At 64.9% G+C, this 57671-nt stretch carries 54 protein-coding genes, 1 tRNA gene and 1 other RNA gene (1 of these 56 running past the window's edge); 32 read left to right on the forward strand and 24 right to left on the reverse strand.

Annotation, left to right across the window (positions count from 1 at the left end):
* The 4 genes from CH266_RS04535 to CH266_RS04545 form a co-directional block, all read left to right on the forward strand.
* On the forward strand, positions 1-526 hold a 526-nt coding region (locus CH266_RS04535), incomplete at its 5' end, for an integrase core domain-containing protein (RefSeq protein WP_141214493.1).
* Positions 527-563: 37 nt separating this feature from the next.
* The gene (locus CH266_RS04540) at positions 564-1235 is read left to right on the forward strand and encodes an alpha/beta fold hydrolase (protein WP_255175843.1); all 672 of its coding nucleotides are present in this window, start codon (positions 564-566) and stop codon (positions 1233-1235) included.
* Positions 1208-1429 (forward strand): hypothetical protein, encoded by a 222-nt coding sequence (locus CH266_RS25780; protein ID WP_255175844.1) that lies wholly within the window; start codon positions 1208-1210, stop codon positions 1427-1429. The genes CH266_RS04540 and CH266_RS25780 overlap by 28 nt, the downstream gene beginning before the upstream one ends.
* 33 nt (positions 1430-1462) lie before the next feature.
* On the forward strand, positions 1463-2080 hold the full coding sequence (locus tag CH266_RS04545; RefSeq protein ID WP_094714840.1) for a dihydrofolate reductase family protein: 618 nt from the start codon (positions 1463-1465) through the stop codon (positions 2078-2080).
* Positions 2081-2093: 13 nt separating this feature from the next.
* On the opposite strand, the gene CH266_RS04550 is transcribed toward CH266_RS04545, so the two are convergent.
* Both CH266_RS04550 and CH266_RS04555 read right to left on the reverse strand, forming a co-directional pair.
* Entirely contained in the window at positions 2094-2816 is a 723-nt protein-coding gene (locus CH266_RS04550; protein ID WP_032369271.1) for a mycothiol-dependent nitroreductase Rv2466c family protein, read from the reverse strand.
* A gap of 37 nt (positions 2817-2853) precedes the next feature.
* Positions 2854-3762: a LysR family transcriptional regulator gene (locus tag CH266_RS04555; protein WP_094644222.1), complete on the reverse strand. Its 909-nt coding sequence runs from the start codon at positions 3760-3762 to the stop codon at positions 2854-2856.
* Positions 3763-3901: 139 nt separating this feature from the next.
* Between CH266_RS04555 and CH266_RS04560 the strand changes: the two genes are divergently transcribed.
* Positions 3902-5317, forward strand: a complete 1416-nt coding sequence (locus tag CH266_RS04560; protein WP_032387980.1) for an MFS transporter — start codon at positions 3902-3904, stop codon at positions 5315-5317.
* On the forward strand, positions 5314-6060 hold the full coding sequence (locus CH266_RS04565; protein ID WP_032369274.1) for a 3-hydroxybutyrate dehydrogenase: 747 nt from the start codon (positions 5314-5316) through the stop codon (positions 6058-6060). Before CH266_RS04560 ends, CH266_RS04565 begins: the two co-directional genes overlap by 4 nt.
* A 257-nt stretch (positions 6061-6317) precedes the next feature.
* Here the strand turns inward: CH266_RS04565 and CH266_RS04570 are convergent.
* Positions 6318-6405: transfer RNA gene (locus CH266_RS04570), tRNA-Ser, on the reverse strand.
* Between the two features lie 95 nt (positions 6406-6500).
* On the opposite strand from CH266_RS04570, the gene ffs reads away from it, so the two are divergent.
* Together ffs and CH266_RS04580 are read left to right on the forward strand one after the other, a co-directional pair.
* Positions 6501-6595, forward strand: an RNA gene (gene ffs / locus CH266_RS04575) — signal recognition particle sRNA small type.
* Between the two features lie 54 nt (positions 6596-6649).
* Positions 6650-7936, forward strand: coding sequence for an aminotransferase class I/II-fold pyridoxal phosphate-dependent enzyme (locus CH266_RS04580; protein ID WP_094714841.1), 1287 nt, complete (start codon positions 6650-6652; stop codon positions 7934-7936).
* Between the two features lie 63 nt (positions 7937-7999).
* Here CH266_RS04580 and CH266_RS04585 read toward each other — a convergent pair whose 3' ends face one another.
* Complete coding sequence (locus CH266_RS04585) at positions 8000-9514, reverse strand: DHA2 family efflux MFS transporter permease subunit (protein ID WP_094714842.1); 1515 nt, start codon at positions 9512-9514, stop codon at positions 8000-8002.
* Between the two features lie 105 nt (positions 9515-9619).
* Here CH266_RS04585 and CH266_RS04590 point away from each other — a divergent pair, with 105 nt between their 5' ends.
* The 9 genes from CH266_RS04590 (at position 9620) to CH266_RS04630 (ending at position 20796) form a co-directional block, all read left to right on the forward strand.
* The gene (locus tag CH266_RS04590; RefSeq protein WP_094714843.1) at positions 9620-10291 is read left to right on the forward strand and encodes a TetR/AcrR family transcriptional regulator; all 672 of its coding nucleotides are present in this window, start codon (positions 9620-9622) and stop codon (positions 10289-10291) included.
* Positions 10292-10465: 174 nt separating this feature from the next.
* The gene (locus CH266_RS04595; protein WP_255175847.1) at positions 10466-11710 is read left to right on the forward strand and encodes a lipase family protein; all 1245 of its coding nucleotides are present in this window, start codon (positions 10466-10468) and stop codon (positions 11708-11710) included.
* A 221-nt stretch (positions 11711-11931) separates the two neighbouring features.
* Positions 11932-12585 (forward strand): phosphate signaling complex protein PhoU, encoded by a 654-nt coding sequence (gene phoU, locus CH266_RS04600; protein WP_027494559.1) that lies wholly within the window; start codon positions 11932-11934, stop codon positions 12583-12585.
* A gap of 37 nt (positions 12586-12622) precedes the next feature.
* Positions 12623-13426, forward strand: coding sequence for a transglutaminase-like domain-containing protein (locus CH266_RS04605; protein ID WP_094714845.1), 804 nt, complete (start codon positions 12623-12625; stop codon positions 13424-13426).
* 34 nt (positions 13427-13460) lie between these two features.
* A complete protein-coding gene (locus CH266_RS04610; protein ID WP_141214494.1) occupies positions 13461-14687 on the forward strand; it encodes a hypothetical protein in 1227 nt (408 codons plus the stop codon).
* A gap of 5 nt (positions 14688-14692) precedes the next feature.
* Positions 14693-15127: a hypothetical protein gene (locus CH266_RS04615; RefSeq protein ID WP_094714847.1), complete on the forward strand. Its 435-nt coding sequence runs from the start codon at positions 14693-14695 to the stop codon at positions 15125-15127.
* Positions 15128-15290: 163 nt separating this feature from the next.
* On the forward strand, positions 15291-15866 hold the full coding sequence (locus tag CH266_RS04620) for an HhH-GPD-type base excision DNA repair protein (RefSeq protein WP_027494555.1): 576 nt from the start codon (positions 15291-15293) through the stop codon (positions 15864-15866).
* A 53-nt stretch (positions 15867-15919) separates the two neighbouring features.
* Positions 15920-18313, forward strand: a complete 2394-nt coding sequence (locus tag CH266_RS04625; RefSeq protein ID WP_094733033.1) for a helicase-associated domain-containing protein — start codon at positions 15920-15922, stop codon at positions 18311-18313.
* Between the two features lie 128 nt (positions 18314-18441).
* A complete protein-coding gene (locus CH266_RS04630) occupies positions 18442-20796 on the forward strand; it encodes a DNA polymerase III subunit gamma and tau (protein ID WP_094714863.1) in 2355 nt (784 codons plus the stop codon).
* A 3-nt stretch (positions 20797-20799) separates the two neighbouring features.
* On the opposite strand, the gene CH266_RS04635 is transcribed toward CH266_RS04630, so the two are convergent.
* Positions 20800-21042, reverse strand: a complete 243-nt coding sequence (locus CH266_RS04635; protein ID WP_027494552.1) for a hypothetical protein — start codon at positions 21040-21042, stop codon at positions 20800-20802.
* A gap of 233 nt (positions 21043-21275) precedes the next feature.
* On the opposite strand from CH266_RS04635, the gene CH266_RS04640 reads away from it, so the two are divergent.
* Both CH266_RS04640 and CH266_RS04645 read left to right on the forward strand, forming a co-directional pair.
* Positions 21276-22487: an acetyl-CoA C-acetyltransferase gene (locus tag CH266_RS04640; protein WP_027494551.1), complete on the forward strand. Its 1212-nt coding sequence runs from the start codon at positions 21276-21278 to the stop codon at positions 22485-22487.
* Positions 22488-22496: 9 nt separating this feature from the next.
* Positions 22497-24632, forward strand: coding sequence for a 3-hydroxyacyl-CoA dehydrogenase NAD-binding domain-containing protein (locus CH266_RS04645; protein ID WP_094651669.1), 2136 nt, complete (start codon positions 22497-22499; stop codon positions 24630-24632).
* A 61-nt stretch (positions 24633-24693) separates the two neighbouring features.
* On the opposite strand, the gene CH266_RS04650 is transcribed toward CH266_RS04645, so the two are convergent.
* From CH266_RS04650 to mihF, 4 genes are all read right to left on the reverse strand, one after another.
* On the reverse strand, positions 24694-25350 hold the full coding sequence (locus CH266_RS04650) for a GntR family transcriptional regulator (RefSeq protein WP_052055153.1): 657 nt from the start codon (positions 25348-25350) through the stop codon (positions 24694-24696).
* 13 nt (positions 25351-25363) lie between these two features.
* A complete protein-coding gene (locus CH266_RS04655) occupies positions 25364-26536 on the reverse strand; it encodes a cation:proton antiporter (protein WP_094714849.1) in 1173 nt (390 codons plus the stop codon).
* Positions 26537-26555: 19 nt separating this feature from the next.
* Positions 26556-27038 carry a cation:proton antiporter regulatory subunit gene (locus CH266_RS04660; RefSeq protein ID WP_027494547.1) on the reverse strand — a complete coding sequence of 161 codons (483 nt, stop codon included), beginning with the start codon at positions 27036-27038 and terminating at the stop codon, positions 26556-26558.
* Between the two features lie 82 nt (positions 27039-27120).
* Entirely contained in the window at positions 27121-27435 is a 315-nt protein-coding gene (gene mihF / locus CH266_RS04665; protein ID WP_008712632.1) for an integration host factor, actinobacterial type, read from the reverse strand.
* A gap of 343 nt (positions 27436-27778) precedes the next feature.
* Here mihF and CH266_RS04670 point away from each other — a divergent pair, with 343 nt between their 5' ends.
* Positions 27779-28831 (forward strand): alpha/beta hydrolase, encoded by a 1053-nt coding sequence (locus CH266_RS04670; RefSeq protein WP_052055151.1) that lies wholly within the window; start codon positions 27779-27781, stop codon positions 28829-28831.
* Positions 28832-28847: 16 nt separating this feature from the next.
* On the opposite strand, the gene CH266_RS04675 is transcribed toward CH266_RS04670, so the two are convergent.
* On the reverse strand, positions 28848-29750 hold the full coding sequence (locus CH266_RS04675; protein WP_094714850.1) for an oxygenase MpaB family protein: 903 nt from the start codon (positions 29748-29750) through the stop codon (positions 28848-28850).
* A gap of 2 nt (positions 29751-29752) precedes the next feature.
* Complete coding sequence (locus tag CH266_RS04680; RefSeq protein ID WP_441347037.1) at positions 29753-31270, reverse strand: aldehyde dehydrogenase family protein; 1518 nt, start codon at positions 31268-31270, stop codon at positions 29753-29755.
* A 102-nt stretch (positions 31271-31372) separates the two neighbouring features.
* On the opposite strand from CH266_RS04680, the gene CH266_RS04685 reads away from it, so the two are divergent.
* Complete coding sequence (locus CH266_RS04685) at positions 31373-32047, forward strand: GntR family transcriptional regulator (protein ID WP_048316783.1); 675 nt, start codon at positions 31373-31375, stop codon at positions 32045-32047.
* 6 nt (positions 32048-32053) lie between these two features.
* Here CH266_RS04685 and CH266_RS04690 read toward each other — a convergent pair whose 3' ends face one another.
* Genes CH266_RS04690 through CH266_RS04700 form a run of 3 tightly spaced genes read right to left on the reverse strand, consistent with a single transcriptional unit; the run spans position 32054 to position 35329 of the window.
* Positions 32054-34420, reverse strand: a complete 2367-nt coding sequence (locus CH266_RS04690) for an FdhF/YdeP family oxidoreductase (protein ID WP_027494542.1) — start codon at positions 34418-34420, stop codon at positions 32054-32056.
* Positions 34421-34470: 50 nt separating this feature from the next.
* Positions 34471-34731, reverse strand: coding sequence for an acyl-CoA-binding protein (locus CH266_RS04695; protein WP_032364582.1), 261 nt, complete (start codon positions 34729-34731; stop codon positions 34471-34473).
* Positions 34732-34759: 28 nt separating this feature from the next.
* Positions 34760-35329 (reverse strand): TetR/AcrR family transcriptional regulator, encoded by a 570-nt coding sequence (locus tag CH266_RS04700; RefSeq protein WP_032369281.1) that lies wholly within the window; start codon positions 35327-35329, stop codon positions 34760-34762.
* A gap of 23 nt (positions 35330-35352) precedes the next feature.
* Here CH266_RS04700 and CH266_RS04705 point away from each other — a divergent pair, with 23 nt between their 5' ends.
* Positions 35353-36285, forward strand: coding sequence for an oxygenase MpaB family protein (locus tag CH266_RS04705; protein WP_094714852.1), 933 nt, complete (start codon positions 35353-35355; stop codon positions 36283-36285).
* A gap of 28 nt (positions 36286-36313) precedes the next feature.
* On the forward strand, positions 36314-37096 hold the full coding sequence (locus tag CH266_RS04710) for an alpha/beta fold hydrolase (RefSeq protein WP_057472554.1): 783 nt from the start codon (positions 36314-36316) through the stop codon (positions 37094-37096).
* A gap of 52 nt (positions 37097-37148) precedes the next feature.
* Here the strand turns inward: CH266_RS04710 and CH266_RS04715 are convergent, their stop codons facing one another.
* Both CH266_RS04715 and CH266_RS04720 read right to left on the reverse strand, forming a co-directional pair.
* Positions 37149-38465: a class I SAM-dependent methyltransferase gene (locus CH266_RS04715; protein WP_094714853.1), complete on the reverse strand. Its 1317-nt coding sequence runs from the start codon at positions 38463-38465 to the stop codon at positions 37149-37151.
* A complete protein-coding gene (locus CH266_RS04720; RefSeq protein ID WP_176457014.1) occupies positions 38462-39907 on the reverse strand; it encodes an FAD-binding oxidoreductase in 1446 nt (481 codons plus the stop codon). Before CH266_RS04720 ends, CH266_RS04715 begins: the two co-directional genes overlap by 4 nt.
* A gap of 258 nt (positions 39908-40165) precedes the next feature.
* Here CH266_RS04720 and CH266_RS04725 point away from each other — a divergent pair, with 258 nt between their 5' ends.
* On the forward strand, positions 40166-40600 hold the full coding sequence (locus CH266_RS04725; RefSeq protein ID WP_094714865.1) for an SRPBCC family protein: 435 nt from the start codon (positions 40166-40168) through the stop codon (positions 40598-40600).
* On the opposite strand, the gene CH266_RS04730 is transcribed toward CH266_RS04725, so the two are convergent.
* A complete protein-coding gene (locus CH266_RS04730) occupies positions 40597-41247 on the reverse strand; it encodes a hypothetical protein (protein ID WP_141214495.1) in 651 nt (216 codons plus the stop codon). The two genes, CH266_RS04725 and CH266_RS04730, sit on opposite strands and share 4 nt — an antisense overlap.
* A gap of 132 nt (positions 41248-41379) precedes the next feature.
* On the opposite strand from CH266_RS04730, the gene CH266_RS04735 reads away from it, so the two are divergent.
* The 3 genes from CH266_RS04735 (at position 41380) to CH266_RS04745 (ending at position 43470) form a co-directional block, all read left to right on the forward strand.
* A complete protein-coding gene (locus tag CH266_RS04735; protein WP_032395293.1) occupies positions 41380-41718 on the forward strand; it encodes a YbaB/EbfC family nucleoid-associated protein in 339 nt (112 codons plus the stop codon).
* 9 nt (positions 41719-41727) lie between these two features.
* Positions 41728-42336: a recombination mediator RecR gene (gene recR, locus CH266_RS04740; RefSeq protein WP_027494532.1), complete on the forward strand. Its 609-nt coding sequence runs from the start codon at positions 41728-41730 to the stop codon at positions 42334-42336.
* A 126-nt stretch (positions 42337-42462) separates the two neighbouring features.
* The gene (locus tag CH266_RS04745) at positions 42463-43470 is read left to right on the forward strand and encodes a type IV toxin-antitoxin system AbiEi family antitoxin domain-containing protein (RefSeq protein ID WP_094644228.1); all 1008 of its coding nucleotides are present in this window, start codon (positions 42463-42465) and stop codon (positions 43468-43470) included.
* A 32-nt stretch (positions 43471-43502) separates the two neighbouring features.
* Here CH266_RS04745 and CH266_RS04750 read toward each other — a convergent pair whose 3' ends face one another.
* The 3 genes from CH266_RS04750 to CH266_RS04760 form a co-directional block, all read right to left on the reverse strand.
* Positions 43503-44213: a type 1 glutamine amidotransferase gene (locus tag CH266_RS04750; RefSeq protein ID WP_094714855.1), complete on the reverse strand. Its 711-nt coding sequence runs from the start codon at positions 44211-44213 to the stop codon at positions 43503-43505.
* On the reverse strand, positions 44206-45468 hold the full coding sequence (locus CH266_RS04755; protein ID WP_094714856.1) for a Mur ligase family protein: 1263 nt from the start codon (positions 45466-45468) through the stop codon (positions 44206-44208). Before CH266_RS04755 ends, CH266_RS04750 begins: the two co-directional genes overlap by 8 nt.
* A gap of 118 nt (positions 45469-45586) precedes the next feature.
* Positions 45587-46483 (reverse strand): EamA family transporter, encoded by an 897-nt coding sequence (locus CH266_RS04760; protein ID WP_032384095.1) that lies wholly within the window; start codon positions 46481-46483, stop codon positions 45587-45589.
* Positions 46484-46555: 72 nt separating this feature from the next.
* On the opposite strand from CH266_RS04760, the gene CH266_RS04765 reads away from it, so the two are divergent.
* On the forward strand, positions 46556-47467 hold the full coding sequence (locus CH266_RS04765; protein ID WP_032384094.1) for a LysR family transcriptional regulator: 912 nt from the start codon (positions 46556-46558) through the stop codon (positions 47465-47467).
* Here CH266_RS04765 and CH266_RS04770 read toward each other — a convergent pair.
* The 3 genes from CH266_RS04770 to CH266_RS04780 form a co-directional block, all read right to left on the reverse strand.
* Positions 47436-47813: an SHOCT domain-containing protein gene (locus CH266_RS04770; protein WP_027494525.1), complete on the reverse strand. Its 378-nt coding sequence runs from the start codon at positions 47811-47813 to the stop codon at positions 47436-47438. The genes CH266_RS04765 and CH266_RS04770 overlap by 32 nt on opposite strands.
* 208 nt (positions 47814-48021) lie before the next feature.
* Positions 48022-49833 carry a 2-isopropylmalate synthase gene (leuA, locus tag CH266_RS04775; protein WP_032364570.1) on the reverse strand — a complete coding sequence of 604 codons (1812 nt, stop codon included), beginning with the start codon at positions 49831-49833 and terminating at the stop codon, positions 48022-48024.
* 152 nt (positions 49834-49985) lie between these two features.
* Positions 49986-51674, reverse strand: coding sequence for an FUSC family protein (locus CH266_RS04780; RefSeq protein WP_141214496.1), 1689 nt, complete (start codon positions 51672-51674; stop codon positions 49986-49988).
* A 136-nt stretch (positions 51675-51810) separates the two neighbouring features.
* Between CH266_RS04780 and CH266_RS04785 the strand changes: the two genes are divergently transcribed.
* Entirely contained in the window at positions 51811-53076 is a 1266-nt protein-coding gene (locus CH266_RS04785) for an aspartate kinase (protein ID WP_027494523.1), read from the forward strand.
* 2 nt (positions 53077-53078) lie between these two features.
* Positions 53079-54101 (forward strand): aspartate-semialdehyde dehydrogenase, encoded by a 1023-nt coding sequence (locus tag CH266_RS04790; RefSeq protein WP_027494522.1) that lies wholly within the window; start codon positions 53079-53081, stop codon positions 54099-54101.
* Between the two features lie 48 nt (positions 54102-54149).
* On the opposite strand, the gene CH266_RS04795 is transcribed toward CH266_RS04790, so the two are convergent.
* Positions 54150-55220 (reverse strand): ABC transporter ATP-binding protein, encoded by a 1071-nt coding sequence (locus CH266_RS04795; protein ID WP_027494521.1) that lies wholly within the window; start codon positions 55218-55220, stop codon positions 54150-54152.
* 171 nt (positions 55221-55391) lie between these two features.
* Between CH266_RS04795 and CH266_RS04800 the strand changes: the two genes are divergently transcribed.
* Together CH266_RS04800 and CH266_RS04805 are read left to right on the forward strand one after the other, a co-directional pair.
* Positions 55392-57155, forward strand: a complete 1764-nt coding sequence (locus tag CH266_RS04800; protein WP_094714858.1) for a multicopper oxidase family protein — start codon at positions 55392-55394, stop codon at positions 57153-57155.
* A 148-nt stretch (positions 57156-57303) separates the two neighbouring features.
* Positions 57304-57671, forward strand: partial view of a DUF6855 family protein gene (locus CH266_RS04805; protein WP_032385994.1) — the 5' portion only. 34 nt of this gene lie beyond the right edge of the window; only the first 368 of its 402 coding nucleotides appear in the window; its start codon is at positions 57304-57306; the stop codon falls past the right edge of the window.

Below are 57671 nucleotides of genomic sequence, written 5' to 3' on the forward strand. Positions count from 1 at the left end.
CCGAATCCCCGACGGCGGCGGACATCGCAAGCTCGGCCGCGCGATCGGAAAGCGGCACAACAAGAAACAGGGCCGCGGTTACTCCTACGTCCATCACGCCGTCGACGATCACAGCCGGCTCGCGTATTCGGAGATCCTCGGTGACGAACGCAAAGAAACCGCCTCGGGGTTCTTCGAGCGCGCCAAAGCCTACTTCGCAGCCCATGACATCACGATCGCGCGTGTGCTGACCGACAACGGATCCTGTTACCGCTCAACACTGTTCGCGCAGACCCTAGGCCCTGGAATCAAGCACAAACGAACCAGGCCGTATCGGCCGCAGACCAACGGCAAAGTCGAACGATTCAACCGAACCCTCAACCAGGAATGGGCCTACGCGAACACCTACCTCTCCGACGAAGCCAGAGCGGCGACCTACCAAGACTGGATCCATCACTACAATCACCACCGACCCCACACCGGCATCGGCGGCAAGTCACCCATCGAGCGACTGACCGTCCACAACGTCCCCGGGAAGAACAACTAGCCGGTGAGTTTTCGCTCGTACCGGGGTCCACCCCAGCATGACGACACAGACAGTTTCCGTTCCCGGTGCGACCCTGACGTACGACGTGATCGGCGAACTCGAGCCCGGGGTCACTCCCTTGGTACTGATCGGCTCACCGATGGATGCGAGCGGGTTCGGGACGTTGGCATCGCACTTCCGCGACCGAGTGGTCGTCACGTACGACCCGAGAAATGTCGGACGCAGTCGACGAGACGACACGACCGCCGCGGTCACCTCCGGCCAACATGCCGACGACCTGCACGCAGTGCTCACCGCCGTCGGCCATGGGCCTGTGGATGTGTTCGCCTCGAGCGGGGGTGCGGTCAATGCGCTGGTACTCGTCAGCAGGTACACGTCCGATGTCCGGACGTTGGTGGCCCACGAACCACCCGCCGGAGGCACCCTGCCGGACCGCGAGAACATCGCGACCGTGTGCGCAAACATGGTGGCCGCATACGACGCTCACGGCCGCGGTCCGGCCATGGCCCAGTTCATGGCGTTGCTCATGCACGCAGGCCCCATCGACAACACGTTCTTCGATCGCCCGGCACCGGACCCGGCGCAGTTCGGCTTCTCGGCCGAGGACGACGGAACCCGCGACGACGCCCTGATGTCAACATGCGAGGCGGCGGAGTCGATTTCGCGCCCGACGTCGACGCGGTGCGTGCTGCTCCCACCACGGTCGTGATCGGAGTCGGCGAAGAATCCGGCGGTCCCGAGGACGGTCACATCGCCGCTCGCGCAGCATATTCCACTGCATCGACCCTCGGATCGGAGCCGATCGTTTTTCCCGGTGGCCACTCGGGCTTCCTCGGCGGTGAATTCGGTCAGATGGGAAAGCCGACCGAATTTGCCGAAAAACTTCGGAAAGTATTGAGCTGAAGAAGCTTTCGTCCTACAGAACCAGGAGCAATCATGGGCCTCATCACGTTGGAGCTGTTCGCCACCCTCGACCTCGTCGCGCAATCACCCGGAAGCCCAGAGGAAGACCCCGAGAACTTTCCCTTCGGCGGCTGGCAGGCTCCTCTGCTCGACCAGGTTTCGGGGGCGCAGGTCGCCGCCGCTTACGAGGGCACGGATGCGCTCCTGCTCGGGCGGCGCACCTACGACATCTTCGCCGCGTACTGGCCGCACCAACACGATTCGCTCGCAACGTTGTTCAACACGATCCCGAAATACGTGGCCTCCCGCGGCACACCCGATCTGCTGTGGAACGGTTCGACCCAGCTCGGACCGGACCTGGCCGGAGCCGTGCGTGAGATCCGAGATCGACACGACAATATCAAGGTGGTCGGAAGTCTCGATCTGGTGCAGACCCTGTTGCGCGAGAAGCTCTTCGATCGACTCGATCTGTGGGTGCATCCCATCCTTCTCGGAATGGGAAAGAAGGTGTTCGCCGACGGCACCGTGCCCAGCAATCTGACGCTGCTCGAGCCACCGGCCGTCGACGGCAAGGGCACCGTCTACCTGCGGTACGGCCTCGACACCGGGACCCCGGACGTCGGCAACATGGACGACGTACTGACCGACTAGATCGGAGGGCAATTCACTTCTTCTGCCGTCGGCTCCCGCCGTGCCAATCCTGTTGCACGCCAACCTCGTCCTCCGTCACCCCCAGTGCCTTCAACTGGGGGAGCTCACGCATACTGCGCTTCATCTCGGCAAATCCAGGGAATCGTGCGAGTCCGATCACGTTGTCCCACAGCGGTACTGCTTCTTCGTCGCTGGGTAGTCGGCTGATCACCGGGCCGAAGAATGCGACACCGTCCGGCGGCTCGAAAGCGATGATGGGTGTGCCGACGTCCTTTCCGGTCAGCGACAGTGCATGATCGGTTTCGGCCCGGATCTCGTCGTCGATCGTCGAATCATCCAGTGCTGCAGTGTGATGGGTGGGCAGCCCGACTTCCTCGAGGATCGGCCCGAGGAATGCCGCGGTGCCGCGATGTCCGTGGCTCGCTGCGTCGTCGGGCACGATCTCGGTATCGAATATGTGGGTGCCGAGCGCCTCGTACAGCGGCCCGACAGCGTCCGACCCATGCTCACGACGAACAGAGGCAGCGGCCCGCAACAGTCGCAGACCCGCGGTGTGGCCGGCCTCGTACTCGGGTGGGAAATGGGCGTCGTAGTCGATATGGGAGTTGAGCAGGCGCAGCGAGATGAACCGCCAGTCGACGGTGTAGTCGCGCTGGGCCTGAACCTTGCGAACCCATTTGCTGGTCATCCACGCGAACGGGCATACCGGATCGAAATAGAAATCGATATCGGACATCAGGGGACTCTCCTTGTGGGGCGTAGGTTCCGTGCGTTCATTTCTCACCCAGCAGAGCCGAGCGTTGTTCGGTGACCACCGCACGAATTGCGTCGATCACCGCCGACACTTCGGGTCGTCTGAGAGTTTCGGTGCGGGTGACGAGCCAGTAGGTCAGGGTCACCGCGATGGCGTCGGGCAGGATTCGTTGCAGGTCGGGGTGTCGGTCGGCCATGAAACACGGCAACAATCCGATGCCCGCCGAGGCTCGGGTGGCCTCGACGTGGACGAAGACGTTGGTCGACGTCACCGATTCGCGCATCGTCGGAGTGAAGTTGGGGGCCAGATCCAGATCGTCGACGTGCAGCATCGAGTCGATGAAATAGATGAACGGATGCGCGGCGAGGTCGGCCGGCACCTGCGGTGTGCCGTGCTCGTCCACGTAGGTCTGCGACGCGTACAGACCCAGCACGTAGTCGCCGAGTCTGATGGCCTCCGCCCGATGCACCTGCGGTTGTCCGACGACGATCTCGATGTCCAATCCGGACCGTTGCCTCGACGCACGTCTGGTGGTCGCGACGATCTCCACCGACACCAGCGGATGAGTGCGTTGCACGCGAGCAGCAGCAGGAGCTGCGATGTAGGCACTGAAACCGTCCGTGGCCGAAATGCGTACGACGCCCTTCAGCGCACCCGCGTCGCTCGAGACCAGCGTCTGCAGCGCATTCTCGACGGCCTCGGCAGCGGCCAGTGCGCCGTGCCCCAGTTGAGTCAGTTCCCAACCTCCGCCGGCGCGGGTGAGCACCCGTCCGCCGAGGGTGTCCTCGAGTGCGGCGATGCGTCGGGAGATGGTCGTGTGGTTGATACCGAGGTCGTCGGCAGCGGAGCTGTAGCGTCCCGTTCGACTGACGGCGAGCAGGACCAGCAGGTCGTCGGCACTGGGAACCTTCCCGTCACCGCGTGTCATGTGTGCAGTTTTGCAGATCGAACCTGCGTCCATGCCTCTTGCGCAGAAAAAGATCTGCACCAATACTCAGACCAACCCCGCTACATGTGTGGTCTGTCACAAACACGAGCACGCAGTGCCGAGCAACACAGGAGAAGCTATGAGCGTCGACCAACCGCTGGCAGAAAGGTCCGAGCCGGACCCCGATGCCACCCCCACCGGCTTGAAGAAGGTCGTCGGAGCATCGATGGCCGGCACCATCGTCGAGTGGTACGAGTTCTTTCTCTACGGAACCGCCGCCACACTGGTGTTCAGCAAGATCTTCTTCGCGGCCGGAACCAGTGAGCTCGACGCCATCCTCGCGGCCTTCGTCACCTACGCCGTCGGCTTCGTCGCACGACCCCTGGGCGGCATCGTCTTCGGACACTACGGCGACAAATACGGCCGAAAGAAGCTGCTGCAGTTCAGCCTCGTCCTCGTCGGCGGAGCCACGTTCCTCATGGGCTGCCTACCGACATTCGAGGCCATCGGCTACTGGGCCCCGGCACTGCTGGTCACCCTGCGATTCATTCAGGGCTTCGCCGTCGGCGGCGAATGGGGCGGCGCGGTTCTCCTTGTCGCAGAACACAGCCCGAACAAGAGCCGCGGATTCTGGGCCAGCTGGCCGCAGGCAGGCGTGCCCGCCGGTAACCTCCTCGCCACCGTCGCACTGCTCGTCCTGACGACAACCCTGTCCGACGAAGCGTTCCTCAGCTGGGGCTGGCGCGTCGCGTTCTGGCTCTCTGCCGTCATCGTTTTCGTCGGCTACTACATCCGTACCAAGGTCTCCGACGCCCCGATCTTCATCGAGGCACACAAGCAGGCCGAGGTCATCAAGGCCGCGTCGTACGGCGTCTTCGAGGTCGTCAAGCGTTACCCGCGCGGCGTATTCACCGCAATGGGCCTGCGCTTCGGTGAGAACGTCATGTACTACCTCGTCGTCACCTTCTCCATCACGTACCTCAAGGTGGAGGTGGGCACCGACACCAGCACGATCCTGTGGTGGATGCTCATCGCCCACGCGATCCACTTCTGCACAATTCCGTTGGTGGGCAGGCTCGCCGACCGCATCGGCCGCCGTCCGGTGTACTTCGCCGGTGCCCTCACCGCGGCAACGTGGGGCTTCTTCGCCTTCCCGATGATGAACAGCGGCCACAACGTCGTGATCCTGCTGGCCATCATCATCGGTCTGATGTTCCACGCCTTCATGTACGCCACGCAGCCGGCCATCATGGCCGAGATGTTCCCGACGCGGATGCGGTATTCCGGTGTGTCCCTCGGCTATCAGGTCACCTCGATCGTCGCCGGCTCGCTGGCCCCGATCATCGCGGTGAAGCTGCTCGACATCTACGGCTCGTCCGTGCCCATCGCGGTGTACCTGGCCGTGGCCTGCGCGATCACCGTGGTTGCCGTCATCGTAGCCAGGGAGACAAAGGGATTGGCGCTCGAAAGCATCGACATCGCCGACGCCAAGAACCTGGCCACCGAAGCCGAGCTGGCCAAGGCCGGTCTGCTCGATCCGAGTGTAAAGCGGTGACCGACCTGACCGGACGCTCCGCCCTCGTCACCGGGGGAGCGTCCGGCATCGGGGCCGCGTGCGCGCGTGAGCTCGCCGGCCGCGGTGCCCGCGTCACCATCGCCGACGTGAACGACGTCGCAGCAAAGGAATTGGCGGCCGAGCTCGACGGCGAGGTGTGGTCGGTCGATCTGCTCGACACCGCCGCACTGGACGACCTTCGGCTCGACGTCGACATCCTGGTGAACAACGCGGGTATCCAAACCGTCGCACCGATCGTCGACTTCGACCCGGGCGCGTTCCGTCGAATTCAGACGCTGATGGTCGAGGCACCGTTCCTGCTGATTCGTGCGGCGCTGCCTGGGATGTACGCACGCAGGTTCGGCCGAGTCATCAATCTGTCGTCGGTGCACGGACTGCGCGCGTCGGAGTTCAAGGTCGCCTACGTCACCGCCAAACACGCACTCGAAGGACTGTCGAAAGTGACAGCCCTCGAGGGTGCCGCGCACGGCGTGACGAGCAACTGCGTCAACCCGGGATACGTCCGCACACCGCTGGTCGAAAAACAGATCGCCGATCAAGCCAAGGCGCACGACATCCCCGAGGACGAAGTACTCGAAAAGGTGCTGCTGACCGAGGCCGCCATCAAAAGACTCGTCGAACCCGCCGAAGTCGCCTCACTGGTGGGATGGCTGACCTCCGAGAACGCAGGAATGGTCACCGGGGCGTCGTACACCATGGATGGTGGTTGGTCGGCTCGTTAGGTTCGGTGCCGCCCGTCTGGTGCGCCCCCACTTTGGGATCAATGTGGGTTTCTGTCGCTCAGATTGCAACAAAGTCGCATTCATCCGGATCGGGTCGCCGCACCCCACCGGATGAATGCGGCTTTGTTGCACTCAGACGGACTCGAACGCCCATTGATCCGGAGACGGGTGGGCTGATCGGGAGACGGGTGGGCGCGAGCCGGAGCACCCCTCCCTGAACAGCAAGAAGCCCCCGTGACAGGTCACGGGGGCTTCTTTGGCGGAGGATAGGGGATTTGAACCCCTGAGGGCGTTAACCCAACCCGCGTTCCAGGCGAGCGCCATAGGCCACTAGGCGAATCCTCCGTGGGGGAGCTTACCCGGTTACCCCCACCAACTCCCAAATCGGGAGGCGCGAAGGGTGGTGATGCGTTGCCCGACGGGAGGCGGCTACACTTCCTAACGGATCCCGCGCGGCGCGCATCCTGTGAACTCCCCCAGGGCCGGAAGGCAGCAAGGGTCAATGGGCTCTGCCGGGTGCGCGGGGTCCCCTTTATTTCAGTGACATAGACACTGTCCGGGGAACCCAGTCACCGAGAGGCCGCTCCGCATGCCAGCGCAAACCCAGTTGGGTCTGATGAACCATGAGGAGCTCGCCTCCGAGCACGAGCGGCAGAGCGCGAAGTACACGCAGCTCAAAGCCGAGGATCTGAAGCTGGATCTCACCCGCGGCAAGCCGTCTCCCGAGCAGCTCGATCTCGCTGCCGATCTGTTGACGCTCCCCGGCGCGGACTACAAGGACGGCAACGGCACCGATTGCCGCAACTACGGTGGCCTCGCGGGTCTGCCGGAACTGCGTGCCATTTTCGGCGAGTTGCTCGGCATCCCGGTGAAGAACCTGGTGGCCGGTAACAACGCCAGCCTCGAAATCATGCAGGACCTGGTGGTCTGGGCTCTGCTGCATGGTCTATCGGATTCGCCGCGCCCGTGGTCGGCGGAGCCGAACGTTCGCTTCCTGTGCCCGGCCCCCGGCTACGACCGGCATTTCGCCATCACCGAGAGCTTCGGCATCGAGATGATTCCGGTTCCGATGGGTCCCGACGGACCCGATGTGCACGAGATCGCCAACTTGGTGGCGTCGGATCCGCAGATCAAGGGCATGTGGGTGGTGCCGAACTACGCGAACCCCACCGGAGCCGTCTACTCGGAGGAAGTCGTTCGCGCGCTGGCCACCATGCCGGCTGCTGCGCCTGATTTCCGTCTGTTCTGGGACAACGCCTACGCGGTGCATCCGCTGACCGAGGAGTTCGCGCCGTCCTATGACGTCATCGGGATTGCGGCGGAGGCCGGTTTCCCCAATCGCGCGTTCGTGTTCGCCTCGACGTCGAAGGTCACGTTCGCCGGTGCGGGCGTCAGCTTCTTCGGCAGTTCCGAGGAGAACCTTGCCTGGTATCAGAAGCACCTCGGTAAGAAGAGCATCGGACCGGACAAGCTCAACCAGCTACGGCACCTGCGTTTCTTCGGTGACGCCGAGGGGGTGCGGGCGCACATGGCCAAGCATCGCGAGATCCTGAAGCCCAAGTTCGCGCTGGTGCAGCAGATCCTCGAGGACCGGCTCGGTGCGTCGAAGATCGCGTCGTGGACCGAGCCCAAGGGTGGCTACTTCATCAGCCTCGACGTGCTCGAGGGCACGGCGGCTCGGTCGATCGCGCTGGCCAAGGACGCCGGAATTGCTCTGACGGCAGCCGGCTCGGCCTTCCCGTACGGAAAAGATCCGGAAGACAAGAACATTCGCCTCGCCCCGAGCTTCCCGTCGCTCGGTGAGCTGGAGAAGTCTATGGACGGCGTCGCGACCTGCGTTCTGCTGGCCGCGACGGAGAAGCTGCTCGAAGGCTGAACGCATGTGAGTGGAAACTCGTAGCAGGCTACGCGTTTCCACTCACATGCGGCGAAGCCGCTCTCAGTGCCCGACGACGACCGCACCTTCGGGGGCGGTGGGCAACGGCCCCTTCTTCAGCAGCGTGGCCGAGAGCACCGCGCCCAGTAGGAAGATGCCCGACGCCCACCAGAAGGTGGTCGTGTAGCTGGCGATTTCGGCGTTTGCCTGCAGCAGTGCTGCATCGGTTGCCGTTGCCATGTTGGAGCTGACATAGCTGGTGGCTGCGTTGGCTGCCACCGTGCTCAGCAACGCGGTACCGATCGAGCCACCCACCTGCTGCATCGTGTTCACCGTGGCCGACGCGACGCCGGAGTCGTCCGGGTTCACGCCCGAGATCGCGCCCTGCATGGCCGGGGCCATGGTGGCACCGAGGCCGAGACCCATGATGATCAGGCCGGGCAGGATGTGCGTGACGTAGCTGCTGTTCAGATCGATTTGGGTGAGCAGGCCCATTCCGATCGACGCCACGATCAGGCCGGTCGTCATGAGGATGCGCGGTCCGAACCGGGGGAGGATCAGCGCCGTCGAGAGCGTCGCGGTGAGGATCAGCGACGCGATCATCGGCATGAACGCGAACCCGGTGGTGATCGGGGTGTACTTCAGCGTGCTCTGCAGGTAGTACGTGAGGAACAGGAACACTGCGAACATGCCGGCACCGGTGACGAACACCGCGAGGAAGGATCCCGCCCGGGTGCGATTCATGACGATGCGTAGTGGCAGCAACGGGTGCTCGACGCGATTCTGAATGGTCACGAACACCGCGAGGAGCACGACACCTGCGGCGAGGAAGCCCAGGGTGACGGGATTGCTCCAGCCGTCGGACTCCGCGTGGGCGAAGCCGTAGACGATCGAGAACAGCGCAGCGGAGACGGCGATCGTGCCGGGGATGTCGAGCTTGGGTCGGACGTCGACCTTGTGCTTGGCCAGGAACAGGAAGGCTCCGACGAAGGCGAGCGCGGCGAAGATCAGGTTGACGTACAGGCTCCAGCGCCAGTTGGCCCACTCGGTGAGCATGCCGCCGAGCAGTAGACCCAGTGCGCCGCCGCCGCCTGCGATGGCACCGAAGATGCCGAAGGCCTTGGCGCGTTCCTTGGTGTCGGTGAAGGTGGTCGCCAGCAGTGACAGAGCCGCGGGTGCCAGCAGTGCGCCGAAGACGCCCTGACCGGCGCGGGCGGCGACAAGCATGCCGAAGTTGACGGCCGCGCCGCCCACTGCGGACATCAACGCGAAGCCGACGAGACCGATGAGGAAGGTGTTGCGTCGTCCGAACAGGTCGCTCAGGCGTCCACCGAGCAGTAGCAGGCTGCCGAATGCGAGTGCATAGGAGGTGACCACCCAGGAGCGGTCGGCGTTGTCGAAGCCCAGATCGAGCTGGGCGGCAGGCAGTGCGATGTTCACGATGGTCGCGTCGAGCACGACCATGAGTTGCGCCAGTCCGAGCGTCGCAAGAATCAGCCAACGATTGCGATACGCGCGATCGTCGACCGGCGAAATGGTCGACGCGTCGCCCACGTTCTCCGATGAAAGGGTGGTCATGGTGTCCTCGGTTCGACTATGCGGAGGTGTATCCTCCGGTTGTAGAGCGAAGGTAGCAGCTAAGTGGAGGAATGTCCTCCGCTTATCGGGTGAAACGGACATCGAATGAGTGTGAGAGCGGACACAGGGGCGTCGAAACCTCTGCGCGCGGATGCCGAACGCAATCGACGCCGCATCGTCGACGCAGCCCGCGAGCTGTTCGCATCACGCGGTATCGACATCACCCTCGACGACGTCGCCGCGCACGCCAAGGTGGGCGTCGGTACCGTCTACCGGCGCTTTTCCTGCAAGGAAGAACTGATCGACGGCGTCTTCGAGCAGCGCCTCGAGGGCATGCTCGCCAGTGCCGAGCGCGCCCTCGACACCGACGATGCCTGGGCTGGACTGGTCGGTTTCCTCTCCGACGTGTGCGAGGAGATGGCCTCCGATCGAGGCCTCGGGGACGTGGTGCTCGGATCCGACGAAGGGTGCCGCGGCATCGCCGAGGTGCGTCGGCGCATCGACCCGTTCTTCGCGAGAATCGTCGATCGCGCCATCGAATCAGGTCAGCTGCGTCCCGATGTTGCTGTCACCGACTTCTATCCGGTGCTGGGCATGATCGGCTCGACCGTCGATTTCTCGAGCACGGTCGATCCCGCCAACTGGCGTCGGTATTTCGCCGTGGTGCTGGACGGCCTGCGCGGCGACGCGGTGCCGCGTTCTGCACTTCCCGGCCGTCCTTTCACGGACGCGGAAGTCGACACCGCCAAGGCGGCGATGCATCGCCGTCGTCGCTGACTGGTGAATCGTCCAACTCTGCTCTGTACGTTGTGTGCGTCGTCACGTAAGGTGCCTCACGGTAAGTGCTACGCGGGGTAGCGCACACCTGTTGTCAGGTGTTCAGAAGTTGGGGGTTCGATTTTGCGTTCGACGCGTGTCTTCGGTTCGGCCGTTGCAGTAGCGGCAATGTTCATGGGGGTGACTGCACCGGCTGCGACGGCCGCTCCGTCCACCGGTTCGACGGTCGAATCCGACTTCTACGTACCGCCGAGCCCACTGCCCGCGGGTACGCCGGGTGACGTGATTCGTTCCGAGCCTTCGCATCTCGCATTGTCGGTACCCGGAATCGGCGGACCGCTTCCCGGTGCCGCCACTCGAATCATGTACCGCAGCAGCGACTCCAACAACGACGCCAATGCCGTCACCGGCACTTACATCGACCCGGCCGCTCCGTGGACCGGGCCGGGTCCGCGTCCGCTCGTGGTGCTGGCCCCGGGCACGCAGGGACAGGGCGATCAATGCGCGCCGTCCAAGATGCTCAACAACGTCATCACCTACACCCCGCCGCTCGGATTCATGGTCGAGTACGAGGTGCTCGCCGCGTATTCCTTGTTGTCCCAGGGATACGGCGTCGTCATCACCGACTACGAAGGTCTCGGCACCCCCGGCGCCCACACCTATGTGAACCGGGCATCGGAAGCTCACGCAGTGCTCGACGCGGCCCGCGCGGCCCAGAAACTGCAGGGCACCAAGATTTCCGCGGACGGACCGGTGGCCGCGTACGGCTACTCGCAGGGTGGTGGCGCGGCCGCTGCCGCAGCAGAACTGGCGGATGAGTACGCACCGGAGATGAACCTCGTCGGTACCTATGCGGGCGCACCTCCGGCAGATCTGAAGGCCACGCTCGAGCAGGTCGACGGCACCATCCTCACCGGCGTCATCGGATACACCCTCAACGGACTGCTCAACTCCGACCCCGGTCTGCAGCCGATCCTCGACGAGAACATCAACGACGCCGGCAGGGCCATGCTGAATTTGGTGGCGAATCAGTGTGTGGGAGAAACGATTCTGAACGTCGGACTGCACCGTACCAACGAGTACACCAAAACCGGGGAGCCGCTGTCGGTGGTGTTGGACAGGTTGCCCGTCGCCCAGGAAATCCTGGCCAAGAACAAGATCGGTGAGCGTACGCCGAATGCCCCGGTACTGATCCAGTCCGGTACCTCCGACGACATCGTGCCCCACGGTCAGGCCGTCGAACTGGCCGGCGACTGGTGCGGCAAGGGTGCAACAGTGCAGCTCAGTTCCGCGCAGGTCCCGGCTATCGTGCCGGGTTCCGGTGCCGGGCATCTGATCCCGGACATCCTCGGTCTCGGCGAAGCTCAGAGCTGGATCAAGGATCGCTTCTACGGAGTGCCCGCCCCGTCGAATTGCTGATCGGCAACCGATGATCGAACGGCCCGCGCTCACCGAGCGCGGGCCGTTCGGTGTTCCCTCCCATGTCGGCCATCGATTCGTGTTCAGCAGGCATGACCGACGTCACACCGTCGAGTTCTCCAACGAGCCCACAGCGGTGTGAGGGTGTAGAAGGATGCGCAGCAGGGTACTGCCCTGCAATGCCCTGAGGTTGGGCTGTCGAGCGGTTGGGGTGAGTGAACATGCGGGACAGTTACACGGAGGCGCTCGACACGTTGGCGTCGGAGCTGTCCGAAATGTCGAGAATCGCGGAACGAGCGATGGCTGACGCCACGCGCGCGCTGCTCACCGCCGACATCGTGCTCGCCGAGCAGACGATCGAGTACCGCGAAGAGATCGACACTCTCGCCGTCGAATGGGAACACGAGGCCTTCGCCTTCCTCGCTCGACAGTCACCGGTTGCCCACGATCTGCGCCGTGTCGTGTCCGGGATCAACATCGTGGCCGACCTCCAGCGCATGGGTGGGCTTGCGGTGCACATCGCCGAGCTGGCCCGCCGCCGTCACCCCGCACACGTGCTCCCGCCCGAGGTCGAGGGCGTGTTCACCGAGATGGGTCGGGTAGCCATCGCACAAGCGGAGGCGACCCAACGAGTGCTCGAGACGCGGGACGCCGAACTCGCCGCGAGTCTGCGAACGCAGGACGAGGAGATGGACGCTCTGCACCGCAGCCTGTTCATGTTGACCTCCGCGCCCGACTGGCCGCACGGTGTACCGGCCGCCGTCGACATCACGTTGCTCGGCCGCTTCTACGAGCGGTATTCCGACCACACTGTCGAGGTCGCGAAGCGGGTCATCTTCCTGGTGACCGGAGCGCGCCCCACCGACGAGTCTTAGTCTGCGAGAACCGCTCGGAGATGGCAGGATCGGCACGATGAAACGTGACGTCTCCGCGTACCTCGATGTCGATGTGACCGAGGCCAGCACCCTCGAGTTCCAGATCGCGATCGCTCCGCACCCAGGAACCGAAGTGTGGGAAGCACTCTCGTTCACACTCGACGGCCAGCCCGTCGAAGCGCAGGAAATCAGCGGCGCGCACGGCACCCGCATCCACAAGCTGCACGCCGACGTCGGCGAGCTCGAAGCGTCGTACTCGGCGACGATCTACGGCAACACCGACCCGGCACCGGTGTCCGATTACGACCTGTCGCTGTATCTGCGGCCGAGCCGCTACGCCGAGGCAGACAAGTTCTTCGGTTTCGCCGCAACGGAATTCGGCTCGTACCCGCCGTCGGAGAAGCTTCTCGCCGAGGTGTCGTCCTGGGTCGGAGCTCGGCTGAGCTACGTTCCCGGAAGCAGCGACCCCATCGACGGCGCCGTCGACACCCTCCTCGCCGGTGCCGGAGTGTGCCGCGACTACACCCACCTCGTCGTCGCACTGCTCCGCGCAGTGAACGTGCCCGCTCGACTCGTGGCCGTGTACGCGCCGGGCTGCGATCCGATGGACTTCCACGCAGTTGCCGAAGCCTTCGTCGAAGGACAATGGCGAGTGGTCGACGCCACCTGCCTCGCGCCGCGATCGACCCTGGTGCGCATCGCAACCGGACGCGACGCAGCCGACACCGCCTTCCTCGACAATCACGGCGGATCGATCATCCTCAATAGCGCCGTCGTCGGAGCCGTCGTGGATGGGCCGCTGCCCTTCGACGACATCACCCAGTTGGTGTCGATCACCTGACCCTGTCGCGGCGAGGCGCGTTAGGCTGCGGCCCGTGCGAATGTCGTTGCGGCGTGGTGGTGTGTGGCCCGATGTGATCGTCGTCGGCGCTGTGGTTGTCGTCGGTGTCGTGTTCGCAGGGCTTACTCACCAGCCGATGGGGCAGTCGGAAATGGGTTATGGCAGTGAGCCTGTCGAATACCCCGTGGACATCCCAGGGTGCGCATCGGTAGAGCCGCCCGAGGAAGATCAGTTCTACGAAGTGATCGTGAGCCGTGACTACGACGACCCCTCCTACCCGTGGTTGACGTCGAAAAAGGCGAACTCGATGTCGATCGCAGTGCGCAAAGCACTTCCCTCTCAGGTCGACGTCGTTGCTGGTTCGACGTTCTGGTCCGGCGGTGATCCGCTGATTTTTCAGCCGGTTGCCAGCGCGGACGGAGCGTATGACCCCGGCACCTCCGCGGACGGCATAGTGTCTCGCGACGGTGTCGAAGGTTCGCTGATGGTCAATGTGACCCGCGTCGACGACGGTCCCAAGCCATGCCAGGCCGGGTGGCTGGACGCTCGCGAGATTCTCTCCGACGGAACCGTCGTCGACACCAGGGACACCTGGGATGAATTCGACGGGGATCGCACCCATTCGAATATCGTGCGCGTGTACGCACCCGATAATTCCGTCGTCGTTGCGTCATCATCGGACCGGAACGCTAATTACGTGTCCACCGGTTCCGTGCCACTGTCGATCGAGGAGTTGCGCACGATAGCGCTGCGGCCGGAGTTGCTCTGGTCTGCACCGGTTCCGGAGGGAACTCTCCCACTTCCAATTTCGTGCGACACCAATTCCGAGGGTGCAGGGCAGTTCTCGCCGGAGGCCGTCGATCGCCTCAATGCCTCCCTGGACGAGTTCTGGCGAGCGGCCGAGATGCCAGTGGAACTCGACAGACCGCTGGGCTCGATGCGAACTGCCCCTTCTGGATCGGCCGGCGCGTGCGGAGCCGTGCTGGCCGACGACGGCACCCTGATGATCAGGGTGATCGACGCGGACTACGGGCCCGCCGAGAATCCATGGGGTGCGGTGACATTGCCGGACGGTTCGGAATTTCGCGACGACAACCCCGGCGCGAGTGCAATGACTCTCGACGGTGATCCGATCGAGGACGTCACGTTGGTCAAACCGTCGGGCACCCGAGTGGACGTGCAGATCGCGGCATCGGAAACCGACGTGGACCGGCCGCTTCTGCAGGCTATCGCGTTGGTGGTAGCCGGTTCGGTCGACTGAGAATCGTGATCTTCATTGCCGGATTCATGATCGTGGTGGTGGTATCGATTGCGGCTGTTCGTTCACGTGACGGCTTGTGCATGGCCGCCGTCACGCTGGTGTGGCTCCCCCTCGGCATTGCTTTCCTGACCATTTGGGCGTTCAGCTATCGGTGGGCAAACCAATCAGGTTGTCGCGAAGCCTTTCCCGAGTATTTCGGGTACCGGCCGCCGGATTACGAGGTGGAGCCGTTTCCCGTCGAGGACCGGCAGACGTGGTGGCCTCTCGGTCGAGAATGCGTCGGCCGCGACTCCGATACCGGCACCGTGATCGTCGAGCACACTGGCTGGGTAACAACGATGATCGTGTACCCAGCCTTGACCTGTGCGGTGGTCGCACTGGCTGTCGTCGTAGTAAGACTGTCTGCTCTCGGGCGACGCGCCGGCCGTGCGCGGTCGTGAGCTCCTGACGTGTCCGCCGGCCTGCACGGCGAACTGTATTGGTTTGATCGGGCGGGTTCTCGAGAGAATCCGCGGGCTTGTCACTGCCGCCTCGCGCGCCACTGAACCGGCTTGTGGGAGCAATCGTCATCCGCTGTAGATGGCGCGTGGCAGGATCGAGGCCATGTCTCGCACTCTGAACCTCGTCGGCGATCCGGAGGCCGATGCATTGCTCGCCGAGGATCCGTTCGCGCTCTTGATCGGCATGCTTCTCGATCAGCAGGTGCCGATGGAATCCGCCTTCGCCGGGCCGAAGAAGCTCGTCGACCGCCTCGGTGATCTGAAAGTCGATACCGTCGCCGACGCCGATCCGGACGACTTCGCCGCATTGTGCGCGCAGACCCCGGCCGTGCATCGTTTTCCCGGCTCGATGGCCAAGCGCATCCAGGGACTCGCCGCATTTCTCGTCGAGAACTACGACGGCAAGCCGCAGGAAATCTGGACCCGCGACGACCCCGACGGTGCCGAGGTTCTGAAGCGTCTCAAAGCACTTCCCGGCTATGGCGACCAGAAGGCGCGCATCTTCCTCGCGCTGCTCGGCAAGCAGATGGGCGTGACGCCCGACGGGTGGCGAAAGGCTGCCGGAGCGTACGGCGACGAGGGTGCACGTCGATCCATCGCCGATGTCGTCGACGAGAAGTCCCTGCTCGAGGTACGCGAATTCAAGAAGGCAGCGAAAGCGGCAGCCAAGAATAAATAAGTCTGTCGGTGCCCGTCGGTACGTTGTGGCAGAACTTGCACCGGGGGGACGAGATGACCGAGAAGATCGGAACGTACGAGGGGTGGCTGGCCTCGCTCGACGAGGACGCACTGACGGATCTGCTGCGGCGTCGACCGGACGTGGCGACCGACCCGCCACCCCGCTCGTTCGGGTTGCTCGCGCAACTCCTCGGTTCGCCCTGGCGGGTGGCGGCGTTACCTCGAAAACTCGACAGAGGTGCGCTCGACCTGCTCGAGTTGTTCGCGCTCATGGAGGAGCTCAGCCGCGCCGAGATCGGCCACTGGACGGGCGAGGGAATCTCGAACGAGACGGCGCATATCGATACGGCCCTGAACACGCTGATGGCCTACGGCCTGATCTGGCCGCACACGGCAGAGGGCTCGGACGCGGTCGAGTACCGCCCCGTCGATCTGTCCGGAGTGTTCTCGCACCCGTTCGGACTTGCCCGTAGGCAGCGAAAGTTGTTCTTGCACTGCGCCGTCGAGCCGGACCGACTTGCTTTGCTGACCCGCCTCGGAGTCGACTCCTCGCTCGATCGAGCCGAACGCGCCGACACCGTCGCGGCCGCGATGACCCCCGAACGTATCCGAGCCTTGTTCGACGACGGCCCGCCCGAAATGCGAGAGATGTTGTCTCGCTTCGTCGATGGACAACCGGCGTCATTGATCTTCGATGTGCCGCCGACCGCAGGTACGGCCGCCTTCGAGCGCGGGTTGCTGTTTCGATTGGACGGGCATCGCGTTGAGATGCCGTTGGAAGTGAGCATCGCGCTGCGAGGAGACGGGTGGCGATTGCCCATCGAGCTCAGGCCGCCGGAATTCGCCACTCGTGTTCTGTCGCAAAATGACTCGCGGCGAGCGCGCTCCATCGCCTTGCTGCAGTTCTGTGAGCACACGCAGGCGTTGTTGACGGCAATCGACACCGATGGCCTGGCAATGATGAAGACCGGTGGCATCAGCGCCAAAGAACTCCGTGCGCTGACTTCTCGTCTGGGATTCGCCGACGAGCATCACACCGCGTTGATGCTGATGCTGGCGCGCGAAGCCGGGTTGCTCGCCGACCGGGGAAAGACCGGCGTCGCATTGACCTCGACCTACGAAACCTGGTCGACGAGCTCGCGATCCGAGCAAGCGGCAGCATTGTTGGCCGCGTGGTGGTGCTCGCCCTTCACGCCGACCCATCGGGTGCCGAGATCCTCCCAGAAGACCTCGCCGGTACTCAAGAAGATGCTCGACGATCCCGCGGCCGCAGACGTGCGCTCGACGGCCTTGGCGGCTCTTCTGCGCCTCGGCGGATCCGACAGCCCGCCGCCGGTGTTGTCCGATCCCGACGAATTCGCCCGCTACCTCGAGTGGCATATCCCGGTGGTCTCGACGAGCGCCGGGCCCGGCCACGTGCGCGCACTCTGGGCCGAGGCCACCCGTCTCGGAGTTCTGGTCGATGGCGCACCGACCGATCTGTGTGCCACCCTGACGGACTTCCGGGTGGGCCGAGACGGCGATCCGCGCCAGATCGCCTCTTCGCTGGCAACGCAGCTACAAGATCTGGCCGACTGGGTGCCGTTCTCGGTGCGCCTGCTGCCCGATTCGACCGCAGTGGTCACCGGGCCGCCGAGCACCGAGGTGGCGTCGATACTCGGTGCGGCCGCGCAACCCGAGTCGCGGGAAGTGGCGTCGGTCTGGCGGTTCACCCCGGCGACGATCCGCAGCTTCTTCGACACCGGCGGTACCGGGGAGGAGTTGATCGACGCCCTCGCCGAGATGGCCGACACCGACGTTCCCCAAGCCCTGGCTTACACGATCCGAGACTGTTGGCGCACCTACGGAGCACTGGCCGTGCGCAAGATCCCGTGTGCCATCGTCTCCGAGGACGTCGTACTGCTGACGAACATCGAGACGGACGAGGCATTGGCGGTGCTGAAGTTCCAGCGGCTCGCGCCGACGGTCCTGATCAGTTCTGCCACACCCATCGACACTCTCGCGGTGCTGCGCAGGCACGGATACTCCCCGGTGCGACATTCCGACACCGGCCGGCTCGAGCTGGCCAGCGCGACCAAGGTCCGCGCCAACACCACCCGCACCCCGCACCCGAGCGCACCCGCAGCACCAGTTCGACGCGAATCACGCGAGCTGGCACAGCTGCTGCGGACGGGCGACTCCGGCACCGTCGACGACGCGCGGGTGCGTTCCGCACTCGGCAGGCACAGCAGACTGCTGCCACGGGAGCTCGATGCGCTGACCGACGCCACAGCGCGCGGCGCACCCGTCTCGATCGACTATCAGAACTCCAAAGGCGCAATCGTGCGGCACGCGATCTCGGACGCGCTGCAGGACGGCAACTGGCTACTCGCGCTGTCGACGTCCACCGGCACCCGGGAAAGCTTCGCGATCATGAACATCAGAGCGGTGTCCGTCGGTCCACACTGATGCACGATGCAACCGAGCCGTGGGTTCCATCGCGCACACCGACGCGCGATGCAACTGAACCATTGGTTCCATCGCGCACACCGACGCGCGATGCAACTCTGTCGTCGGTCGCCGGTACCCTTTCGGGCGTGGCCCTCTACCGGAAGTACCGTCCCGCGACGTTCGCCGAAGTCGTCGGTCAGGAGCACGTCACCGAACCGATCAGCGTGGCGCTCGATTCCAACAGAATCAACCACGCCTATCTCTTCTCAGGCCCTCGTGGCTGCGGAAAGACGTCCTCGGCGCGCATCCTCGCCCGATCGCTGAACTGCGCCGAAGGACCGACCTCCACCCCCTGCGGTGTGTGCAACTCCTGCGTCGCTCTGGCACCGGGCGGGCCCGGCAACTTCGACGTCGTCGAGATGGACGCAGCCAGCCACGGTGGCGTCGACGATGCACGCGACCTTCGAGACAAAGCCGTGTACGCTCCGGCCGAGTCGCGCTACGTCATCTTCATCATCGACGAGGCGCACATGGTCACCCCGGCCGGCTTCAACGCGCTACTCAAGGTCGTCGAGGAACCGCCGGAGCACCTGGTCTTCATCTTCGCGACCACCGAGCCCGAGAAGGTGCTCCCCACCATCCGCTCGCGAACCCACCACTACCCGTTCCGACTGCTCGCGCCGTCGACGATGCGCGGCCTGCTCGAGAAGATCTGTGGTCAGGAACAGGTACCGGTCGAGGACGCGGTCTATCCACTCGTCATCCGCGCGGGTGGCGGCTCGCCGCGTGACTCGCTGTCGGTCATGGACCAGTTGCTGGCCGGAGCCGGACCGGAAGGCGTCACCTACCCGCGAGCTCTGTCGCTGCTCGGCGTCACCGACGTCGCGCTGATCGACGAGGCCGTCGACGCCCTGGCCGCGGGAGACGGCGGCGCACTGTTCGGCACCGTCGACAAGGTGATGGACGCGGGCCACGACCCACGTCGCTTCGCCATCGACCTCCTCGATCGCATGCGAGACCTGATCCTGATGAAGGCCGTACCCGACGCCGGTGAACGTGGCCTGGTCGACGTGCCGGGCGACGTCCTCGAACGGCTCCGCGACGAGGCGGACCTGCTCGGCTCGGCGACGCTGACTCGCTACGCCGAAATCGTGCACTCGGGCCTCGGCGAAATGCGAGGGGCCACCGCGCCGCGCCTGCTGCTCGAAGTGATGTGCGCACGGATGCTGCTGCCCTCGGCCTCCGATGCGGAATCGGCTGTACTGCAGAGGCTCGAACGCGTCGAACGTCGCCTGGACGTCACTCTCCCTGCCGGTGAGCAGGCGGCAGTGGCACAGGCAGCCGCAGACCCGACACGACCACAGCTGCCCGCGACCGACGAGCCTGCGCCCTCCGGCCCGCCCCCGGTGAACAAATTCCAGCGACCGTCCCAACGACAGCCGGCCGCCGAGTCCGCACCCGCGGCACCACCAGCCCCCGCTCCAGCACCGGCGCCTGCGCCTGTCGCGGCACCCGAACCCATGGCGGTCCCGGAACCGTCTTCGGTGCCAGAGCCTGCAGCCCCCGAGCCGGCTCCCACACCCGAACCGGTCCCGACACCCGAACCGGCTCCGACACCCGAACCGGCTCCGACACCCGAACCGGCTCCGACACCCGAGCCGGTCCCGACACCCGAGCCAGCTCCGACACCCGAGCCAGCTCCGACACCCGAACCGGAACCCGCGCCCGCACCGGTCACGACTTCCGCTGCAGCGCAACAGCATTCGGAACCATCGCTCTCTCACGAGGATTTTCCGCCGGAGCCCGAGCCCGAGCCCGAGGACGAGTACGGCCCGGAACCCGAGCCGGTGTACGAATCCGAACCCGAGCCTGTCGCGGCACCCGCGGCTGCCTCCAACGAGCCCGATGCGGCGGCCGTCCGCGCAGTGTGGTCCGAGGTGCGAACCAAGGTACGAGAGCGAAGCAGGACCGTCGAGGTGATGTTGTCCGGTGCGTCGGTACGCACCGTCGAGAACGGCACCATCACTCTGGGCCACGATTCGGCACCGCTGGCGAAGCGTCTCGAAGAACCCCGCAATGCAGACGTCATTCGGGATGCGTTGCGTGACGTGTTCGGCGTCGAATGGTCGGTGGTCTGTCTGGTGGGTGCTGCGGCACCACCGGAACCGTCATCAGCAAAAAAAGATGAACCGGCAGCGAAACCCGCGTCGCTGCCGAAGTTCTCGAGGCCGAGCCAGGCAGGGGCTCCCCGTCCGACGTCGGACGGTTTCGGTTCAGCGGGCGATGGATCGGACGCAGATATTCCGATGCCCGAGGCCCCGGACTATCCGGATGATCCCGAGCCGGTAGGTCCGCCGCCTCCGGAGACGCCGGAGGACGAGGAAGAACTGCTCAAGGCCGCGGCCGAACCCGCGGACCCGTCGGTTCGTCGGGACCCGGAAACGGTCGCCATGGAGCTGCTGGTGAGCGAACTCGGAGCGGTACCGCTCAAGGAGATCTGAGGCTCAAGCGAGCGTGAGATCGTCGGTGTCGACGAATACCAACCGGCCGCTGTCGAGAGCGACGGCCCAACGCTTGGCGACGGCCCAGTCCCGCGAGGTGCTGTCGGTCGCTTGGACTCCGAAGTCGTCGACGATCGCGCCGGTCTCGTAGGCGTCGGATCCAGAACTGTCGGCTCCGGACTTGTCGTCGTTGCGAGTGCGTACCTTGACGCGAGCGCCCACGGTCGGTTCGTTGTCGGTTTCCATGGTCGGTCTTCTTTCGCCTTCGGTCGATCTGACGCATCGTAATTTCCCATGACGGGGTTGTTCAAACCTGAACCGCATCGTGGGTCATGCGAAACGCTCGTTTCGGTCCTTATGTCGGATCGGTATGCCAACTTACTGTGGCATGAGCTGAGGTCTGTCATGGCCTCGCACCGACGCGATCGGCCGGCACGGCGATCGCGACAAGATCGAGTATGTGGAAGGAACTGCGCGCTGTGACTACAGAGGCATTCATTTACGAGGCCATCAGGACTCCCCGAGGTAAAGGAAAGAACGGCTCCCTGCATTCGGTGAAGCCGATTTCCTTGGTGACCGGGCTGATCGACGAGCTTCGTCGACGTTTCCCCGACATGGACGAGAACCGAATCTCCGACCTCATCCTGGGCGTGGTCTCGCCCGTCGGAGATCAGGGTGCCGACATCGCCCGCACGGCCGTGCTCGCAGCCAAGATGCCCGACACCGTCGGCGGCTTCCAGCTCAACCGCTTCTGCGCGTCGGGCCTCGAGGCCGTCAACCTGGCCGCGCAGAAGGTGCGCTCGGGCTGGGACGAACTGGTTGTCGCGGGCGGCGTCGAGTCGATGTCTCGCGTGCCGATGGGCAGTGACGGCGGCGCATGGGCCATGGACCCGGCCACCAACTACGACACCTACTTCGCCCCGCAGGGCATCGGGGCCGACCTGATCGCCACCATCGAAGGATTCACCCGAGAGGACGTCGACGCGTATGCCGTCCAGTCCCAGGAGCGCGCCGCAGCGGCGTGGTCCGGTGGCTACTTCGCCAAGTCCGTCGTTCCGGTCACCGACCAGAACGGTCTGCTGATCCTCGATCAGGACGAGCACATGCGTCCGGGCAGCACCGTCGAGTCGCTCGGCAAGCTGAACCCGGCATTCACCGGTATCGCGGCCATGGGCGGGTTCGACGACGTGGCGCTGCAGAAGTACCACTGGATCGAGAAGATCGATCACGTCCACACCGGCGGAAACAGCTCCGGCATCGTCGACGGCGCAGCCCTCGTCCTCGTCGGCAGCGAGCAGGCGGGCAAGGACCTGAACATGGTCCCGCGCGCCCGCATCGTCGCGACGGCCACCAGTGGCGCCGACACGACCATCATGCTGACCGGACCGACCCCGGCGTCGAAGAAGGTTCTCGCCACCGCGGGACTGACCGTCGACGACATCGATCTGTTCGAGCTCAACGAGGCTTTCGCTTCCGTGGTGCTGCGTTTCCAGAAGGATCTGAAGATCCCGAACGAGAAGCTCAACGTCAACGGCGGCGCGATCGCCATGGGCCACCCGCTCGGTGCCACCGGAGCCATGATCACCGGCACCGTGCTCGACGAGCTCGAGCGCCGCGGCGGCCGGTACGCCTTGATCACCCTGTGCATCGGCGGCGGCATGGGCGTTGCCACCATCATCGAGCGAGTCTGAGGTAGAACGATGTCTGACAACATGATTCAGTGGGACCAGGACGCCGACGGCATCGTCGTTCTGACGATGGACGACCCCAACCAGGGCGCCAACACGATGAACCAGCTGTACAAGGACTCGATGGGCGCGACGGTCGATCGCCTCGAGGCCGAGAAGGACAGCATCACCGGAGTCGTGCTGACCTCCGCCAAGAAGACGTTTTTCGCCGGCGGCGATCTGCACACCCTCATCGCAGCCAAGCCCGAGGACGCCCAGCGGGTGTTCGACGAGGTCCAGGAAGTCAAGGGACAGCTGCGTCGGCTCGAGAAGCTCGGCAAGCCGGTCGTGTCCGCCATCAACGGCGCGGCACTCGGCGGCGGACTCGAGATCGCGCTCGCGACGCATCACCGCATCGCGGCCGATGTTCCCGGCGTGCAGATCGGTCTGCCTGAGGTCTCGCTCGGTCTCCTGCCCGGCGGCGGCGGCGTTGCCCGCATCACCCGACTGCTCGGCATCCAGACCGGCTTCATGACGGTCCTCGCTCAGGGCACTCGGTTCCGTCCGGCCAAGGCTCTCGAAATCGGTCTGGTGCACGAATTGGTCGGCAGTATCGACGAATTGGTGCCCACCGCCAAGGCATGGATCAAGGCCAACCCCGAGGGTGGCGTCGCACCGTGGGACGTCAAGGGTTACAAGATCCCCGGCGGCACGCCGTCGAACCCGAAGCTCGCGCAGATCCTGCCTGCTTTCCCGTCCAACCTGCGCAAGCAGATCAAGGGCGCACCGATGCCGGCTCCGCGCGCGATTCTCGCTGCGGCAGTGGAGGGTGCGCAGGTCGACTTCGACAATGCGTGCACCATCGAGTCGCGGTACTTCACCGAGTTGGTCACCGGTCTGGTGTCCAAGAACATGATTCAGGCGTTCTTCTTCGACCTGCAGGCGATCAACGCCGGCAAGTCTCGTCCCGACGGCATCGAGAAGACCACCTTCACCAAGGTCGCGGTTCTCGGCGCAGGCATGATGGGCGCGGGCATCGCGTACGTGTGTGCCAAGGCCGGCATCGACGTTGTGCTCAAGGACGTTGCCATCGAGTCGGCGCAGAAGGGCAAGGCGTACTCCGAGGCCATCGAGGCCAAGGCACTCTCGCGTGGCAAGACCACCCAGGAGAAGTCGGACGCTCTGCTCGCACGTATCCACCCGACTGCCGATGCCAAGGACGTCGAAGGTGCCGACCTCGTCATCGAGGCCGTCTTCGAGTCGGAAGAGTTGAAGCAGAAGGTCTTCCAGGAGATCGAGGACCTCGTCGATCCGACAGCGTTGCTCGGTTCCAACACCTCGACGCTGCCCATCACGAGCCTCGCTCAGGGCATCAAGCGTCAGGAAGACTTCATCGGCATCCACTTCTTCTCACCCGTCGACAAGATGCCACTGGTGGAGATCATTCGCGGCGAGAAGACGTCGGATGCGGCCTTGGCCAAGGCCTTCGACCTCGTGCAACTCATCAAGAAGACTCCGATCGTCGTCAACGACAGTCGTGGATTCTTCACCTCTCGCGTGATCGGTACGTTCATCAACGAGGCCATCGCGATGTTGGGCGAGGGCGTCGAGCCGTCGACCATCGAGCAGGCCGGTCTGCAGGCCGGTTACCCGGCTGCGCCGCTGCAGCTTTCGGACGAGCTCACGCTCAACCTGATGCAGAAGATCCGCAAGGAAACCTACGACGCCATCAAGGCTGCCGGTGGAACCCCTCCCGAGGATCCGGCCGGCGAGGTCATCGACAAGATGGTCGACGAGTTCGAGCGTCCGTCGAAGGCCAAGGGTGCGGGCTTCTACGAGTACGAAGACGGCAAGCGCGCCGGCCTGTGGCCCGGACTGCGTGATGCGTTCAAGTCGGGTTCGGCGGACATCCCGTTCGAGGACCTCAAGGAACGCATGCTGTTCATCGAGGCCATCGAGACGCAGAAGTGCTTCGACGAGGGTGTCCTGAACACCACCGCCGACGCCAACATCGGTTCGATCTTCGGTATTGGCTTCCCGGCCTGGACGGGTGGCGTGCACCAGTACGTCGTCGGCTACCCGGGTGGTCAGGCCGGATTCGTCGCTCGCGCGGACGAGTTGGCCAAGAAGTACGGCGAGCGCTTCCAGGTTCCTGCCTCGTTGCGCTGACCCCATGTGAGTGGAAACGCGTAGCAGGCTACGAGTTTCCACTCACATGCGCGTAGCGCTCTCACCCGCGATGCGCGATCAACCTCTCGGCGCCGTCTGTGAATTGTTGCTTCATCAATTCGCAGGCGGCGTCGATGTCGTTTCGAATCAGGGCCGCGATCAGCTCCTCGTGATTGCGCACGGCTGCTCGGCCCCAGTCACGGTCGGTGGCGTAGAGACGGGTCGGGGTATAGCGGGTGGCGTTGTTGAGAAACCACGCCAACTTGGCCGACTCGGCCAGACGGTTCAGCACACGATGGAACTCGAACTCGATGTTCTCGACATCCTCGGCCCGGCCGTTCTCGACGGCGACCGACAGGGCAGCGGTGAGCTCGGCGAGCCTGTCGAGTTCGACCTCGGTGATCTTCGGTGCCGCCCGGCGTACCAGTTCGACCGCGATCTGCCCCTGCAGCCAGAAGATGTCGACGATGTCGCTCGGCGTCAGCGCAGACACCACGTAGCCGCGGTGGGGGACGAGTTCGACGATGCCCTCACCGCGCAAGGTCAGTAGCGCCTCGCGTACCGGGGTGACGCTGACGCCCAGTTGGGCTGCGGTCTCGTCGAGCCGGATGAAGTCCCCGGGTCTCACCTCTCCGGACATCACCAGGTGCCGGACGTGGCTGGCGACTTCCTCGGACAACTGCGGCCGTCGCCTCAGAGCCGTCCGCTTGTCTGCCATGTCGAAAAGCCAATCACACCGCGGGCTTGGTCCGGAGCACAACCTTGGCGACGGGTTCGACGACGCGGGCAGCAATCGGTCCCAGGATGGCCATCAGCAGCACGTACGCGGTCGCCAGGGCTGCCAGTTCGCCTTCGACAGCCCCCGCGGCGACGGCCAGTCCGGCGATGACGATGGAGAACTCTCCGCGCGCCACCAACGCCGCACCGGCGCGTAGTCGTCCCGGCCTGCCGATTCCCTGCCGACCTGCCGCCCACCAGCCCGTCGCGATCTTGGTCGCGGCGGTGGTGACGGCGAGGACGACGGCCCAGCCCAACACTGGCGGGATGGTCGACGGGTCGGTGCCCAGGCCGAACACGACGAAGAACATCGCGGCGAACAGGTCGCGTAGGGGTTCGAGGACGCGGGTCGCGTTGTCGGCCGTCGAGCCGGAGATCGCGATTCCCAGAAGGAACGCGCCGACGGCCGCCGAGACTTGCAGTTCCGACGCGATGCCGGCCACCAGCAGGGCGGATCCGAGGACTTTGAGCAGGACGACCTCACGGTCGGGACTGTCGACGATCGCGGAGACGAATCTGCCGTAGCGCAGCGCGACCACGAGCACGAAGGTGATGACGAACAGTGAGATGCCGAGGGCTTCGAGTCCGCCGAGGAAGCTGACTCCGCTCAGCACGGCGGTGAGGATCGGGAGGTAGATGGCCATCGCGAGGTCTTCGAATACCAGGATCGACAACACGACGGGAGTTTCACGGTTTCCCAGTCGGCCCAGGTCAGTGAGAACTTTGGCGATGATGCCCGACGACGAGATGTACGTGACGCCGCCCATCACGAGCGCCCCGACTCCGCCCCAGCCGAGCAGCAGCGCGACGACGGCACCGGGCGCGAAGTTGAGGACGAAGTCGACCAGACCGGCCATCCACGATCGACGCAGGCCGGTGACGAGCTCGGTTGCGGTGTATTCGAGGCCGAGCAGCAGCAACAGCAGGATGACGCCGATTTCGCTGGCGATCTCGCTGAACTCGTCGATGCCGCCGAGGTTGACGAATCCGCCGTTGCCGAAGGCCAGTCCGCCGAGCAGGTAGAACGGGATGGGGGAGACGCCGATCCGGCCGGCGAGACGAGCGAGAAGTCCGAGAACGAAGAACACGGCACCCAGCTCGGTGAGGGCGAGCGCGCTCTCGGCCACGGGTCAGCCCCGACTGATCTCAGGCATTGCCGAGCAACTTGGCTGCTGCGTCCAGTCCGTCCGCGGTGCCGACGGCGACCAGCAGGTCACCTGCGGCAAGCGTGAAGTCGGGGGTGGGTGACGGTTGTACCTGGCCGGCGCGCATGACAGCGACGACGGATACTCCGGTCTTGGTGCGCATGGCGGTGTCGCCGAGTGTGCGGCTGACGAACCGTGAATTCGCGCGAATGGGGAGTTGACGAGTGTTGATTCCGGGGAGGTCGCGATGCTCTTCCCCGAGCTGAGCAATGAGTTGCGGCGACCCGAGCAGATTGCCCAGGGCCGCCGCTTCCTCATTGCTCAGGGTGATGGACGCCTGCGTCGCATCGGGGTCGTCCTTGCGCGAAACGATCAACTCGTTCGCGCCGTCCTTGCGGGTGATGACGCCGATGCGGCGCCCGGAAGCGAGGGCAAAATCTTTCCGCACCCCGATTCCGGGCAGCAGGGTCACTTCGACGTTCATGGTCGAAATGCTAGCCCTGCCGGCAACGCGTTATCGCAGGATCAGGCGTGGAGCCTGCAGGAACGACCCGTGAAAATGTGAATCAGGATGCGACGGCAGCGAGCAGGGCTTCGCGCTGGTTTGCGCCGAGGCCGCCGATGCGGCGCGTATCTGCGATGGACAGCTGCTCGAGCAGCTGTGCGGCGCGCACGGATCCAACGCCCGGCAGGGCCTTGATCAGCGCGGACACCTTGGTCTTCTTGACGATCTCGTCGTTCTCCGCCTTGGCGAGGACGTCAGCGACGCTCAGTTCGCCGGACTTGACGGATGCGAGCAGCTTCGACCGCGCAGTGCGTGCCTCGGCCGCCTTGGCCAGCGCCGCGGTGCGCTGTTCCGGTGTCAATACTGGTAAAGCCATGGCCTGTTCTCCTCGATTGTGGTGACCCGTCGCTCGTTGACAGGTCTCGACCCTCTTGCATCGTGCCTGGTGGCTCTTCCAATCTAACCGAACAACACGGGTGTCATTCACGGTCGAACCACCGAACCTCCCTCGCCAGGCTACGTCCTATCCGATTCGGGGTGTGCCCCGACCAGCACTTCGGCCTTCCGGAGCCGGTGTGTGCTGGGTGTTCGACGCCTCGAGCCGGCTCGGTCGGGAGCGGTCGCGTGCGTTTTTCGAGGGGCGACGTCGAGTGCCGTGCCGCGGGTTACGTGCAGCGTACCCATATCCGAACGGTCGGTCGGATTGTTATTCTGGCGGCATGATGCGCACCCGAGGACTGCTGGCCGGACTGGCCGCGTCGATGCTCCTGCTCGTCGGCGCGGGTACCGCGGCCGCTGCTCCGATCAACGTTCCGTGGTCACCCGACGACGCGCTCGATTCGGAGGTCAGCTTCGAGTCCGGTGGCATCACCTTCTACGGCAGCCTTCGCATGCCGGTCGGCGACACCCGCGGCGTGGCATTGGTGCTGCCGGGCAGCGGGCCGACCGATCGCAACGGGAACTCGGGTGATCTGCAGCTGAACACGACCACATACGTCGCCGACGAGCTGTCCCGACGCGGTATTGCCAGCCTGCGTTTCGACAAGCTCGGGAGCGGCCGCACCGGGCTGGCCGGGGTGGATCCGAACAACCCGCCCGGTTTCGATGCGCAGGTCGACAATGCTGCGGACGCACTGGCTTTCCTACAGCAGCGCACCGGTGTCGGGGCGGATCGCACGTCGGTGATCGGGCACAGCGAGGGTGCACTGACGGCACTGCGCCTTGCTGATGCCGACAGCGCGGCGTTCACCCATGTCGGTCTGCTCGAGCCGTTGTCGATCCGCTACCTGGATCTGCTGACCGCGCAGGTCGATCGCAACATCGGCGAGGCCGTGGCGGTCGGCCAGTTCACCGAGGAGCAGGCCGCGTCGTCGCGGGATCGCTTCGCGCAGGCCGTCGCCGATATTCGCGCGGGACGACCGCTGTCCGCGGAGCCCGACCCGATCGTCGACGGTCTGGGACTGCGGCAGAGCGCCACCTTCCTGCGTGAAGCGGATGCCACGGACCCGGCGGATCTGGCTGCCGCGCTGCCGGACTCGTACTCCTCGTTCCTGACCTGCTCGGACAAGGATCTGAACGTGTCCTGCGGCCAGGTCGAGAACGTGCGAGTGGCCCTGGGCCACACCGACCTCCACTTCGCGCACTTCGCCAACAGCTCGCACATGCTGGGCGAGCTCGGCCCGCTGCCCGCCGATCCGAACACCGCCCTGGCGCCGCTGCCGCTCTCGGGGGAGTTTCGCGATGCGTTCGGTCGGTGGGTGGACGGACTCTGACCCGTCGAGTTGGCAGTTACGTCGTCGCTACCGGACAACCGCGAATCGGTGATGCGGCCTGGGTGCCCAGATCTTTCGGGCTGTACCCGACGGGATAGCCGGGGTAGGTCTTGTTGCCTGCGTCGGCCGTCGTGCGTGAGTGTTTTCTCGTGGGCAGGAAGCGCTCCACGCGGGCCTTGGTCCGCAGCGCCCGCACCGCGGCCCGTTCCAGCGTGGGTGAGCCGGCGGGGAAGCCGAATGCGTTCGCCATCCGATCGTCGAGCAACGCGAACACGCCCTGCCGGACGGCCGGGGTGAGTGCGGCGGGAAACCACGAGCAGTAGAGATCGAGGGTGTAGGTGCCGATGCGGCGGTTGTCCTCGCTGAAGCGGAACGTGCGTTCTTCGTAATCGAGCTTGAACTGTGCGAACTCGGTGTACGACTCCGGAATGTCTTTGATGCCCATGCGTTTACCCACTTCGCTGTAGAAGTGGAAGGTCGCGAGCCGCTCGTGGGGATGCAGGCGACGCCACCCGTAGGTGTCGATCCATTCGATGGGCTCGTAGATGAACGTCGTGAGCACGTACAGCATGTCGTCGTTGCAGATGTCGTACTGCGCGTGCATTCGATTGACCGTCCGCAACGATTCGCGACCTCGTTCGGAGTCGTATCCGTGTTCGACCATTTCCGACATCAGCAGCGAGGTGTCGTCGTACCGCTTCTGCGGTCGCTTCTCGAACTCGCCGGTCCGGGCCAGCAGAGCGGAGATCGTCGGCACGCAATACGTTCGGAACAAGGCGAATTCGAGGGCCCGCTGATAATCCCAGGGGAACTCGTACCCCGCGGTGATCCGGTGAATGGTGTGACAGTCGCGGACCGGGTCGAGTTCCTCGACGTGGCGCAACCACCCGTATCGACCCCGACCCGGCGCGATGTCCATGGTCAGCCTCGTCCGTGGCGAAGTTTGAGCGCCAGCACCGAGAGCTTCATGTTCCGGGCTTTGCGCTTCATCGTCAGCAGATCGATCGGTGCCGCGAAGCCCTGCACGGTCAGTGATTTGACGGTGCTGAATTCACGAAGACCGTCGTCGCCGTGGATGCGCCCGAAGCCCGAGTCGCCCGTTCCGCCGAACGGTAGGGCCGGGACGCCGGCGAAGCCCAGCACCGAATTGACCGTCACGACACCACAATCGAGCTTCTCGGCGGCGCGTCGTCCGACCGCGGTGTCCTTGGTGAACACCGATGCACCCAGACCGTAGGAGGACGCGTTGGCACGGGCGATGGCCTCGTCCAGGTCGCGGACCTTGTTGACGACGACGGTGGGCCCGAACGTCTCCTCGGTGATCGCGGTCGAATCCTCGGGAACGTCGGTGAGGACGACGGGGTCGATGTACGGCCCGTGCAGTGAGTCGAGACCTCCCACCAATGCGGTGCCGCCCTTGGCCAACGCATCCTCGATCTGGGCGCGGACGATGTCGCTCTGCTTGCCCAGCGTCATCGGGCCGTAGGACGAGGTCTTCGATCCACCGGGCTTCAATTCCTTGACTGCCCTGGTGAATTCGGCGACGAACCGGTCGTACACCGGGGCGGCGACGTAGATACGTTCGACTCCGGCGCAGGTCTGTCCGGCATTGCCCATCGCGCCGAACGTCGCGAACTCCACGGCCGCAGAGATATCGGCGTCGGCGTCGACGAGCATCGCGTCCTTACCGCCGCACTCGGCGATCAGCGGCGTCAACGACTTCGCGCACGTGGCCATGACTTTCTTGGCCGTCGCGGTCGAGCCGGTGAACGCGATCTTGTCGACGCGGGCTTCGACCAGGGCAGTGCCGGTGGAACCGTCGCCGGTGATCGTCTGGAACACCGGGTGGGGAGCGGCGAGCGACTGCCACTTCTCGGCCAACCAGACGCCGACACCCGGAGTGAGTTCGCTGGGCTTGAAGACGACGGTGTTGCCTGCGGCGAGGGCGTACGCGATCGACCCCATCGGCGTGTAGAGCGGGTAGTTCCACGGCCCGATGACGCCGACGACGCCGAACGGGCGGTAGCTGACGTAGGCCTTCTGGTTGATGGCGAGCAGACCCGATCCGACCCTGCGCTGTTTCAGGGTCTTGCCGGCGTGGCGCGCCGCCCAATCGATGTGTTCGACGCCCAACATGACTTCCAGCAAGGAGTCCTCGTCCGGCTTGCCGGTTTCGGCGGCGATGACGGCGGCAAGGCTCGCGGCGTCGCGGGCGATCGCGGTCTTGAATTCGAGGAGCCACCGCTTGCGGCCCTCGAATCCCTGCGCGTCCCACCACCGGGCGGCCGAGCGGGCGCGGGCCACGGCGATCTCGACCTCGGCGGCGTCGGCGATCGGGTACGTGGCGAGTGCGAGACCCGTTCTGGGATCGAGGCTTTCGAAGGTGCTCTCGTTCGTTCGTTCGATCTGGTCCGTCACGGGCTCTATCCTCCAGCAGATCGCATCACATATATTTGATGTGATTCAATGTTGTCCAGGACACACTATGCGTCCGTCACCGTTGCAACAACCCCCGCCGCCCCGCTGTGCAGGAGATGTGGAATGAGCCTCGATCTCACGCGCACGGCGTCGTCGAAACAGCCGATTCTGCGACGACCGCAGTTGTCCGAGGACGTCGCCGTGAGCATCCGCCGAAGGATCGTCGCCGGTGCACTGAAGCCGGGGACGTTCGTCCGCATCGACGAGACCGCAGCCGAGTTGGGAGTCAGTGCCACCCCGGTACGCGAGGCGCTGGTGTCGTTGCGCGGCGAAGGGCTGCTCGAATCGGTCCCGCATCGGGGCTATCGCGTCGTCGAACTGACACAGCAGGACATCGACGACATCTTCTGGTTGCAGGGCACGATCGCCGCGGCCCTGGCCGAGCGCGCATCCCGCCGGGTGACGGCGGAGCATCTCCAGCAGTTGACCACCCTCAACGACGATCTACGCGACGCCGTGACACGCGCCGACGCCGATGCCGTCGAACGGTGCGAGTTCGAGTTTCACCGCGCCATCAACAAGATCGCAGGCGGCACCACGTTGGCGTGGTTTCTGCTCGGTGCCGTCAAGTACACCCCGACGCATTTACATGCGTCCGACACCGACTGGGGACGACGGGCGGTACGCGGCCACGAGGAATTGATCGAGGCGATGCGTCGAGCCGATCACCGGGCCGCCGGTGAACTGATGCGACATCAGTTCACCGACGCAGCGACCCTGGTTCGATCGTTCAGCTGAGTTCGCTCAGCTCAGGTGATGCGGCTGGGGGTGCGACTTGTGTCCCTCGTCCGAACCCTCGTTGTCCTGATGACCGTTCGACGTGCCCTGCGCTCCTGTTCCCGCCGGAACCATCGAGATGATCACCGACTTCGAGGTAGGGCAGTTGCTCTGCAGCGCAGTCGAATCCAACGGAATCAGCGGATTGGTCTCGGGGTAGTACGCAGCAGCCGACCCACGCGGGGTGTCGTACTCGACGATGCGGAACGACGGCGCGCACCGTTCCACGTCGTCGTCGTCCCACTTGGTGACGAGATCTACCATGTCGCCGTCGCGGAAGCCGAGCGTCGAGATGTCTTCTCGGTGCACGAAGATGACGCGTCGGCCGTTCTCGATTCCGCGGTAGCGATCGCTGAGGCCGTAGATCGTCGTGTTGAACTGATCGTGGCTGCGCAACGTCTGCAGAATCAGATGGCCGGGCGGAACCTGCAGCACGTCGATCGGCGAGACGGCGAATTCGCCCTTCCCGCTCTTGGTTTCGAACGTCCTGCTGTCGCGAGGGGGATGCGGAAGGACGAAGCCGCCGGGGCGTCGAACATTGACCTCGTACCCTTCGCAACCGGCGACGACGCGCGAGATGTGCGTGCGAATGTTGCGGTAGTCGTCGCGGAAACCCTTCCAGTCGAGACCGTATCGGTCGCCGAGTGTCGCCTCGGCGATTCCGCTGACGATCGCGACCTCCGAGCGCAGGTACGGGCTCGCGGGCTTCAGCGGTCCTCGTGACGAGTGCACCGAGCAGGTGGAGTCTTCCACCGAAATCCATTGCTCACCACTGGCTTGCACGTCCTTCTCGGTGCGTCCGAGGGTCGGCAGAATGAGAGCGGTCTCGCCGCAGACGAGATGCGAACGGTTGATCTTCGTCGAGATCTGCACGGTCATGCGCATCTTGCGCAGCGCCTCGAACGTGACGTCGCTGTCGGGCGTCGCCTGTACGAAGTTGCCGCCGAGGCCGAGGAAGAAATGGGCCTTGCCGTCGCGCATGGCGCGGATCGAGTCGACGGTGTCCAAGCCGTGCTCACGGGGCGGCTCGAAGTCGAACTCCGCCGCCATGGCGTCGAGGAAGGCCACCGGAGGGCGCTCCCAGATGCCCATCGTTCGGTCGCCCTGCACGTTCGAGTGGCCACGGACGGGAAGCAAACCGGCACCGGCCTTACCGATGTTTCCTTGCGCGAACGCGAGATTGGTGACTTCCTTGATGGTGGCGACGGCATTGCGATGCTGCGTCAGACCCATCGCCCAGCAGAAGACGGTGGCCTTGGAGTCGCGCAGCATCTCGGCGGCCTCGGTGATCTGCTGCATCGACAGGCCGGTGACCTCGGTGACGAGATCGAAATCGACCTCGGCAACGTGTGCCTTCCACTCGTCGAATCCGACGGTGTACTCGCCGAGGAACTCGTGATCAAGGGCGTCCCACTTCACCAACAGCGCCCCGAGGGCCTGGAACAGAGCGAGGTCGCCGTTCAGCTTGATCGGCAGGTGCAGATCCGACAGATCGGTACCGGGACCGACCATGCCGCGCGGGGTCTGAGGGTTCTTGAAGTTCAGCAGTCCCGCTTCGCGAAGGGGATTGATGGACAGAATCTTTGCGCCGTTCTGCTTCGCCAGCTCGAGGGCGGAGAGCATGCGCGGGTGATTCGTGCCGGGATTCTGGCCGGCCAGGATGATGAGTTCGGCGTTGTGAACGTCGTCGAGCGTGACGCTGGCCTTGCCGATGCCGATGGATTCCTGCAGCGCGATGGACGTCGACTCGTGACACATGTTGGAGCAGTCGGGCATGTTGTTGGTGCCGAACGACCGAGCGAACAACTGGTAGATGAACGCGGACTCGTTGGACGCACGACCCGAGGTGTAGAAGATGGCCTCGTCCGGGCTGGCCAGGCTCTTCAACTCGTCGCCGATCAGACGGAACGCATCGTCCCATTCGATGGGCTCGTAGTGGCTACCGCCGGGGAGCTTGATCATCGGATGCGTGATGCGGCCCTGCTGACCCAGCCAGTGTTCGGTGTGCGCATCGAGCTCGGCAATGCTGTGCTGCGCGAAGAACTCCGGAGTGGCTCGCGTCGTCGTCGCCTCCTCGGCGACGGCCTTGGCACCGTTCTCGCAGAACTCGGCGGCGTGCCGATGACCCGGATCGGGATCGGGCCACGCGCAGCTCATGCAGTCGAAGCCCTCGGCCTGGTTCAGCTTGAGGAGCGTCTGCGCGGTGCGCTTGGGACCCATGTGTCCCAGCGCGCGCTTCATCGACACCGCGACGGCGGTGGCACCTGCCGCATGGGTTTTCGGCTTCTCGATATCGAGCTCGGCCTCGTCGACGTCGCTGTCGGTGCGTCTCATGCGGGTCCCTTCGTTGCGTTACCCCCGAAAACCGACAATAGCCCGAAGGCTCAGCCGGCGAGGAGCGCGGTCACCAAATCCACGTACTGCTGTTTCGCTGAATCCTGGCTCGTACCTTCGAGCTTCGCCCATGCATCGAACTTCGCCCGATTCACCATGTCCAGCCGTCCGGGACGCTTACCCGTCACGTCTCCGATCGAACCTTGCTTGAAGAGCGAGTACAGGCGCAGCAGATCGTCGTTGCTCGGCTTGGACGTGAGCTTCTTGACGTCAACCTGCGCATCGGCGAACGACTGGTCGAGATCGGACATGAACGAGCTCCTTCGGCTGTAGGTGCCGTCATCCTTGCACGGCGGCCTGCTCGAGGATGCGAATACAGTGCGCGACGAGAGCGTCGCGAGTGGCGTCGAGGGTGCCGTCCAGAAAACCGATGAACAGAGCCGTCAGCGCGCCGACGGTTCCGACGGCGACGAGCTGCCGGTCGGCGGACTCGGGTAGCCGGGCACGAACCAGTTCGACGAACCCGGGCAGCAGGTCGAGTCCGCGTCGGCTCAGCGCAGGTTCGGCCAACGGAGCGATCAGCAGCACTCGTCCCATCCGAGGCTCGTCGACGACGATTTCGACGAACGCCCGGACGGGCGCGGCCACGGCGTCCTCCGGTGATGCTCCGGCGACGACGTTCTCCAGGGCTTCCTGCGCTCGGGCCCCTACCCAGGCGTAGACCGCGCGAACGAACGTGTCGCGATCGGTGAAGCTCTCGTAGAAGTAGCGCTCGGTGAGTCCGGCTGCGCGGCACACGGCGCGCACGTTGACCGCAGGTCCCTCCTGCGCGCCGAGGAGTTCGATCCCCGCATCGAGCAGCGCGTCGTATCGCTTGGATCTGCGCTCTTCCAACTGTTGACTACGCATGTTGTCGAGGCTACTTTGACAACATGCGTAGTCAGTTCGATCGACCCGTCCCACTCGGTCCCGACTCGCTCACCTGGAAGTACTTCGGTGACTGGCGCGGGATGCTGCAGGGCGTGTGGGCGGGGTCGATGCAGAACATGCACCCGGGCCTCGGAGCGGGCGTCGAACAGCATTCGACGTTCTTCGACGAGCGATGGCAGCGGCTCTACCGCTCCCTGTATCCGATCGGGGGAGTGGTGTTCGACGGCGACCGCGCCGAGGAGACCGCCCACCAGGTTCGCAGCTACCACAACGACATCAAGGGAATCGACTCGAAAGGGCGCACGTACCACGCCCTCGATCCCGACACCTTCTACTGGGCACACGCGACGTTCTTCATGGGCACGGTTCTCACGGCGGACAACTTCATGGGCGGACTCACCGAGGATCAGAAGCAGACACTGTTCGACGAGCACGTGCAGTGGTACCGGCTCTACGGGATGAGCATGCGATCGGTGCCCGAGACCTGGAGCGAATTCCAGAGGTACTGGGATCACATGTGCCGAAACGTGTTGGAGGACAACATGGCCGCACGCGGAGTACTGGATCTGTCCGCGCTCGGACCACCTCCGTACGCGTCCTGGCTACCGGAACGACTGTGGGCAGTACTGCGCCGCCCGGTCGCATCGTTGTTCGTCTGGATCACCGTCGGGCTCTACGACCCGCCCGTCCGCGAGCTACTGGGATACACCTGGTCGGAGCGCGATGCACGACGGTTCGCACTGTTCGGCAGGGCAGTGAACCTGGCGTTCGGGCTGGTGCCGCGTCGTCGCCGACTCCATCCGCGCGCCCGGGCCGGCTGGGATCGCGTCGCGGGCCGCAGGCCGGCATCGGCTCCTCTGGCGCACACGCCCGCCCGCAATCTGCCGCCGGCGCAGCGTCGCTCGCACCCGTCGCACTACAGCCCGAAAGTGTAAGTTTCCGGTCTCCGGGTACGACGCGGGTATGTACAACGTCAGAACTGGCAGCGGGTCGCCGCTGGTCCTCGTCCACGGGCTCGGGTCCTCGTACCGCAACTGGGATCCGATCGTCCCGGCACTCGCGGAGCACCGCGAGGTCATCGCCCTCGATCTCCCCGGGTTCGGACGGACACCGCCGCTGGCCGACGTGTCCATCGCGTCGTTGACCGATGCCCTGCGCGCGTACCTCGACAGCGAGGGATTGTCCGACGCCGATCTCGTCGGCAGCTCGATGGGCGCGCGGATGGTCGTCGAGCTGGCCCGACGGGGTCACCGGGGGTCGATGGTGGCCCTCGATCCGGGCGGCTTCTGGAACGACCGTCAGGTCAAGGTGTTCGGGGCGACCATCACCGCATCGCTGGCGTTGATGAAGCGGGCGCAACCGCTGGTGCCCTTCCTGGCCGGGAACCCGATCACCAGAACCGCTGCACTGGCGCAGTTCTCGGCCGCGCCGTGGAAATTGCCGAGCGGACTGGTCGAACGGGAGCTGAAGGGCTTCTCTGCCAAGACTTCACCCTCGCTCGACGCCGCTCGCAAGGCACTGATCCACGGGCCCAAGCAGCAGGGTGCCCCGAAAGGTTCCCTGCAGGGGTCGCTGCTCATCGGCTGGGGCCGTCAGGACAAGGTGACGACGCCCAGCCAGGCAGAGGTGGCGATGCAGCGTTTTCCCGACGCCACCCTGCACTGGTTCGACAAATGCGGACACTTCCCGCACTGGGACCAGCCGACCGAAACCGCCCGAGTCATCCTGCGGGCGACCGGGAGATAAAACCCATGTGAGTGGAACCTCGTAGCCTGCTACGAAGTTCCACTCACAAGGCTCAGCAGTTCCACCACGGACGCAGAGGTACGTCGGCTTGACCTTTCGGTCCCAGCTTGACCGCTAGAACCTGGTGCAGCTGAACGACATTGCGCTCGAATCCCAGACGGGACCCGGCCATGTAGAGGCCCCAGACACGGGCTGTTCCCTCGCCGGCCTCGGCGACGCACGCATCCCAGTTGTCCACCAGGTTCTGGCACCACCCGGCGAGGGTCAGCGCATAGTGCTCGCGCAGGTTCTCCTCGTGCCGGACCTCGAGGCCGACGTCCTGGATCTCGGTGATGATGCGACCCGATCCGGTGAGTTCCCCGTCGGGAAAGACGTACCGGTCGATGAAGCTGCCTGCCTTGGCGTGCGCGCGGTTGTCGGGCCGGGTGATCGAGTGGTTCAGCAGTCGACCACCGTCACGCAGCTTGGACTGGATGAACGTGAAGTACGCCGGGTAGTTGCCGACACCGATGTGCTCGGTCAGCCCGATCGACGAGATCGCGTCGAAATTCGTCTCGGGCACGTCGCGGTAATCGGAGAAGCGAACCTCGGCGAGGTCCGCGAGACCCTCGTCTTCGATGGCCTTCTGCGCCCACGAGGCCTGCTCCTGCGAGAGAGTCACACCGATGACCTGAACTCCGCGTCGCGCTGCGTAGCGCACCATCGAACCCCAGCCGCATCCGATGTCGAGCAGGCGATCACCGGGCTGCAGACCCAGTTTGTCGAACACCAACCGATACTTGTTCTCCTGCGCGGCCTCCAGAGACTGCTCGACGTTCTCGAATGCCGCACACGTGTAGGTCATCGAGGGACCGAGGACCATCTCGTAGAACCTGTTGGACACGTCGTAGTGGTGGTGGATCGCTTCGGCATCGCGTGTCTTGGAATGCCGCAGACCTTCGGCGATGCGACGCCACCGCGGAATCGCCTCCTGGGGCGGAGGAGCGATGGGACGCAGCACGTCCCAGCCGAGCGACCGAGCGATCGAGGTCAAGGTCATGGCCGACGGGCGGCGGAAATGGAGCTCGTCGCCCATCAGCGCGAGCAGTTCGTAGGGATCACCGGGATGAACACCGGTGGCCTCCAGGTCGCCGGAGACATAGGCGCGGGCCATGCCAAGATCGCCGGGAGCTGTTGCGAGATAGGTAGTTCCGCGTGGGCTCTTGAGGTTGAGGCCGATCTTGGCATCCTCGGGGCCGGCCACGCTGCCGTCGTACGCGGTGAAACGCAGGGGAATGTTGCCGTCGGAGATCAGCTCGAGGATCTCGGAGATCTTGAGTTTCTGTGGCCCGTTCACCGTGCGATTGCCGGAGTCCTTGAACGTCGTCATTTGCGCTGCACCGCCTTCGAGTACAAATCCAGCAATCGGGATTCGGGATCGTATTTCTTCTTCAGTTCTCTGTATTTCTCGCCGCCGTAGAGAACGGCGAATTGATCCTCGGTGTAGTAAGCGTCCGAGTACAGCGATTTATGCCCCTCGAACTCGGTGACCTTCTTCTCGATGGCGCGGTTCGCGGCACCCTCGGGTCGACCGGGCACGATCGGCACCGACGACCAGAAGCCGATGTTGACGTAGGTGCGCTTGGGCTCGAGCGGGTACAGCGGCCACGGCCTGGACGGATCGGCTCCGGGGGCGGCCGGTTCGCGAAGACGCAAGGGGCACAACCACAACGGCTCGATCGGAATCTCGTCGAGAAACCAGCGTACGAATCCGGCGGTGTGTTCGATGGGAACCTCGACGTCCTGTACGACGCGTTCGCGCGGCGGATTTCCCTTGCGCTTCTCGAGTCGATCGGCGATGTCGTACTTGCGATCGAGGCCGATCAACTTCCAGTAGAAGCTGCTGCGCCGGTACTTGCGCGGCCAGAAGCGTCGGATCCGGGGGTTCTGGGTTCCGAACGCACGCGAGCACCAGAACCAGTCGGTATCCCACCGCCATAGGTAATCGTGGATGGTGAGCCGATCGGTCTTCGGAGTGTCCGACGAATGCTGGATCGAACGGTAGAAGATGTCGGCACCGGTGTAGTCGCTGACGGGGCCGGGCTCATCGGTCTGGACCCCGAGAGTGAGGTAGCTTTCGTCGGCGCTGAAGACGACGCCGTCCAGGTACTGAACTTCGATGCCGTCGTACTCACGCCGAGCGACGATGGTGCCCATCGTCGTTTGAAGCGCGTCCAGATCGTGGAATCGCAAGTGGCGCAGGGCAACGAACGGAAGTACCGGCTCGAGTTCGATCTTCAGCCGCGTCGAGTAGCCGAGAGTGCCGTACGAGTTGGGAAAGCCCCAGTACAGGTCCGCGTGCTCGCCCTCGGGTGTTGCCGTGAGGATCTCACCGCTACCGGTGAGGACGTCGATCTCGAGTACCGACTCGTGCGGAAGCCCGCTGCGGAACGACGTCGACTCGATGCCGAGTCCGGTGACCGCGCCGCCGAGAGTGATCGTTTTGAGCTGCGGAACGACGAGAGGGGCGAGGCCGTAGGGCAGCGTCGCGTCGACCAGATCCTCGTACGTGCACATCCCCGCCACGTCGGCGGTGCGAGCCGCGGCATCGACGGTGACGACCTTGCTCAATCCCGAGACGTCGAGTCCCGGCGTCTTCGAGGTCGTCCTGGCCCGAAACAGGTTGGACGTCTTCTTAGCCAGACGCACCGTCGCGTCGGTCGGTATTGCGCGATAGCTGCGAAGCAACTTCTCGACACCCGACCGATGCGCTGCGTAACCGCTCTCCCTCGGTTCTGGCCGTCGTCCGAGAAGAGCATTCACTGAAGCCACGAGTAGACGCTATATCTCGTACTGCTCGGTATCCACCGAAGCTGCCGACGGTCCGGTGAAACTTCACGCAACTGTTGTCGAATCGGCCGGCTCAAACAGAACCATTCGGACAAATGGTTGCATCATGCATGTGTTTTTCGATGACAATTGATCGTATGTGAACCACCTCACACACTCTCGGCGGCAGTGCCGACATCGGGAGCGACGCGAGGCAGGATGGAGAACGCAACCCCAATCGACTCGAAGGAGAACGTTCTCGTGGCTCAGGTCAGCGCATCCAGTTCCGCCACCATCGCCACCACACCCGATCAGGTGCTCGCCGCGCTCGCCGACTACGAAACCGTGCGGCCCCGCATCCTTCCCGAGCAGTATCGCGACTACCGGGTGGTGCAGGGCGGACAAGGCGACGGCACCGTGGCCGAATGGACCCTGCAGGCCACCGAGAAGCGAGTGCGCAACGTGAGCGCCTCCGTCACGGTCTCCGGCTCGACCATCACCGAACGCGACGCCAACTCCTCCATGGTCACCACCTGGACCGTTGTCTCCGAAGGCAACGGCACCGTCGTCACCACGACGACCGAGTGGACGGGTGCCGGAGGAATCGGCGGATTCTTCGAGAAGACGTTCGCGCCCCTCGGATTGAAGAAGATCCAGGCCGCGACCCTCGACAACCTGCGCCGCGAGTTGATCTAGACCCGCTCGAAATCCGGCTCCTCGATCAACGCCAACGTGCCGACCACCACGGCGCGCATCGACCATAAAAACATCCCGTCGGGTCCACGGTCGATCGTGTCGTAGGCCCCCGGAAGGGTGTCGAGGTCGGTGCGCGCCGCGATCGCGTCGTCGTACTCACGGTCGCGGCGATCGGCGTCGTACACCATCTGCGCCAACGCCAGTGCATGTTCGCTGACGGTGATGACGGCCCACGTCGCCTGCTTGGAAGTCAGTTCGTAGCGCACTCGATATCGGGTCTGCACGGTGTCGGCCATGCGCAGCGCGTCGACGGAACTGGGAGTCAGTCCGATCAGGTACTCGGCGATGCCCGGGTTCTCGAGTACGAGCACCCGCAGTGCGGACGAGAGTCCCAGCAACGCGTCGTGCATCGACTCGTCGTCTCCGGGGAGCGGCGGCGACCACCGTCGCAGGATCTCCTCGGCGACCAGGGCCTTGAGCGCGGCCGGACCGTCGATGTTGTTGTAGATCGCGACTATCGACACGCCCAGCGCGTCGGCGACCGACTTCACCGTCACCTTGGGCAGCGTCAGGGCGATGCCCGCCTCGGCCATGGTTTCGGGAGTCACTCGACGCTTGCGAGGGGTCGAGCTCGCCGGCGCGTTCATGGCCTCAGGCTACGTGGGCTCGGAACTGACGGAACGTCAGCCGAGTGTCGAACCCGATCGTGCGGTCGAACGTCGTCCGACACCGTGCGACTACGCTGGAGGTTGCTTCGACCCACGCGAGAGGACGGCACAGTGCAACCCGGTGAACAGCCCGACATGGCCTCGATTCTGCAGCAGGCTCAGCAGATGCAGCAGCAACTGATGGCGGCACAGGCGGAGATCGCCGAAACCGAGGTCACCGGCCAGGCCGGCGGCGGACTCGTCGTGGCGACCGTCAAGGGAACGGGCGAAGTGGTCGGACTGACCATCGACCCCAAGGTCGTCGATCCCGACGACGTCGAGACACTGCAGGACCTGGTGATCGGTGCCATCGCCGACGCGTCGAAGGCAGCGCAGAACGTAGCGAGCGAGAAGCTCGGCCCCCTCGCAGGCGGCCTCGGCGGCGGCTCCCTCGGACTACCCGGCTTCTAGGCGAGACGAGTGTACGAAGGTCCCGTACAGGATCTGATCGACGAGCTGGGAAAGTTTCCCGGAGTCGGTCCGAAGAGCGCTCAGCGCATAGCGTTTCACCTCCTGGCCGTCGAGCCGCCCGAGGTCGATCGCCTCATGCGCGCGCTGCAGCGCATCCGCGACGGCGTGCAGTTCTGCATCGTCTGCGGGACCGTATCGGACAAGGAACTGTGCCGAATCTGCGCCGACTCCCGACGTGACAGGTCCATGATCTGCGTCGTCGAAGAGCCCAAAGACGTTCAGGCCGTGGAACGTACGCGCGAATTCAAAGGCCGATACCACGTACTCGGCGGAGCGCTCGACCCACTCAACGGAGTGGGCCCCGACCAGCTGCGCATCCGAGAGTTGTTGACCCGCGTCGGAACTCAGGACGACGGCGTCGACGTCACCGAGGTCATCATTGCCACCGACCCCAACACCGAGGGCGAAGCAACGGCGACGTATCTCGTCCGGATGATGCGCGATTTCCCCGGTCTCGCCATCACCCGTCTCGCCTCCGGCCTGCCGATGGGCGGAGACCTCGAATTCGCCGACGAACTGACACTCGGCCGAGCTCTCACTGGCAGGCGTCGTATGTGAGAGCGGCTTCGCCGCACGTGCGTGGAAGTTCGTAGCAGGGGTCGAGTTTCCACTCACGACCCCGTCTATCCACAGCCTGTGGATAGATTCTGACGCGGTCACCGTAAACCGGCCATCCTGAGATACATGAGGACGAGACCGGCGGGTGCCTGGCAGCGACTACTGGACGATCAGCACGGAATCATCACCACGAAACAAATGCACGAGAACGGGGTCAACAAGGACTCCATCGACCACTGTGTGGAAACCGGGCAGTGGCTCCGGGTGTTTCGCGGAGTCATATCGGTGACCAACGGACCGCTGACTCGTGAGATGCAGCTGTCGGCGGCATTGTTGTTCGCGGGCCGGGGAGCGTTGCTCAGCCACACCACCGCCGCTGAGGAGTGGGGGTGGCGGCGGGTCAGTTCTGGGCCGGTTCATCTCACCGTTCCCTACGGGTGCTCGGCAATCAGCAGGCCGCCGACAATGCGACACGCCAAGCAGAACTTCACGTCGGAGAGCAATGAACAAATTCATCCCGGCGTGATCGTGCACCGTTCCCGAGCCATGAGCCACATCGGCGTCGAGACGAATCCGGCGCGAACGAGCGCTGCCGACACGGTGCTGGATCTGACAGTAGCGGAACCGTCGTCGAGGCAGGCGGTGATCACGCTGGTTTCAGCGATGTCATCGGGCGGCGTGAACGTCGCGGCAATGACGCGCAAGATCGAGGTCCGACGGCCGATGCGCTACCTGAAGGCGATTCTGCACACGTTGGCTCTCATGCGCGACGGAGTCCATTCTGCGCTGGAGCACCGCTACGTGCTCGATGTCGAACAGGCGCACGGACTTCCGGCCGGGAAGCGACAGGCACCGGTCTTCGTCGACGGCCGTCAGCTCTTCGAGGACATTCGTTACGAAATATGCGACCTCATCGTCAGGCTGGACGGCCAGGCTTTCCACTCCGCCAAGCAGCGGCGTTTTCGCGATCGACGACGCGACAATGCCGCGGAGCTACGAAACCTGCCGCGGCTGATGTACGGCTGGCACGAAGTGACCGAAGACCCGTGCGGTGTGTACCGCGAAGTCCGCGAGGTGCTGGTCAGAGAGGGATGGAACGACTCGTCGTACCCCTGTGAACGGTGCACGTCGTGAGTGGAAAATCGTAGTGGGCTACGAGGTTTCACTCACGTGCGGCGGAGCCGCTCCCTGCGGAGTTGCGTGACCTCGGGGAGGTCGAGGGGAGCGAGAGTAGTGCCCAGCGCCCGTTCGAGTAGGTAGTCCGCCAACTCCGGGTTTCGGGCGAGTACCGGCCCATGCATGTACGTGCCCAACACCGAACCCTGCACGACGCCTTCACGCCCGTCGCCGACACCGTTGCCCACCCCGTGCGTGACCTTGGCGAGCGGTGCGGCGTCGGCCCCTAGTGTCGTTCCGCCGCGGTGGTTCTCGAATCCACTGAGCTTCTGGGTGAGACCGTCGAGCGTGGGTTCGGTGACGACTTCACCGATGGATCGGGTGGCCTGGGGCGCGGTGGTCACGTCGAATAGGGAGATACCGTCGACGCGTTCGCCTGCGGAGGTCTCGTACCAGTGCCCGAGCACCTGGATCGCGGCGCAGATAGCGAGTACCGGCACACCGCGTGCAGCTGCGTTCTGCAGGCCCGGGTATCGGGTGAGGTGACGCGTCGCGAGGCGCTGAGCCGAATCCTCGGCTCCACCAAGGGTGTACACGTCCAACGAATCCGGGACCGGATCGTTGAGCGTGATGTGCACGACCTCGGCGTCGATGTCTCGCATCCGCAGTCGCTGGCGGAGAACGAGGGCATTGCCGTTGTCGCCGTAGGTGCCCATGACGTCGGGCAGAACGAGGCCGATGCGAACGGTGGACTCAGACATCCTTGGTCTCCCGTGCCAGTGCGCGACCGAGATCGCGGAACGCGGTGTAGTTGGCCAGCACCTCGACGCGTCCCGGCGGGCAGGATGCGATGGCCTGCAACGGATCTGCGATAGTGGTGTGCTGCGAACCGGCATACAGCAGGCGGACGCCCAGGTCGGTCGCGCGTTCACCGGCCGCGACGACGGCGACGTCCTCGAAGTGCTCGAAACGCACGTCCCACAGCCACGACAGGTCTTCACCGTCGGGAACCTGCCCGTTGACGGCGATGACGAGACCGTCGCACGTGGGATCGATCATCGACAGTGCTTCCTGCCAACCGGCAGGATTCTTGGCCAGAAGCATTCGGACGGAATGCGATCCGTACTGGACGGTGGAGTAACGCCCGGCCACCTCGTCGACTCCCGATGCGGCAGCGACGGCGTCGGCTGGTGCTGCGCCGAGAGTGACGGCTGCGGCCACGGCCTGAGCTGCGTTGCCGCGGTTGGCCTTTCCGGGCAGCGCCAATGTCATCGGCAGAACGAGCCCATCGGGGCCGTAGAGATTCTCGTCGTCGAGCCACCAATCCGGCGTCGGACGCTTTAAATTGCTTCCGGTGCTGTACCAGTGCTCGCCGTCCCAGACGATGGGTTCGCCGGTACGCGGGCAACTGACGGAGTCGCCGGCCCAGCCGCCGCCCGCTGCGACCCACACGACGTTCGGCGCATCGAACGCCGCCGAGGTGACGAGGACGTCGTCGCAGTTCGCAATGACGACGGTGTCGGGATGACGGGCCAACCCGGCGCGCAGGGCTCGCTCGATCATGTTGATCTCGCCGACGCGGTCGAGCTGGTCGCGACTGAGATTCAGCAGCACGATCGCCGCGGGATCGACCGCGTCGGATACGTGGGGGACGTGGAGCTCGTCGACCTCCAGGGCGGCCAGCTCGGCGTCGAAATGAGCGTGCAGTGCCGCGACGATGCCGGCATCCATGTTGGCTCCGTCGGCCTGGGTGGCGACGTCGCCGAGAGTGGCCAGTGCTGCCGCCGTCATCCGCGTCGTAGTCGATTTGCCGTTGGTGCCGGTGACGATGACGGTGCGTCGCCCTCGGCCCAGACCGCCCAGAATGGTCGGATCGATCTTGAGCGCGACCAGACCACCGATCATCGAGCCCTTGCCTCGGCCCGCCTTGCGGGACGCCCACGTCGCCAGCTCCGCCGCGCGTAATGCCACGCGGCCACGGGCGCCGATACGTCTGCGCTCACCCAGTTCAGCCATTCGCCGAGTCTGGCACAGAACAGGGTGGCGTTTCATATCGGCGGCTCGCTAACCCACGGTCATTCCGCAGGCTCCACGCCCGTACCCCTGGGTCATTCCGCGGGCTCCACTCCCGTCCTCATACCGGTACTTTCTCCAGAACTGGGGCAGGCTTCCTGGCAGCCATTCCGCCCAGGCAGCCGCCGATGACGATCGCTCCGCCGAGCAGGGCCAACAGCGACGGGGTTTCGTCGAGAAACGCCCAGGCACCCGCGATACCGACGACGGGAACCAGCAGCGAGAACGGTGCGACGAGACCGGCCGGGTTGCGGCTCATCAGGATGCTCCACAGGCCGCTGCCCACGATCGTGGCGGGAATCACGATGTACGCCAACGCGACCAGCCCGGGCCAGCCCTGCGAACCGAACGAGTCGCCGAGCGCGTGCCAGCCCGTGCTCGGGCCCTCGACGACCGCCGACAGCGCCAACATCGGCACCGGCGGGATGACGGTCATCCACAGCATCAGTGTCATCGGGGAATCGGACTTGGCGAGTCGGTTTCCGAGATTGCCGAAGGCCCAGCCCAGGCCGGCGAGCAGGGTGAGGACAACAGGAAGCAGGGTGGCGTTCTGGGCGCGATCCCACCCGATGAGAACCATGCCGAGGACGGCCACACCGATGCCGATTGCCTGCCTGCGGCTCACGTGTTCGCGTAGCAGCATCGCGCCGAGAACGACGGTGAACGGAGCCGACGACTGCAGCACGAGCGACGCCAATCCGGTGGGCATGCCTGCCGCCATCGCGGCGAACAGGAAGGCGAACTGCAGGAAGCCGAAGCCGAAACCGTAGAGCAGCAACCATTTGAGGGGCACCTTCGGTCGCGGAACGAACATCACGACCGGAATGGCAATGACCAGGAAACGCAGTGCCGCGAAGAAGAAGGGCGGAAAGTGGTCGAGACCGACGCGGATGGCGAGGAAGTTCAGTCCCCACAGAACGGCGACAGTCAGTCCGAGGAGGCGGTCGCGTGTGGTCATGTCTTTTATCGTGACGGGCGCAAACAATCAGCACAATCGAATATATCCGCACCAACAGTTAAGATTTTCTGTATGAATGTGGAGCGGCTCCGGATCCTCGCTGAGCTTGCCGACCGCGGAACCGTTGCATCGGTCGCCGAGGCGATGTCGATGACTCCGTCGGCGGTGTCTCAACAGCTCAAGTTGCTGGCGCGCGAGGCCGGCGTGACATTGCTCGAACCGGACGGGCGTCGGCTGCGCCTCACCGACGCCGGGCGGGCACTGGTACTCAGAACCGACGAGGTTCTCGCTGCCCTCGCCCGCGCCACAGCAGAAATGGATCGCTATCGAGCGTCTCCGCGGGGACGCGTCCGAGTTGCCCTGTTCCCGTCGGGTGCGGCACTGCTGCTGCCCGGGGTCCTGACGCGGTTGGCGGACTCGGACGTCGACATCGATGCGCGCGACGAGGACCTGCCCGCCTCCTCGGTGCCCGAGCTACTCGCCGATTACGACGTGGTGCTCACCCACCGAGACGACCGAGCTCCGTCGACGGCGGGTCCACGGATCGAGGTGACGACCCTGATGCGCGAGCCCATCGATCTGGTGTTGCCTCTCGATCACGCACTGGCGCAGCAAGGCTCGATCGATCTGCGAGACTTGATCGACGAGCGGTGGATCAGCGTTCGCGGCGGTTTTCCGGTCGACGACGTGTTGCTCTCCGTGGCCTCGGTGACCGGAGTGCAGCCGCGAGTTGTCCAACGCATCAACGACTTTCGAGTGACCGAAACACTCGTCGCGGCCGGGCACGGAGTGGCGTTGATGCCGCGCTACGCCGTTGTGCATCCGGGCCTGGTACGTCGAGAGCTCGCCGGCGTTCGAGCCGGGCGAATCTACGAACTCGCGACGAGGACGGATGCGCGGCGACTACCCGCGATCGCCGCTGTGCTCGATGCGTTCGGAGCGGAAGCTACGTTCAGGACAGCGCTTTGGCCTTCAGCGTCGTGAACTCGTCCTGATCGATGGTTCCGTTGTCCAGCAACGCCTTTGCGTGTGCGATCTCTTCGGACGCAGATCGACCGGCGACGTGCTTGATGTACTCCTCCTGCTGGTCCTGCGCGTGCTGCAGGGCGGCAACCTGACGCTTGGCCATGTTGCTGCCGTTCACGATGAGGTAGACCAGCGCGGTGAGGAACGGCGCAACGATGAGGAAGAGCACCCACAGGGCCTTGACGAACCCGGATGTCTTGTGGTCCCGAAAAAGATCTCCGATGATCGAGAACATCACCATCAGATAGGCCACGAAGGCGAACCCGACGATGAGAAGCCAAAGAAAATCCCAGAAAGAATCCATGGCGAACTTCCATTCTCTAAGGTGCCCCGACGGCTGATTCAGTGTGGCATTCGCGGCACCCCGTGCACACGGGTCTTTGGTCCCTTTCGTCGACCGGGAATCCCAGTGAGCCCCACGTCGACCGCGCCCGCTGTCGTTTCGTGAGGGCCCCACAACGCAACACGCCGCCCACCCCGAAAGGTGAGCGGCGTGTCGTCGTGCAGCGAAGTTACTTCAGCGCGCGGTTCACGGCCGAGACGACGGCACGCAGCGACGCGGTGGTGATCGAGGTAGCGATTCCGACGCCCCAGACTGTGGTGGCGACACCTGCAGGCGAGGTGACCGAGGCTTCGACGTAGGCGGCGGCCTGGGCGTCGTCGCCTGCGGACAGTGCGTGCTCGGAGTAGTCGAGGACGCTGACGTCGTAGCCGATGGTGGACAGCGCGTCGACGAACGAGGCGAGTGGTCCGTTGCCGGAGCCGGAGATTTCCTGCTCGACGCCGTCGACCTTGACCGTGGCGGTGATGGTGTCGGTTCCGCCGTCGATCTCGGCAGCCTGTACCGACTGCTTGATGCGCTCGAGCGGACGGATCGGCGTCAGGTACTCCTCGGCGAAGACGTCCCACATCTCCTTCGGCGAGACCTCGCCGCCTTCACCGTCGGTGATGCGCTGGACTGCCTGGGAGAACTCGATCTGCAGGCGACGCGGCAGATTCAGTCCGTGATCGGACTTCATGATGTACGCGACGCCGCCCTTGCCGGACTGCGAGTTGACGCGGATGACGGCCTCGTAGGTGCGGCCGACGTCCTTGGGGTCGATGGGCAGGTACGGCACCTGCCAGGTGATGTCGCCGATGTCCGAACCCTGTTCGTCCGCGGTGACTTTCATGGCATCGAGGCCCTTGTTGATGGCGTCCTGGTGGCTGCCCGAGAACGCGGTGTACACCAGGTCGCCGCCGTAGGGGTGGCGCTCGGCGACGGGCAACTGGTTGCAGTACTCGACCGTGCGGCGAATCTCGTCGATGTTGGAGAAGTCGATCTGCGGATCGACGCCGCGGGTGAACAGATTCAGGCCGAGCGTGACCAGACAGACGTTGCCGGTGCGCTCACCGTTGCCGAACAGGCATCCCTCGATGCGATCGGCACCGGCCTGGTAGCCCAGTTCGGCTGCGGCAACACCGGTTCCGCGGTCGTTGTGCGGGTGCAGAGACAGCACGATGCTGTCACGACGATCGAGGTTGCGGCTCATCCACTCGATCGAGTCGGCGTAGACGTTCGGCGTCGCCATCTCGACGGTGGCCGGCAGGTTCAGGATCAGAGGCTTCTCGGGCGTCGGGTCGATGACCGCGGTGACCGCGTCGCACACCTCTTTGGCGTAGCTGAGTTCGGTGCCGGTGTAGGACTCGGGGGAGTACTCGTAGCGCCAGTCGGTATCGGGGAACTTGGCCGCTTCTTCGAGAACCTTGCGAGCACCGTCGGTCGCGATCTTCTTGATGACGTCACGATCGGCCCGGAACACCACTTTGCGCTGCAGGATCGACGTCGAGTTGTAGAAGTGCACGATGACGCTGCGAGCGCCCTCGCACGCGACGAACGTACGCTCGATCAGCTCCGGACGGCACTGCGTCAGAACCTGGATGGTGACGTCGTCGGGAATCGCGCCGTCCTCGATGATCTCGCGGACGAAGTCGAAGTCGGTCTGGCTGGCGGACGGGAAGCCGACCTCGATCTGCTTGTAGCCCATCCGGACCAGCAGGTCGAACATGCGGCGCTTGCGCGCGGGGCTCATCGGATCGATCAGCGCCTGGTTGCCGTCACGCAGATCGACTGCGCACCACTGCGGCGTCCGGTCGATGATCTTGTCCGGCCACGTGCGGTCGGGGAGGGTGACGGGCTCCACTTCCTCGGCGAACGGCCGATAACGGAACGTGGGCATCGAGGAGTTCTTCTGGGTGTTCCACGCAGGCTGGTCGCTGGGCGCGGGCCGCGAGGGCGGGGTGATGGTGCGGGATCCCGAGGTGAATGCGTCGGCTGGTGACATGGTCTTCGTCTCTCCGTACAGATCAGAGCAATGGTGTTCGACCGGCGCAACGAACCCCGCGACGGGAAGCCAGTCTGGTCTCAGACCCCGTCGCGGCTGTTAAGAAGGAGAGCTCGCAGCATGGGGTGAGTGTACTACCGCAGACCGACCGCCTACCCCAGGGTTCGGGAGTCGAATTTTCCGGTCACGGTGTCGTGCCTGCGCTGCCACTGATCTATGTCGTTCGGTCGTCCGACATCGTCCGCGGTCCAACACCGTGCGAGCAGTTCGTATCCGAGATGATCGACCTCTGCATGCTTGTCCCACATCCGATGCGCCCAGCGGCGATCGTTGTGCGCCGCTTCGGCTCCCGCGAGCGCGGCACCGACCAGCTCGAACTGGATATCTCGTCGTAGCTCCATAGTGGCTGCCGCCGAAGCGTTTTCGCTTCGGAGGGCCGTCAACAATCGGTCGGTCAACTCCAGAACCCGCCGATCGGACCACAGCAGCGCGCGCCGAAAAGCGCCCGGTAACAACAACCACAGCGCCGCGAAGGCAAGGGCGACACCCACCGTGGTCTCCACCACCCGATCGACGACGATGCCGCCGAGCGGAGCGCCCGGATGCGAGATGGTGCCCATCAGTAACGCGAGTGGGGTGATGAACGTGACGGCGAGACCGTAATTGCGCGCAACACTGATCTCGATCGCGAACTGCAGCACCATCAACACCACGATCACCGCAAGACCCGTCAGCGGTGAGAGATAGATCGCCGAGAACAGCACCACTCCGGCCAGCGTTCCGCCGAGCCGCTGCATGCCGCGGTACGTCCCGTGCACACGATCCGGCCCCTGCTGGAGCACCAGGACCGCGCCGAGGATCGCCCAATCCGGCCTGCTCAAACCCATCGCCACACTGATCCCGCCGGCACCTGCCGCCGCGCAGAACACCCGGATCGCCGTCGACGCCGCGTGCGAATCTCGATGCAACGACCGCTTCAACCGATACCCGATGCCCGGACGCGCCAGCGGCAGCTGGTCTCGTGGCGATTCGACCTCGTTCTCGGGATCCAGTACGGCACCGGCGCGCGCCCTCGTGGCGGCCGCAAACGCGAGATGGGCGTCGAACAGCGTTTGTACCAGCGCGGGGCGCGAGGTCGCGCGCGTCGACCCGGCCTCGTACACCGCAGCCCACGCCGCGTGCAGACGCGAGGCGGCGGTATGTCGATCGCCCACGGACGCCGTCGGCGATGCCGTGTACTTCTCGATCGCCGCCACGGCCGCACCGACGGCCGCCCGTTCGGGACCCCTCGGGTCACGCACCACCCCGGACATCGCGACCACCAGCGCCGACGCCACACCGATCGCCGCGCACACGGCACCGCGGGTCGCGCTGATGTCGGCGGCAGGGAGGTACGACGCCACCGCGCACACCAGCACGAAGAAGAACGCTCCGGGCGGGCCGAGTCGCAGCGCTGCCACGACGTAGACCGCGACGAGAGCGAGAACGGACAACACGGTCACCGGGATCATCCGCGCCCACCCGGTCTCGCCGAAGTCGAGGGCGAGCCGACCGGCCGTCGCGCCCAGCCACACCGAGGCCACCAGGGCGGCCCCTGCGGTCAGGACTACCCACCAGCGCGATCGATAGGGGCGGCCTTCGCCGTAGATCACCGCAAAACTGCCGGAGACCACCAGTAGTGCCTCGGTGTGGAATCCGAGCAGCCACGCCAGGATCGCCGGAACACCGAACGCCAGCGCCGAACGCAGTCCACCGGGCCAACGCCGGCCGACGGCGGGGAGCCCGAAGAGCACCTTCAGACCTCGAGCCGGCGGTGGTGGGAGATGTTCGGGAACGGTCACTCGAACATGTTAGGGCAGGCGAGAGGCCCTAAAGTCCCAGCTCGGAGCTACCCGGCCCACTGCTCGGGGCATTCGCTCGGTAAGGTGACCCGCGGACAATCGAACGATTGTCGGCTATCCAGCGGAGGTAAAACGCGTGGCTCTCATCGTCCAGAAGTACGGTGGATCGTCGGTGGGGACCGCCGAACGTATCCGACGCGTCGCTGAACGAATCGTCGAGACCAAGAAGGCGGGCAACGACGTTGTCGTCGTCGTATCGGCGATGGGCGACACCACCGACGAACTACTCGACCTGGCACAGCAGGTGTGCCCGGCCCCGCCTGCTCGCGAGATGGACATGCTGCTCACCTCGGGTGAACGCATCTCCAACGCGCTGGTCGCGATGGCCATCCACTCGCTCGGCGCCGAGGCACGGTCGTTCACCGGTTCCCAGGCAGGCGTCGTCACCACCAGCGTGCACGGCAACGCCAAGATCATCGACGTCACCCCCGGCCGCGTCCGCAGCGCACTCGACGAGGGCTCGATCGTGCTCGTCGCCGGCTTCCAGGGCGTCAGCCAGGACAGCAAGGACGTCACGACGCTCGGTCGTGGTGGGTCCGACACCACCGCCGTCGCGCTCGCCGCGGCATTGAACGCCGACGTCTGCGAGATCTACACCGACGTCGACGGCATCTTCACCGCAGACCCGCGCATCGTTCCCAACGCACGCCACCTCGAGACCGTCTCGTTCGAGGAGATGCTCGAAATGGCAGCCTGCGGCGCGAAGGTGCTCATGCTGCGCTGCGTCGAATATGCCCGTCGCTACAACGTTCCCGTTCACGTGCGCTCGTCGTACACCACCAAACCCGGAACGATCGTCTCCGGATCTATGGAGGACATTCCAGTGGAAGAAGCAATTCTCACCGGCGTCGCACACGATCGCAGCGAGGCGAAGGTCACCGTCGTCGGTCTGCCCGACACACCGGGCTACGCCGCCAAGGTCTTTCGCGCCGTGGCCGACTCCGAGATCAACATCGACATGGTGTTGCAGAACGTCTCCAAGATCGACACCGGCAAGACCGACATCACCTTCACCTGCCCCAAGGCCGACGGTCCGACGGCCGTGGAGAAGCTCACCAAGCTGCAGGCCGATATCGGCTTCGCGCAGGTGCTCTACGACGACCACATCGGCAAGGTCTCGCTCGTCGGTGCCGGTATGAAGAGCCACCCCGGCGTCACCGCGACGTTCTGTGAGGCCCTCGCCGACGCCGGCATCAACATCGATCTCATCAGCACCTCCGAGATCCGTATCTCGGTGCTGTGCAGCGACACTCAGCTCGACGACGCCGTGCGCGCACTGCACGCCGCCTTCGATCTCGGCGGCGACGAAGAAGCCGTCGTGCACGCAGGAACAGGACGATAGCCATGACCACAGTTGCAGTCGTAGGAGCCACCGGCCAGGTCGGTGCCGTCATGCGAACCCTGTTGGAGGAGCGCAACTTTCCCGCCGACACCGTTCGATTCTTCGCCTCCGCACGCTCGGCGGGCAAGAAGCTGCCGTTCCGCGGCGAGGAGATCATCGTCGAGGACGCGTCCACCGCGGACCTCACCGGTATCGACATCGCACTGTTCTCGGCCGGTGCCACGCTTTCGCGTGAGCAGGCACCGCGATTCGCTGCCGCAGGTGCCACCGTCATCGACAACTCGTCGGCGTTCCGCAAGGACTCCGATGTACCGCTGGTGGTCAGCGAGGTCAACCCCGAGGCGGCGAAGAACCCGCCCCGCGGCATCATCGCCAACCCCAACTGCACCACCATGGCCGCCATGCCGGTGCTCAAGGTGCTGCACGACGAAGCCGGCTTGCAGCGGTTGATCGTTTCGAGTTACCAGGCGGTGTCCGGTAGCGGCCTCGCCGGCGTCGACGAGCTCGCCACTCAGGCACGCGCCGTCATCGACGACGTCGAAAAACTGGTGCACGACGGTTCGTCGGTCGATTTCCCGGCCCCGAACAAGTACGTCGCGCCCATCGCTTTCAACGTTCTGCCGCTGGCCGGCGCGTTGGTGGACGACGGATCCGGCGAGACCGACGAGGACCAGAAGCTGCGCAACGAATCGCGCAAGATCCTCGGACTGCCCGACCTGCTGGTCAGCGGAACGTGCGTGCGTGTACCGGTCTTCACCGGGCACTCGCTGTCGATCAACGCCGAGTTCGCTTCACCGCTGTCAGTGGAACGCGCTCGTGAACTGCTGGCCTCCGCACCGGGTGTCTCGCTGGTCGACGTACCGACGCCGCTGGAAGCTGCAGGCAAGGACGACTCCCTCGTCGGCCGCATCCGCCAGGATCCGGGCGTCCCCGAGGGCCGCGGACTCGCGCTGTTCGTCTCGGGCGACAACCTGCGTAAGGGTGCCGCGCTCAACACCATTCAGATCGCCGAGCTGCTGGTCTGAGGTCGTGCGCGTTGTGCGTCCCCAGGGTACGCACAACGCGCACGACGGTCAGTTCAGGCGGTGACCTTCGGCGGACGCGTCGAAGATATGCGCATGGGCCTCGTCGATGCGGACGTGAACGCGGTCGCCCTTCTCGGGCGGGCTGCGCCAATCGGCCCGAGCGACAATGGTTTCGGTCCGGCCGTTGATGTCCGCGCGGCCGAACACGAAGGCCTCGGAGCCGAGTTCTTCGACGACGTCGATCTCGAGAGCGATTCCGCTGCTCGCGATCTCGATGTGCTCGGGACGAATGCCGAACATCACCTCGGTCGCGGAACCGAGGGTCTGACGTGGGACCGGGACTACCTGATCGGCCAGGCGGACGCCGCCGTCGGTGACCGGAGCGCGGAACAGATTCATCGACGGTGAGCCCATGAACCCGGCGACGAATGCGTTGACCGGGGTTCGGTAGAGCTCACGCGGGGTGGCGCACTGTTGCAGCACACCACCTTTCAGGACGGCGACGCGATCACCCATCGTCATGGCCTCGACCTGATCGTGCGTGACGTAGACCGTCGTCGTGCCGAGCCGACGCTGCAACTGAGCGATCTGCGTCCGCGTCTGAACCCTCAGTTTGGCGTCGAGATTGGACAGCGGCTCGTCCATCAAAAACACCTGGGGCTGCCGAACGATGGCGCGCCCCATGGCAACTCGCTGCCGCTGGCCGCCGGAGAGCGCCTTGGGCTTGCGGTCGAGGTACGGCTCGAGGTCGAGGAGCTTGGCGGCCTCCTCGACGCGAGTGCGAATGTCCTCCTTGTTCGCCTTCGCCAGCTTGAGCGCGAACCCCATGTTCTCCGCGACGGTCATGTGGGGGTACAGCGCGTAGTTCTGGAACACCATCGCGATGTCGCGATCCTTGGGTTCGGAATTGGTGACGTCCTTGCCGCCGATGAGGATGCGTCCCGAGTTGACCTCCTCGAGCCCGGCGAGCATCCGGAGCGACGTCGACTTGCCGCACCCGGAGGGGCCGACCAGAACGAGGAACTCACCGTCCTCGATGTGCAGATCGAGCTCGTTCACCGCGGGGGTGTCGGAGCCGGGAAAAAGCCTGGTCGTGCGCTCGAAAGAGATTGTTGCCATGACGAAATAGATCCCTCCACCGGCAGGAACGTGCCGGACGATCCGAGTGTGGGGTGACGGCGGGAGCCGACCAGCACATAGTATGGGCCCCATCACAACCAGGAGGAAGGTGGCCGGGTGAGCGGCTCCGTGTCCAGACGCACCGCCCTACGTGGGCTGGCGGCGGCCGCAATGGCAGCCGGAGCAGCAGCGATACCCGTGGCGTCGACGACGCGTCGAGCACTGGCCGACGACTTCCTCCGCGGGCAGAGCCCACTGCTGTTCCATTCGCCGCCGCTGACGCCGTTCCGTGACGAGCTACCGCGGTTGCCGCTGATCAGCGGTACCGAGATCTCCCTGGACGCGCACAGCGCCACCCACTCGTTCCACGCCGATCTCAGGCCCGCGCCTACGTTCGGCTACGGCCAGTGCGACTACCTCGGGCCCACCATCGAATCGCAGCAGGGCCAGCCGTGGACGCTGAAGTACTCCAACACCACCGCAGGCAACCCACTCGCCGCCGACGTAGACACCTCGCTGCACGGCATGAGCGAGATGGATCGCACGATGACGCCGACGGCACTGCACCTGCACGGTGCCGTCACCGAACCCGCGAGCGACGGGCACTCCGAGATGCTGGTGCGCCCGGGTGAGTCGATGACGCACAACTTCTCGGGTCTGAACGACGCCGCCGGACTCTGGTACCACGACCACGCCATGTCGATGACACGTATCAACGTGTACGCGGGCCTGCTCGGGATGAACCTCGTCCGTGATCGGTGGGACACCGGCACATCCGACAACGCCCTCGGTCTGCCCTCGGGCGAATTCGAGTTGCCGTTGGTGCTGCAGGAAAAGATCATGAATCCAGACGGCAGCATGAGTATCCGCTCCAATATCACTGTGCCGCAGGGTAAGTGGGAGGGCGGCGGTACCGGCGACGTCGGCGTCGTCAACGGCAAGATCTGGCCGACGATGGAAGTGGCCCGGGGCATGTACCGGCTGCGGCTCGTCAACGCCGGGTCGTACAGCGTGTGGAACCTCTTCTTCACCAACAAGTTACGATTCTGGGTCATCGGAAACGACGGTGGATTGCTCGACGCACCGGTGGAGACCACCAGCATCCGGCTCGCGCCCGCCGAGCGTGCCGACATCCTCGTCGACTTCGGAGCCGTCGAGGCAGGTGCCCTCGTCGAGCTGCTGAACGACGAGCCTCCGCCCGCGCAGGCCGCGTCCCTCGGAGCCGTCCCGATGCCGATGTTCTGCCAGTTCCGCGTCGCGTCCGCGGCGGGGTTCCGGGGCGGGATGCCGTCGTTGCTGCGCGGCGGAAAGGGGCAGCCGGATCTGTTGCCCGCGTTGCCGACACCCACCTTCACGCGCACCGTTACCGTCAACCAGCCCTCCGGTGGGCTGAACCTCGACATGACGCTGATGAACCTGAACAACCTGCGGTACTCCGACCCGGACATCGAGATGCCCAAGCAGGGCACCGTGGAGATGTGGAACATCGTCAACACGACGGTGGAGCCGCACCCAATTCACCTGCACCTGGCGCACTTCCGGACGCTGGGGCGTATCCCCATCGACCTCGCGGCGTACCAACGCGACTTCCCCCGGCCGACGTTCGGCACCAAATGGGCTCCGCCGGTGGAGAAGTTCCTCACCGGACCCTCGGTGCCGCCGGCCACCTGGGAAGCCGGGTGGAAAGACACCGTCAACACGTACCCGGGCACCGTTACCCAGATCCTCGTTCGATTCCCGACGGCCGACGAACTCGGCTTCGATCCCGACGCCACGTTCGCGGGACCGGCCGCACACCACGGCGGTCACGACATGAGCGGTCACGACATGCCGGCTGCGGGTCCGTCCGAACTGCAGGGGTACATGTGGCACTGCCACATGCTCGACCACGAGGACCACGAAATGATGCTGCGGTACCGCACCGTCGCTCCGTGACGCACGACCCCGAACCTGTCCCGGGTCGAGAGTTGGTTGTATTCGCCGTCAGGTCGGCCCGCACTGACCGTGCCGTGTAAGGCAATCACCGTGCTCGGTCGGTCTTTCTGCCCGTCGGCTGACTGCGACAACTGAACGGACCCAGGCCATGACCAGCGGAACGAAATCCGACCCGTGGGCTCTCACCACCGCCCCCGGCACCTCGGCGTACACCATGTACCGTGATCCCGACCACGAGCCACCTGCCCTCGTGTGCCAGGTGGGGTCGACGACTCTTCGATACCGCATCGAGGCAATCGAAGACCTGCACGGTTGGCTCACCGAACGTGGCGACTGGGTATTGCTCGGTGCCGCTGACGAGAAGAAGCCGGCTGCGCCGGACACGGTCGAAGCGTGGGGACGCTCGCCGGACAACCCGGTCGGTGGTTGGTACGGGCTCAGGAACGGATACCGCGGCCGCTTCGGCATGTATCTGCCACCGCTACTCGAAGAGCTCGGCCTTGCAGAGCTCACCCA

This window comes from Rhodococcus sp. 06-1474-1B (assembly GCF_002258885.1).
GTDB lineage: Bacteria > Actinomycetota > Actinomycetes > Mycobacteriales > Mycobacteriaceae > Rhodococcoides > Rhodococcoides fascians.

Bases quoted from the DNA above. Each gene is read 5' to 3' on its own strand.
- CH266_RS04550 (WP_032369271.1), bottom strand. From the start codon at position 2,816: ATGTCCGATATCGATTTCTATTTCGATCCGGTATGCCCGTTCGCGTGG.
- CH266_RS04545 (WP_094714840.1), top strand. From the start codon at position 1,463: ATGGGCCTCATCACGTTGGAGCTGTTCGCCACCCTCGACCTCGTCGCG.
- CH266_RS04770 (WP_027494525.1), bottom strand. From the start codon at position 47,813: ATGGATTCTTTCTGGGATTTTCTTTGGCTTCTCATCGTCGGGTTCGCC.
- CH266_RS04685 (WP_048316783.1), top strand. From the start codon at position 31,373: ATGAGCCTCGATCTCACGCGCACGGCGTCGTCGAAACAGCCGATTCTG.
- CH266_RS04755 (WP_094714856.1), bottom strand. From the start codon at position 45,468: ATGGCTGAACTGGGTGAGCGCAGACGTATCGGCGCCCGTGGCCGCGTG.
- CH266_RS04585 (WP_094714842.1), bottom strand. From the start codon at position 9,514: ATGACCACCCTTTCATCGGAGAACGTGGGCGACGCGTCGACCATTTCG.
- CH266_RS04715 (WP_094714853.1), bottom strand. From the start codon at position 38,465: ATGACGACGTTCAAGGACTCCGGCAATCGCACGGTGAACGGGCCACAG.
- CH266_RS04645 (WP_094651669.1), top strand. From the start codon at position 22,497: ATGTCTGACAACATGATTCAGTGGGACCAGGACGCCGACGGCATCGTC.
- CH266_RS04560 (WP_032387980.1), top strand. From the start codon at position 3,902: ATGAGCGTCGACCAACCGCTGGCAGAAAGGTCCGAGCCGGACCCCGAT.
- CH266_RS04710 (WP_057472554.1), top strand. From the start codon at position 36,314: ATGTACAACGTCAGAACTGGCAGCGGGTCGCCGCTGGTCCTCGTCCAC.
- CH266_RS04650 (WP_052055153.1), bottom strand. From the start codon at position 25,350: ATGGCAGACAAGCGGACGGCTCTGAGGCGACGGCCGCAGTTGTCCGAG.
- CH266_RS04745 (WP_094644228.1), top strand. From the start codon at position 42,463: ATGAGGACGAGACCGGCGGGTGCCTGGCAGCGACTACTGGACGATCAG.
- CH266_RS04705 (WP_094714852.1), top strand. From the start codon at position 35,353: ATGCGTAGTCAGTTCGATCGACCCGTCCCACTCGGTCCCGACTCGCTC.
- CH266_RS04765 (WP_032384094.1), top strand. From the start codon at position 46,556: ATGAATGTGGAGCGGCTCCGGATCCTCGCTGAGCTTGCCGACCGCGGA.
- CH266_RS04620 (WP_027494555.1), top strand. From the start codon at position 15,291: ATGTCTCGCACTCTGAACCTCGTCGGCGATCCGGAGGCCGATGCATTG.
- phoU (WP_027494559.1), top strand. From the start codon at position 11,932: ATGCGGGACAGTTACACGGAGGCGCTCGACACGTTGGCGTCGGAGCTG.
- CH266_RS04800 (WP_094714858.1), top strand. From the start codon at position 55,392: ATGGCAGCCGGAGCAGCAGCGATACCCGTGGCGTCGACGACGCGTCGA.
- leuA (WP_032364570.1), bottom strand. From the start codon at position 49,833: ATGTCACCAGCCGACGCATTCACCTCGGGATCCCGCACCATCACCCCG.
- CH266_RS04670 (WP_052055151.1), top strand. From the start codon at position 27,779: ATGATGCGCACCCGAGGACTGCTGGCCGGACTGGCCGCGTCGATGCTC.
- CH266_RS04760 (WP_032384095.1), bottom strand. From the start codon at position 46,483: ATGACCACACGCGACCGCCTCCTCGGACTGACTGTCGCCGTTCTGTGG.
- CH266_RS04555 (WP_094644222.1), bottom strand. From the start codon at position 3,762: ATGACACGCGGTGACGGGAAGGTTCCCAGTGCCGACGACCTGCTGGTC.
- CH266_RS04605 (WP_094714845.1), top strand. From the start codon at position 12,623: ATGAAACGTGACGTCTCCGCGTACCTCGATGTCGATGTGACCGAGGCC.
- CH266_RS04700 (WP_032369281.1), bottom strand. From the start codon at position 35,329: ATGCGTAGTCAACAGTTGGAAGAGCGCAGATCCAAGCGATACGACGCG.
- CH266_RS04595 (WP_255175847.1), top strand. From the start codon at position 10,466: ATGGGGGTGACTGCACCGGCTGCGACGGCCGCTCCGTCCACCGGTTCG.
- CH266_RS04695 (WP_032364582.1), bottom strand. From the start codon at position 34,731: ATGTCCGATCTCGACCAGTCGTTCGCCGATGCGCAGGTTGACGTCAAG.
- CH266_RS04690 (WP_027494542.1), bottom strand. From the start codon at position 34,420: ATGAGACGCACCGACAGCGACGTCGACGAGGCCGAGCTCGATATCGAG.
- mihF (WP_008712632.1), bottom strand. From the start codon at position 27,435: ATGGCTTTACCAGTATTGACACCGGAACAGCGCACCGCGGCGCTGGCC.
- CH266_RS04660 (WP_027494547.1), bottom strand. From the start codon at position 27,038: ATGAACGTCGAAGTGACCCTGCTGCCCGGAATCGGGGTGCGGAAAGAT.
- CH266_RS04675 (WP_094714850.1), bottom strand. From the start codon at position 29,750: ATGGACATCGCGCCGGGTCGGGGTCGATACGGGTGGTTGCGCCACGTC.
- CH266_RS04790 (WP_027494522.1), top strand. From the start codon at position 53,079: ATGACCACAGTTGCAGTCGTAGGAGCCACCGGCCAGGTCGGTGCCGTC.
- CH266_RS04730 (WP_141214495.1), bottom strand. From the start codon at position 41,247: ATGAACGCGCCGGCGAGCTCGACCCCTCGCAAGCGTCGAGTGACTCCC.
- CH266_RS04635 (WP_027494552.1), bottom strand. From the start codon at position 21,042: ATGGAAACCGACAACGAACCGACCGTGGGCGCTCGCGTCAAGGTACGC.
- CH266_RS04590 (WP_094714843.1), top strand. From the start codon at position 9,620: ATGAGTGTGAGAGCGGACACAGGGGCGTCGAAACCTCTGCGCGCGGAT.
- CH266_RS04750 (WP_094714855.1), bottom strand. From the start codon at position 44,213: ATGTCTGAGTCCACCGTTCGCATCGGCCTCGTTCTGCCCGACGTCATG.
- CH266_RS04580 (WP_094714841.1), top strand. From the start codon at position 6,650: ATGCCAGCGCAAACCCAGTTGGGTCTGATGAACCATGAGGAGCTCGCC.
- CH266_RS04795 (WP_027494521.1), bottom strand. From the start codon at position 55,220: ATGGCAACAATCTCTTTCGAGCGCACGACCAGGCTTTTTCCCGGCTCC.
- CH266_RS04625 (WP_094733033.1), top strand. From the start codon at position 15,920: ATGACCGAGAAGATCGGAACGTACGAGGGGTGGCTGGCCTCGCTCGAC.
- CH266_RS04540 (WP_255175843.1), top strand. From the start codon at position 564: ATGACGACACAGACAGTTTCCGTTCCCGGTGCGACCCTGACGTACGAC.